The following is a 42,752-nucleotide window of genomic DNA, read 5'->3' as shown; positions in this document are numbered from 1 at the left end:
TCCAGCCTCGGCCGGCAAAATCCAGCCCCTCCGGCGTTTGAGGAGCGGGGTCTGGGGCGGAGCCCCAGAAGGATGGGACGGGTAGGGGCGGCGGGGGCGGGAATCTGCGTCGAGAAGTGCGCTCCGCACACGAAGAAGGCCCGCTTCCCTTGACGGGGGCGGGCCCTTCTCTATCTATGCGGTCCTGACGGGATTTGAACCCGCGGCCTCCACCTTGACAGGGTGGCGAGCACTCCAAACTGCTCCACAGGACCTGGTTTCGCGGCACTTGGTGTTGCGCTGTGCTGCGAAAAGAGACTGTACAGGAGGGGTGGGCCCGGGGGCGAACTCACCCAGCGTGCAGGCCCTGTTACGGAGCGGCCGCGTCGATCGCCTTCACGATCCGTTTGTCGGAGACCGGGTACGCCGTGCCGAGCGCGTGGGCGAAATAGCTGACCCGGAGCTCCTCGATCATCCAGCGGATGTCCAGGACCGAGGACGGGACCGGGCGTCCCTGGGGCAGCTGCTCCAGGAGCCACGCGTACTCGTCCTGCATCTCGTGGACCTTCTCCATGCGCGTCGTGTCCCGCTGGACGCCCGTCGGCATCTGCTGGAGGCGCCGGTCGGCCGCCACCAGGTACCGCATCAGGTCCGGCAGCCGCCGCAGCCCCGCCTCCGTCACGAAGCCCGGCTTCACGAGGGCGTCCAGCTGCGCCCGAACGTCCGCGAGGTTTGCCAGCAGCGCAGGGCTCCGTACGGCCTTCAGGCGGCGCTCACAGGCCTGCCAGGCGGCAAGGACCTGCTGCACCTGGCCCACCGTCCGCACGGTCGTGTCGACGATCTCGGCGCGCACCTTGTCGTAGAGCTTCCGGTACGACTCCTCGTCCCACGCCGGCCCCCCGAAGTCGGCGATCAGCTTGTCCGCGGCCGCCATCGCGCAGTCGTCGAAGAGGGCCTGGATCGAGCCGTGCGGGTTGGCGGAGAGCGCGAGCTTCTGGGGGTTCGTCAGCTTCTCCGACGCGAACTTGGCAGGGTTCACGGGGATGTTGCGGAGGATGAGCCTGCGCGTGCCCTTCCACATCGCCTCCGCCTGCTCGGCCTCCGTGTCGAAGAGCCGTACGGACACCGTGTCGCCGTCGTCGACCAGCGCCGGGTACGCCTTCACCGGCTGGCCGGCCCGGCGGGTCTCGAAGAGGCGGGTGAGCGTGCCGATCGTCCAGTCGGTGAGGCCCTTGCGTTCCAGGGACTCGCCGCCCTGACGTTCGGCCGTCGCCGCTGCCGCCTGCGAGATCGCCTGGCGCGCCTTCGGCTTCAGTTGGAGCTTCAGGGCCTCCAGGTCCTTGTCCTCGGCCAGCTTGCGGCGCCGCTCGTCGACGATCCGGAAGGTGATGCGGAGGTGCTCGGGGACCCGGGACTGGTCGAAGTCGTCGGCGGTGAAGGGGACTCCGACCATGCGCTTCAGCTCGCGGGCCATGGTCACCGTCAATGGCTCCTGGAGCGGTACTGCCGTGTCCAGGAACCGCTTCGCGAAGTTCGGCGCCGGCACGTAGTTACGGCGGATCGGCTTGGGGAGGGAACGGATCAGCTCCGTCACCAGCTCCTCCCTCAGGCCCGGGATCTGCCAGTCGAAGCCCTCGTCCGTCACCTGGTTCAGGACCTGCAGCGGGACATGGACGGTCACGCCGTCCGCGTCCGCGCCCGGCTCGAACTGGTACGTCACCCGGAACTTCAGCGGACCCTGCTGCCAGGAGTCCGGATAGTCGGCCTTGGTGACCGCCTCCGCCGACTCCCGGATGAGCATCTCCCGCTCGAAGTCCAGGAAGTCCGGCTGCTCGTGCCGCTTGTGCTTCCACCACGAGTCGAAGTGGGCGCCGGACACGACGTGCTCGGGCACCCGCTCGTCGTAGAAGTCGAAGAGGGTCTCGTCGTCGACCACGATGTCCCGGCGCCGCGCCCGGTGCTCCAACTCCTCGACCTCGCTGAGGAGTTTGCGGTTGTCGGCGAAGAACTTGTGGTGCGTGCGCCAGTCGCCCTCGACCAGGGCGTTGCGGATGAAAAGCTCGCGGGAGGTCTCCGCGTCGATCCGGCCGTAGTTGACCTTGCGCTGGGCGATGATCGGGACGCCGTAGAGCGTGACCTTCTCGTACGCCATCACCGCAGCCTGGTCCTTCTCCCAGTGCGGTTCGCTGTAGGTCCGCTTGAGGAGATGCTCGGCGAGGGGCTCGACCCACTCCGGCTCGATCTTGGCGTTGACGCGGGCCCAGAGACGCGAGGTCTCCACCAGCTCCGCCGACATCACGAAGCGCGGCTGCTTCTTGAACAGGGCCGAGCCCGGGAAGATCGCGAACTTGGCGCTGCGGGCGCCCAGGTACTCGTTCTTGTTGCCGTCCTTCACGTCCTTCATGCCGATGTGCGAGAGCAGACCGGCGAGGAGGGAGACGTGGACGCTCTGGTCGGCCGCGTCCTCCTCGTTCAGATGGATGCCCATCTGCTTGGCGACCGTCCGCAGCTGCGTGTAGATGTCCTGCCACTCGCGGATGCGCAGGAAGTTCAGGTACTCCTGCTTGCACATGCGCCGGAAGGAGGAGGAACCCCGCTCCTTCTGCTGCTCACGGACGTATCGCCACAGGTTGAGGTAGGCGAGGAAGTCGCTGGTCTCGTCCTTGAAGCGGGCGTGCTGCTGGTCGGCCTGCGTCTGCTTGTCGGCAGGGCGCTCGCGCGGGTCCTGGATGGAGAGCGCGGCGGCTATGACCATGACCTCGCGGACACAGCCGTTCTTGTCGGCCTCCAGGACCATGCGGGCGAGGCGCGGGTCGACGGGCAGCTGCGCCAGCTTGCGGCCGGTGTCCGTGAGCCGCTTGCGTACGTCCTTCTGCGCCGGGTCCAACGCGCCCAGTTCCTGGAGGAGTTGGACGCCGTCACGGATGTTGCGGTGGTCCGGCGGGTCGATGAACGGGAACTTCTCGATCTCGCCGAGGCCGGCCGCGGTCATCTGCAGGATGACGGAGGCGAGGTTCGTCCGCAGGATCTCGGCGTCCGTGAACTCCGGACGGGCGTTGAAGTCGTCCTCGGCGTACAGCCGGATGCAGATGCCGTCACTCGTACGACCGCAACGGCCCTTGCGCTGGTTTGCGCTCGCCTGCGAGACCGCCTCGATGGGCAGCCGCTGGACCTTGGTCCGGTGGCTGTACCGGGAGATGCGGGCGAAGCCGGGGTCGATGACGTACTTGATGCCCGGGACGGTGAGGGACGTCTCGGCGACGTTCGTAGCCAGAACGATCCTGCGGCCCGTGTGCTGTTGGAAGACGCGGTGCTGCTCGGCGTGGGAGAGCCGGGCGTAGAGGGGGAGGACCTCGGTGAACCGGTAGTTCTTCTTCGTCAGTGCGTCCGCGGTGTCGCGGATCTCCCGCTCCCCGGAGAGGAAGACGAGGATGTCGCCCTTGCCCTCTCCCTGCAGCTCCTCCACGGCATCGCAGATCGCGGTGATCTGGTCGCGGTCGGAGTCGTCCGAGTCCTCTTCGAGGAGCGGCCGGTACCGCACCTCCACCGGATACGTCCGCCCGCTGACCTCGACGATCGGCGCATCCCCGAAGTGCCGCGAGAACCGCTCGGGATCGATGGTCGCGGAGGTGATGACGACCTTGAGATCGGGCCGCTTGGGCAGCAGCTGGGCCAGATAACCCAGCAGGAAGTCGATGTTGAGGGACCGCTCGTGGGCCTCGTCGATGATGATCGTGTCGTAGGCGCGCAGCTCGCGGTCGGTCTGGATCTCGGCGAGCAGGATGCCGTCCGTCATCAGCTTGACGAAGGTGGCGTCCGGGTTCACCTGGTCGGTGAACCGCACCTTCCAGCCGACGGCCTCGCCGAGCGGGGTGTCCAGCTCCTCGGCGACGCGCTCGGCGACGGTACGGGCGGCGATACGACGGGGCTGGGTGTGCCCGATCATCCCCTTGACCCCGCGACCGAGCTCCATACAGATCTTCGGGATCTGGGTGGTCTTGCCGGACCCGGTCTCACCGGCGACGATGACGACCTGGTGATCACGGATGGCGGCCGCGATGTCGTCCTTCTTCTGGCTGACGGGCAGCTGCTCGGGATAGGTGACGGCGGGCACACGCGCACGCCGCGCGCCCATCCGCTCCTCACCCTTCCCGACCTCGGCCTCGATCTCGGCCATGACGGCGGCACGGGCCTCCGGCTTGCGGATCTTGCGCGCGCCTTCGAGCCTGCGCCCGAGCCGGTGCGCATCGCGCAGGGACAGCTCGGTCAGGCGGGCGGCGAGATCCCCGAGTGCGGGAGTGCCGGGGGCGGGGGCAGGGTGCGTAGACATACGCGATCCAGGATCTCATCCCCGGGAAATCCGTGGCGAACGCTTTTGCCGCCGCGCGCTGTGATCTCGGCTCAGGGCGTCGGCGGTGCCGGCGGTGCCGGCTGCGGCGCCTGGGCCTGCTCGGCCTGCGCCTGCGTTGCCGCCGCCTGCGCCTGAGACGTCGCCGCTTGCGCCTGGGATGTCGCCGACTGGGCCTGGGTTGTCGCCGACTGCTGCTGGACCATCGACTTCGCCGTATTCGATACGGCCTTGATGCCCAGGTAGGCGGTGGTCATGCTGCTCACCGCCGTGAACGCGGCCGTGAGGACGCCGACGATCACGGCCTTGTCCCCGTCGAGCCGCCAGACGCCGAAGATCGCGACTCCGGCGATGGCGACATTGCTGATGATCACGGCGAGCAGCCCGTACAGCGACCGGCTCTTGTCGAGCGCGTTGTCCTGAACGGTCTTCGTCTCGTCCTGTTCCATTGCCCCGCCCCTTCGGCACAACGTCGAAGACCCCGTCCGGCTGGACGAGGTCTTCGGGTGGTGGCTGGGGCCGGGGTCGAACCGGCGACCTATCGCTTTTCAGGCGATCGCTCGTACCAACTGAGCTACCCAGCCACGAGGTTTCCGGGGAAACCTCAGCGGTCCTGACGGGATTTGAACCCGCGGCCTCCACCTTGACAGGGTGGCGAGCACTCCAAACTGCTCCACAGGACCTTGCTGTTGTGCGAACCAGTGAACCCAGTGTCGCACACCGTTTTGCGTGTCCCCACCGGGTTTCGGCCGCTCGCACCGGTGAGTGTGGAGGGGCTTGTCAGCTGGGGTGACGTCGCTGGAGCAGCGTATCAGAGGATGAGCTGTGCCCTGAAAACGAGCAGCGCCCGGGCTCGGCCGCGGTCTTGAGGGCGACTGGAGGCTCGCTCGGGGAGCGGTCCAGGGGCGTCGCCCGCCGACCGCGGGTCTGTAACGCTCGGCCGGGAGATCTCGAATGTCTCGACACTCGTGACGGGGAGTTCCGCATGCCTGATTCCACCTCGACCCTCCTGCGACAACTGGTGCTGGCGGCCGGACCGCTCAATGTGCTCCAGGCCGGCTGCCCGGACGAGTCGTCCACCGCGTGGATCGCGGCGGCGCTGCGGGAGAACGGACGGGGCCGGGTTCTGTGCTGCGAGCCGGACGCCGTACGTGCCGGGCTGGCCGCGGCGGCGGTGGAGAAGGCCGGGCTCGGGCGGTACGCACAGGTGCGGGTGGGCAGTCCGGAGCGGCTGCTGCCGGCCGTGCCCGGGCCGGTCGATCTGCTGCTGCTCGGGGGGCCGCCGGAGTCCTTCCTGACACTGCTGAAGCTGATGGAGCCCAGGATGCTGCCCGGTGCGGTGATCGTGGCGTACGGCGTCCGGGACGTGCCGGGGCGGTGCGCGGAGTTCCTGACCCACATCCGGGTTCCCGGCAGCGGTTATGTCTCGCTGCCCCTTCCCTTCGACGGTGGCGTGGAGATGGCGGTCTGCGCCGCCTGACCGCGCCGAGGACTCATGCCGAGGAGCGCTGTGGCTGTTCGTCCGTTCGACCCCCGGCTACTGCCCGAGGGACATCCCGACAAGATCGCCGTCCCGGCGCGGGGCACCGTCCTGGACGGTCTGTGGCGGGGGCTGGTGCGGTACTGCCTGCGGCCGTCGTACCGGGGTCTGGTCGCGCTCGGGTCCATGCACGTGGCCGCGCTCTGGCATCCGGAGTTCGGCCCCCACTTACAGGAGTCCCGTCCACAGGACTCCCGCCCGCAGGACGCCCACCTACAGGACGCCCACCTACAGGACGTCTCGAGCGCGTCTCCAGAGCGCGCCGGAAGGCTGGCCGCACCATCCCACTTCCCGATCCCGAGGAGAACCGTGATGAGCGACGCACGTCTGGTCGGCACCTGGACCACGCAGCTGGACGACGACGGAAAGGCCGTACCCGGACTGGTCTCCTTCTCGGCGGACGGCTCGGTCGTCTCCACCCAGCTCAACACCAAGAACATCGGCCTCGGCACCTGGCGTGCCACGGGCCCCGGCACCTTCGAGTACGGCTTCCACGTCCTGGCCGCCGACCCCGAGGGCAAGCATGTCGGAGAGGCGCATGTCCGGGTGTCGGGCGAGTTCGTCTCGGACACCGAGTGGCAGGGCACGGGCGGCGCCGAGTTCTTCGACCCGCAGGGCACCAAGCTGCGCGGGCACGCGGGCTCCAAGGTGACCGCCGGCAAGTTCGGCATCGACGACTGATGCGGGCGGCAGCGCTGCGGGACCGGATCGGCGGGGAGCTGGTCCTGCCGGACGATGCGGGCTACGCCCTGGCCGGACAGCTGCAGAACACCGAGTACGACACGATCGAGCCGTACGCCGTCGCGTACTGCGCCTCCGAGGAGGACATCGCCCTCTGTGTGCGCCATGCCCGGGACCGGGGGGTGCGGCTGCACGTCCGGGGCGGCGGCCACAGCTTCAACGGCTGGTCGACCGGTGAGGGGTTGGTCGTCGACCTGTCCCGGATGAACCACGCCGTGGCCGAGGGGCCCCTGGTGCGTCTCGGGGCGGGCGTCCGGTCGCTGGACGCGCTGGACGCCCTGCGGACCCAGGGCCGCCAGCTCGTCACCGGCACCTTCCCCACGGTCGGCGCGGGCGGGTTCCTGACCGGCGGCGGGATCGGCTGGCAGACCAGGCGGTTCGGGCTGGGCAGTGACCTGGTCACCGGGGCGCGCGTGGTGCTCGCGGACGGCAGGACCGTCCGCTGCTCGGCCACCGAGGAGCCCGATCTGTACTGGGCGCTGCGCGGCGGTGGCGGAGGCACCTTCGGGGTCGTCACGGAGTTCGAGGTGCGGCCGGTCGAGGCGCCCACGTTGATCGCCTTCGAGACGCTCTGGGCGTACGACGACGCCGTGGAGGTGCTGACGGCCTGGCAGGAGTGGGCCGTCGAGGGGCCGGACGAGCTCGGCACCTCGCTGGTGGTGCTGCCGGGCATGTTCGGGCCCGGCGGGCGTCCCGTGGTCCGCGTCTGGGGGGTGCACCTGGGCACGGAGGAGGAGGTGCGCACCGGGCTCGACGAACTGGTGGAACGGACCGGGAGCAAGCCGCTGAGCAGGACCGTCGGTCCGCCGGGCGGATATGCCGAGGTGATGCACGAGGCGCTGTGCGGCTCGAAGACGGTGGCCCAGTGCCATCGCACCGGCACCGGCCCCGAGGCCGAGGGCCACCGGCATCCGTACACCCGGCAGAGCTACCGGCTGACCGGCCGGGCCGCGACCCGGGCGGAGTCGGCGGCGCTGCTCGACGCCTGGGACCCCGCGCTGGACGCGGTGGGCCAGGAGCGCTACCTGCTGTGCATCGCGCTGGGCGGTGCGGCGAACCGGGTGCCGAGGACCGCGACGGCCTACGCCCACCGGGACGCGCGGTTCCTGATCGGCTATCAGTTCGCCTGCCGTGACGTGGCGGAGGACGCGGCGGCCCCGGCGCGGCTGACCGCCCTGGCCGACCGCGCGGCGACGGCACTCGCGCCGCTCGCCAGCGGCTCGTACATCAACTTCCCCAGTTCCCGGGTGAGCGCGGACTGGGAGACGGAGTACTTCGGCGAGAACCGCGACCGGCTGCGCGAGGTGAAGCGGGCCTACGACCCGGAGGACTTCTTCCGGCACGCGCAGAGCATCGGCATCGGCAAGGGGGAGTCACAGTCATGAGGACGGATCTGCGGGACAAGGTGGTGCTGGTCACCGGTGCCTCCTCGGGCATCGGCCGGGCGACGGCCATGGCGTATGGGGAGGAGGGGGCCAGGGTCGCGATCACCTTCCACACCAACGAGGACGGTGCCCGGGAGACGGCCCGGCTGGTGACCGAGGCCGGCGGTACGCCGCTGGTGGTGCGGTACGACCTCGCGGACGAGCAGGCCATACGGGACGCGGTGGGCCGGGTCGCCGAGGAGTGGGGTGGCATCGACGTACTGGTGGCCAACGCGGTGGTCTGGAGCGAGGCGATACCGCGTCCCGGGCAGCCGGTGCCGCGCTTCGAGGACGTACCGGCGAAGCAGTGGCAGGAGGTGCTGCGCAACTCCGTCGAGGCCGTGTTCCACACCCTGCAGGCGGCGCTGCCCTGGATGCGCGGGCGTCCGTGGGGCCGGGTCGTGCTGCTCGGCGCGGGCCTCGCGGACACCGGCAAGGCGGGCGCGGGAGCGTACGGCGCGGGCAAGTCCGGGCTCTTCGGGCTGATGCGGAGTCTGGCCTGGGAGCTGGGGCCCGACGGGATCCTGGTCAACATGGTGGTGCCGGGGCAGACCGGTACCGAGACCGTGCGGGCCCATGTGCCGCCCGGGTTCCTGGAGGAGAAGGGCAAGAGCCTGCCGTCGGGGCGGATGTCCGCGCCCGAGGACGTCGCGAACGCCGTCGTCTTCCTCGGCTCCGCCGCCAACGGCAACACCAACGGCGAGACCCTCCGGGTGACGGGCGGGGCCTGACGGGTCCGCCCGCGCGCGCCGCCGTACCGGGCCCCGTGGCCCTCCGGGACCTCGACGTCCTGGAGGGCCACGGGGCTCAGCTGTGCCCACCTTCCTGGTGTCGAGTTGTCCTCGACGGTGCTTCGAGAGGTGCCCGACACCGTGTGGGGCATGGAGATTCGAAGCCTCGACGGTGATGAGCCGGCGACCATCGCCGCTCTGCTTCCCGGGTTCCGGGAGACCATGACGCTGGAACTGCCCGGCGATCCGCCGGTGACGGAGGCGCTCCTCGCGCGGCTGTTCCAGCGGCGGCACGGGACGGAGCGGATCGTGCTCGTCGCGTACGACGACGACACCCCGGCCGGTGTGCTGAAGCTCGGGCTCGACCTGGGGGATCCGGCCGGGCCGGGGCACGGTTCGCTGTGGGTGTTCCCCGGCTTCCGGCGGCGCGGTGCCGGGCGGGCCCTGGCGGCCGCGGGGCTGGCGGCCCTGCGGGAGCGGGGACGGGAGCTGCTGCTGGCCGACGCTCCGAGGGCGACGGCCGGTGAGCGCTTCGCCGCTGACCTCGGCGCGGACCTCGTCGGCGAGACCGTACGCAACCGGCTGCGGCCGGCCGGACCCGCCCGTGCGGTGCTGGAGGCCGCGGTGGCCCGGCCGGTGCCCGGCTACCGGCTGGTGTCGTGGCACGGGCCCTGCCCCGACGACCTGGTGGAGTCCTACGCGCGGGCCTGGAGCGCTCTGGAGGAGCGGGTCAACGGCCAGGCCCGGGTACGGCGTCCGAGCGTCGACGACGTACGGGCGCGGGAGGCCGAGGCCGAGCGGGCCGGTCATCTGCCCCACGTGGTGGCGGCGTTGCCCGGACAGGGCAGCGAAATCGTCGCGTACAGCACCTTGTTCGTGCGGGACAGCCCGATGGCGGACGCCGGCGAGACGCTGGTGCTGCCGCGGCACCGGCGGCGCGGACTCGCCACCTGGCTGAAGGCCGAACTGCTGCTCGGGGCGGCCCGGGAGAACGAGCGTCTCGCGCTGGTCCAGGTCTTCAACGACACCGCCAACACGGCCGTGGTCGAGCTCAACAGGCGGCTCGGCTTCGAGGCCGACTCCCACTGGTCGACGTACGCGCTCAAGGCCGCCTGAGCGGTCGTACTCCACTGATCCGAGAGGAACCCATGACCACTGTGATGCCCGCCGGGCAGCGCACGCGCAACGCCGAGCTGGTCCGCGACCTGTACGGGACGCTGTACCGCGAGCACCGCTTCGAGGAGGCCGGTCGCTTCTTCCACGCCGACCACGTCGAGCACGACCCGATCGACTGGAAGACGCCGGACCGGCGTGGGCTGTCGGCGGACATCGATCATCTGGTGGCCGACAACGACCGGGTGATGCTCTTCGCGACCTGGACCGGGCGCACCCCTGCCGGGGCCGAACTCAGGCTGCACACCGCCGAGTTGTACCGGCTGCGGGACGGCAGGGTCGCCGAGCACTGGAACGTGGTGGACCGGGACGTGCTCGCCGCGCACGGTGTGGACGGCGGGCCGGAGCGGAGCGGTCAGCCGGCCGCTCCCGGGCTGCACGGCCCGCACAGCGACACCGAGCGGGCCAACGCGGAGCTGGTGCTCGGCGCGTACCGCGACGTCTTCAGCGAGCACCGGCTGGAGCTGGCCGAGCGCTACTACCACCAGGACTACCGGCACCACAACATGCGTACGGACGCGGTGCCGGACGGGCTCGACGCCTTCAAGGCGTTCTTCGCGGACAACATCGCCGCCTTCCCCGACCTGGTCACCACCGTGGACCACCTCGTCGCCGCCGACGACCGGGTGATGGTGTTCGTGACCTGGACCGGCACGCTCACCGGGGCCTGGAGCGGGGGCGGTCCCTCCGGGCTGCCGCTCGAGATGCGCACCTGCGACCAGTTCCGGATCGAGCGCGGGAAGGTCGCCGAGCACTGGGAGGTCGTCGACTACCTGGCGCTCGGCAAGGCGGGGCTGCCGACGCCGTGAGCAGCATCCACAACCGTTCCGAGAGGGGTTCCGCGATGACTTCCCATTCCGACAGCGCACCCGTCCTGATCGTCGGCGGCAGCCTCGTCGGGCTGTCCACCGCTCTGTTCCTCGCCCGTCACGGGGTCCGCTGCACCCTGGTGGAGCGGCATCCGGGCACCTCCATCCATCCGCGGGCCGTCGGCTACTACCCCCGGACCGGGGAGCTGCTGCGCCAGGCCGGGGTCGAGGACGCCGCTGTACAGGACGCCTCGGGGTTCGCGACGCACCGCACCCGGGCCGGGGTGACTTCCCTGGCGGGTGAAGTGCTGTTCAGCAAGGAGGAGTTGGAGGGCGACGACGAGCTGGGCGACCTCACGCCGTCCCGGCTGCTCCTCCTTCCCCAGGACCGGCTGGAGCCGTTGCTGCGGGACCGTGCCGTGGAGCTCGGCGCCGACCTCAGGTTCGGTACCGAGCTGCTGTCCTTCGCGGAGGACCCGGACGGGGTCACCGCCGTCCTCGGTGACGGGGCCGGCGGGACCAGCACCTTCCGCAGCTCCTACCTGGTCGCCTGCGACGGGCCGCGCAGCACCGTGCGGGAGGCGCTGAAGGTGCCCCGGCAGGGGCGCGGGGTGCTGTCCCGGCATGTGAGCATCGCGTTCGGCGCGGATCTGCGGCCGGTGCTGGGGGAGCGCCGCTACAGCGTGGTCCATGTGAAGAACCCCCAGGTCACGGGCATCCTCGTGCATGACGACCGGCTGACCGGGGGCACGCTGATCGTCGGGTACCGGCCCGAGGACGGCGAGAGCCTGGAGGACTTCACCGACGCCCGCTGCGCCGAGCTGGTGGGTGCCGCGATCGGGGCGCCCGGGGTCGAGGTGACGATCCGTTCCCGCTTCCCCTGGGACATGGCGGAGCAGGTCGCCGAGGGGTTCGTGCACGGGAGGGTGCTGCTCGCCGGGGACGCGGCGCACGTCGTACCGCCGACCGGGGGCTACGGCGCCAACACCGGGATCGCCGACGCCCACAACCTCGCCTGGAAGCTCGCTCTGGTGGTCGACGGGGTCGCGGGGGCCGGTCTGGTGGAGACGTACGACGCCGAGCGGCGGCCGGTGGCGGTCTACACGGCCGAGCAGGGATCCCTGCAGCTCGCGGTGCGGTCCGGCAGTGCCACCCCCGAGCAACAGGCTGCCGCGGCGGACGCGGTGACGGTGACGTCGGGGCAGGCCTACCGTTCCGCCGCGGTCGTCGAGGAGGCGGGGAGCGCGGCCCTGCCGGTCGCCTCCGATCCACGGGCGCTGCGCGGCGCGCCGGGGACCCGGGCGCCGTACGTGATGCTGTCGCGCGGTGGCGAACCCGTCTCCACGCTCGACCTGTTCGGGCGTGACTTCGTGCTGCTGGTCGGGGCGCGCGGCGGGGAGTGGATGTCCGCCGCGGTCGCGGCCTCCGCCGGGCTGGGGCTGAAGATCACCGCGCGCCGGGTGGTGCCGGGCGCGGGTGGCGGGGCGGGCTCACTGGCCGACCCGGACGACCACTGGTCCGAGCGCTACGGCGGTCTGCGTCCCGAAGGTGCCGTGCTGGTACGGCCGGACGGTGTCGTCGCCTGGCGGTCGGTGGGGGCGGATCCCGGGGGTGCGGAGAGCGCGGTGCTGACGGCGGTACTGCGGAGGGTCCTCGCGCGAGGGTGAGGACGCGGAAAAGGGCCCCGGCTGTGTGCCGGGGCCCGCTTCGCGTCCGGTCAGGCGGAACCCGGGTCCTGCTGCAACTCGCCCACGGAGTCGACGTACTTGATGAGCAGGCGGGCGAACTCGAGCCGCTCCTGCTCCGGCCAGTCCTGGGTGATGCGCTCGAAGGCCGCGCGCTGGTGGCGGCGGAAGCGGGCGAGCGTCTCGTGGCCCTCCGGGGTGAGCTGGAGGATCGTGCGGCGGCCGTCGCGCTGGGAGGCCGCGCGGATCAGATAGCCGGCGGTGATGCAGTCGGAGACCATCCGGCTCGCCACGGAGGGGTCGACGGCCAGCCGCTCGCCCACCACCCCGACGGTGATCTCCTGGCCCTCCGCGTCCGGACCGTCCTGGACGATGTTGAGCACCAGGGTCCTGGTGATGTCCTTGCGGGACACCTGCTTCTCGACGTTCAGCGCCTGGGCGCGCCGCAGTCGGGAGAAGGCGGGGCCGACCGCGTCGAGCAGATCCACTGCCTGCGGCGAGGGCTGAGTCGAAGTCTCCATGTCCGCATTCTAAGCGAGTTGATTACGGCAGACGAGCATCTGTATGCTCTCAATCCAATGCATGACGTAAAACATGTACCTGCTCACCAACATATACCTCGAACTCCTTCAGGAAGGGGCCCCACATGGCCACCGAGACGACCGACCGCGACTTCCAGATCGACTACGACCCCGCCTACGACTTCGACGTGCTCGTCGTCGGCGGCGGCCCCGTCGGCATGCTGCTCGCCGCCGAGCTCCGTATCTCCCGGGTCCGGGCCGTGGTGCTGGAGCGGCTGCCCGAACGCACCCCGCACTCCAAGGCCTTCGGCCTGCACGCCCGCTCCCTCGAGTCGCTCGACCGGCGCGGCCTGCTCAAACGGTTCCGCGAGGGCGCCCGCTCCTGGAACAACGGCCACTTCGCCGGGCTCGACGAGTGGGTCGACTTCTCCACCCTCGACAGTGCCCACGGCTACGCCCTGCTCTCCGAGCAGACCAGGACCGAGCGGCTCCTCGAGGAGCGCGCCGCCGAGTTCGGCGCCGACATCCGACGCGGCCACGAAGTCACCGCCATACGCCAGGACGCCGACGGCGTCGAGGCCGAGGTGACCGGCCCCGACGGCGTCTACACCCTGCGCGCCCGGTACGCCGTGGGCTGCGACGGCGGGCGCAGCCTGGTCCGCCGGGAGGCCGGCATCGACTTCCCCGGCACCGGCGGCCGGGTCACCGCCCGGCTCGGCGACGTGATCCTCGCCGACCGCGAGAACGCCCCCATGGGCATGGAGCGCACCGAACGCGGCCTGCTGTTCTGCGTGCCGCTGGACGACACCTACCACCGGGTGTCCACGTTCGACTTCCAGGCCGACCGGGAGCCGGGCGCTGAGCTCACCCTGGACGAACTGACCGCGAGCCTGCGCGAGGTCTGGGGCAGCGACCTCGGAGCGCACTCGCCGCGCTGGCTCTCCGTCTTCACCGACTCCGCCTGCCAGGCCGACCGTTACCGCGAGGGCCGGCTGCTGATCGCGGGCGACGCCGCCCACACCCACTTCCCGGTGGGCGGTCAGGGCGTCAACCTCGGTCTCCAGGACGCCTTCAACCTCGGCTGGAAGCTCGCCGCGAGCGTCCACGGCTGGGCTCCCGAGGATCTGCTCGACAGCTACGACCGTGAGCGCCAGGCCCCGGCCCGCAAGGTGCTGGCCAACACCCGTGCGCAGATCGCGCTGATGAACCCCGACCCGTACGTCACCCCGCTGCGCGAGCTCTTCACCGACCTCATGCGCAAGGAACAGGTGAACCGCCACCTCGCCGAGATGCTCAGCGGCGTCACCGTCCGCTACGCGATCGACGGTCCCGAGCACCGGCTGCTCGGCGACTTCGCCCGCGACCTGGAACTGACCACCGAGGAGGGCGCCAAGTCCCTCCCCAAGTACCTGAAGCGCGGCACCGGTCTGCTGCTCGACCTGACCGACGGTTCGCAGATCGGCCAGGTGTACGAGAAGTGGGCCGCGGGCGTCGGCTGGGCCGGACGACTCCAGCACGTCCGGGCGCAGTGCGCCCAGGAGCCGGAGCTGGCCGGTCTGCTGGTCCGCCCCGACGGCTACGTCGCCTGGGCCGCGGACCGGGACATGCCGGAGGCGGAGCAGCGGGAGTCGCTGGCCACCGCCCTCACCACCTGGTTCGGCACGGTCTGACGACGGGCCCCAACTCCCTTGTCGAAAGGACGAAGTGACCAGTCCCCCCACCACCCCACCCTGGTCGCAGGACCTACTGAAGAAGAGCGATCTGATCACCCCCATGGCGATCAGAGTGGCCGCCACGCTCGGACTCTCGGACCACATGGCGGCCGGAGCGGTCAGCGTCGAGTCGCTGGCCCGCGAGGCGGACGTGAACCCCGTCGCGCTGGGCCGGCTCCTCGGCCACCTGGTGAACGCCGGCATCTACCGCCCACTCCCCGACGGAGGTTACGAGCCGACCGAGCTCGGCGGCCTGCTGCGTGACGACGTCCCCGGCTCGGGCCGTGACTGGCTCCGGCTGGACGGTCCGACCGGCCGGGGCGAGGTCGCGGTGTTCCGGCTGCTGGACGCCGTACGCTCCGGCACTCCCGTCTACTCCGCGCTGTACGGCCGGGAGTTCTGGACGGACGTCGAGTCGGACGGCGCGCTCGCGGAGTCCTTCGCCCGGCGGATGGCGGCGAGCATGCGGTGGGTGATCCCCGAGCTGCTCGCACAGGGCGGCTGGAAGGCCGTACGGCATGTCGTCGACGTGGGCGGCGGCAGCGGCGAGCTGCTCGCGGCCGTCGTCGGCGCCGCCCCGGAGGCGAGGGGAACGCTCCTCGATCTGGCCGGGCCCGCGGCGGCGGCCGAGCGGGACTTCGCGGCCGCCGGACTTCAGGAGCGCTGCCGTGCGGTGGTCGGCAGCTTCTTCGATCCGCTGCCCGCCGGCGGCGACGCGTATCTGCTCTCCAACGTCCTGCTGAACTGGCCCGACGAGCGGGCGGCCGAGATCCTGCGGCGCTGCGCCGAGGCCGTCCGACCCGGCGGCCGGGTCATGGTCCTCGAAGGGCTGCTCGACGTGCAGACCGACCAGACCGATCTGGACCTGCGGATGCTCGTCTATCTGGGCGGGCGGATGCGCACCACCGAGCAGCTGCGCGAGCTGGCGGCCGAGGCCGGGCTCGCCCTGCGCCGGGTGACCGCCCTGGGCCCGGTGCGCTCGCTGGCCGAGTTCGAACCGGCCTGATCCCCCCCCACGTACACCAAGTCTTGTAATACACAGAGGAGCACAACCATGCGTATCGTCCGGCACCACGAGTTCGGCGCGCCTTCGGTGCTGAACGTCGAAGAGGCCGACAAGCCCGCCCTCGGCCCCGGCGAGGTGCTGATCCGCACCGAGGCGGTCGGCGTCAACTTCGCCGAGTGCCAGCGCCGGCAGGGCATCCCGGTCGGCGGTCCCGCCACCCTTCCCGGCTCGCCGGGCGGTGACGTGGCGGGCGTGGTCGAGCAGGTCGGCGAGGGCGTCGACCAGGTCCGCGTCGGGGACCGGGTGGTCACCGGTGTCGCCGTCGACGGGTACGCCGAGTACGTCGTCACGAACGCCGACTGGCTGTTCGCCGTCCCCGAGGGGATCGACGCCGGGCAGGCCACCTCGCTGCCCATCCCCGGCCAGACCGCCTACCACGTGATCACCACGGCGGCGAAGCTGCAGCCCGGGGAGTCCGTGCTGATCACCGCCGCGGCGGGCGGCATCGGCCATCTGCTGGTCCAGATGGCCAAGGCGCTCGGCGCGGGCCAGATCATCGCGGCGGCCCGCGGCGCGCAGAAGCTGGCGTTCGCCGCCTCGCTCGGCGCGGACGTCACCGTCGACTACAGCGAGGACGGCTGGGAGGAGAAGGTCCGGGCCGCGACCGGCGGCCGGGGCGTGGACGTAGCCCTGGAGACCGTCGGCGGGGACGTCCTCACCAAGTCCGTGAACCTCACCGCCCAGTTCGGGCGGACGGTGGTGTACGGCGCGGCGGGCGGCGAGCTGCCGGCCATCGAGGTCGGCGACATCTTCGACAACCGCATCGTCATGGGCTTCAGCATGTGGGGCGTGATGGGCAACCGGCCGGACGTCATGGCCGCGGGCGCGCGCGAGCTGCTGGACATGGTGTCGTCCGGCAAGGTCCGGCCCGTCGTGCACGCCGAGCTGCCGCTGAAGGACGCGGCGGCCGCGCACGAGCTGATGGAGTCGCGCTCCCAGCTCGGACGTGTGGTACTGGTTCCCTGACGCCCCTCATCGATATGCGCATTGACAAGCACATGCATTTAAGCATGTAATTGTCTCAGTAACCCCGTAACCCGGATCCCTGGGCGGAGCCGCGACGACCATCCGCGGCTCGAAAACACCTCCTAGTTGGGAGAACACCATGCGCATCGTCCGTCACTACGAGCACGGGGCCCCCTCGGTGCTGCGTGTCGAAGAGGCGGAGAAGCCGCAGCCCGGACCGGGCGAAGTGCTGATCCGCTCCGAAGCCGTCGGCGTCACGTTCGCCGAGGTCCAGCGCCGCCAGGGCATCCCCATCGGCGGCCACGCCACCCTGCCCGGCGCCCCCGGCGGCGATGTCGCCGGCGTCGTCGAGGCCCTCGGCGAGGGCGTCACCACCCTCCGCGTCGGGGACCGCATCGTCGTCGACGTCGACCACAGCGCCTACGCCGACTACGTCACCGCCGACGCCGCCTGGGCCATCGCCATCCCGGACACCATGGACGCCGCCGAGGCGACCCTGCTGCCCAGCCCGGCCCAGACCGCGTACCACGCCATCAAGGAGGCCGGCCAGCTCCAGCCAGGCGAGTCGATCCTGATCGACGCCGCCTCCGGGGGCGTCGGCCACCTCGCCGTGCAGATCGCCAAGGCGATGGGCGCCGGCAAGGTGATCGCCACCGCGAGCACGCAGGCCAAGCTGGACTTCGTGCGCGAGCTCGGTGCCGATGTCACCGTCAACTACACCGACGAGGACTGGGACGACCAGGTCAAGGCCGCGACCGGCGGCCGGGGCGTGGACGTCGTCCTGGAGACCGTCGGCGGGGACATCCTCACCAAGAGCGTCGCCCTCACCGCCCAGTTCGGCCGACTGGTCTTCTACGGCTCGGCCAGCGGCGACATCCAGCCCATCCACCCGCTGATGCTCAGCCGGATGAAGACCGTGGCCGGATTCGCCCTGTACGCCATGCTCTACAACAAGCCCGAGGCCATCGCGGCCGGTCAGCGCGACCTGCTCGACATGATCGCCACCGGCAAGGTGCGCCCGGTCGTGCACGAGCGGCTCGGCATCGAGGACGCGGTCAAGGCGCACGAACTGATGGAGGCGCGCGCCCAGCTCGGCAAGGTCGTGCTCGTCCCCTGACACGGGATCGGCGGCCGGCCGCCTCCCGACCGACGTGGCCGGTCACGGCCATCCCCCGTACGTGACCGGCCACCCGCCGTACGGCACGAGAGGCGCACGAGAAGCACTCGTGCCGTACGGCGCAACTCCACAGCAATCCCCTGACGGACCCACGTCCGCAGACGACGCCGGCCCTCGTGGCCGGTGGGACGGGGATGGCACCCAATCCAGCCCGAAAGGCGAATCACCGTGCCCTCCCGGACCACAGGGACAGGCGGCCCGCTCACCGCCGCCGGTCCCGCACCCCAGACCCGGATCAAACCCGTCATCGCCGCCTGTCTGCTGGCCGTCTTCCTGGCCATGCTGGACTCGCAGGTCGTCGCCACCGCGCTGCCCCGCATCGTCGGGGACCTCGGCGGTCTCGACGTGTTCGCCTGGGTGACGACCGCGTACATCATCGCCGCCAGCGTCACCACGCCCGTCTACGGCAAGCTCGGTGACCTCTTCGGCCGCAAGAAGATCTTCCTGATCGCCGTGACGGTGTTCCTCGTCGGCTCCGCGCTGAGCGGCGCGGCCCAGTCGATGGACCAGCTCATCCTGTTCCGCACCGTGCAGGGCATCGGGGCCGGCGGCCTGTTCGTCTCCGTGCTCGCCATCATCGGGGAGCTGTTCAACCCGCGCGAAGCCGCCAAGTACTTCAACCTCTTCGGCATCGTCTTCGCCCTCGCCGCGCTCTCCGGTCCCGCCGTCGGCGGTGCGCTCACCGACCTGCTCAGCTGGCACTGGGTCTTCCTGATCAACCTGCCCGTGGGCATCGTGATCCTGGCACTGGTCGCCACCTGTCTGCACCTGCCCCGGGCCGACCGGCCCGCGCACATCGACTACACCGGCTTCGTGCTGCTCAGCGCCTCGATCGTCGCGCTCACCCTGGCCGCCAGCTGGGGCGGGGTGAAGTACGACTGGCTGGACTGGCGGATCCTCGCGCTCGGCGTGGGCGCGGTGCTGCTCGCTGTGCTGTTCGTCGGCGCCGAGCGCCGGACCACCGAACCCGTCATCCCGCTGCACCTCTTCCGTGACTCCACCTTCAGCGTCAGCGTGCTGGTGAGCGTCGCGGCGGGCATCGTCTTCCTCGGCTCGGTCAACTTCCTGGCGATCTACATCCAGGTGGTGACCGGAGCCAGCCCGACCATGTCCGGTGTGGTGCTGCTGCCCATGATGTTCGGCCTGGTCGCCTCCTCCGTGGTCAGCGGTGCGGCGATCACCAAGACCGGGCGCTACAAGTGGTACCCCGTGCTCAGCATGGCCATCGGCATCGTCGGGGCGCTGCTGCTCGCCACCATGGACACCGGGACGTCCCGGACCGTCGTCATCGCCTACATGCTGGTCTTCGGCATCGCGGCGGGCCTGAACATGCAGGTCCTCACGATGGCGGCACAGAACACCGCACCCCGCGACGACATCGGCGCCGTCCACGCCACCGTGGCCTTCGCCCGCCAGCTCGGCACCACCGTGGGCATCTCGCTGTTCGCCTCGATCTTCTACAACCGGCTCACCGAGGAGATCGCCGACCGGACACCCGCGGACGCGCTGCGCGGCATCGACCACGACGCGCTGTCCTCGACCGAGACGCTCGACAAACTCACCGAGCCCGTGCGGCACGCAGTGGAGCAGTCGTACGCCGCCGCCCTCACCCCCGTCTTCCTCACCGCCGTACCGGTCCTCGTCCTGGGGCTGCTGGCCGCCCTGGCGATGAAGAACCTCCCGCTGCGCGGCGGGGACCACCAGGGGCACGAAGCCGCGGCCGAGGAGAGCTGACCACGCTCCTTGTCCGTCGAGAGCCGCTCTTCCCGCACGGGGAGGGCGGCTCTTTTGTACGTCCGCCTCCGCACCCTGCCTCCTTCAGCGCCCTTCGAGCCCGAATCGACGGCTCGCGGACATCGTCGGCACTGCACAGCCGTAGGAGACACAACGCAGGCAGAGGCAGACCAGGAGGCTCGTGTGACAACGACCGAAGACCCGCAGACGGCACCGGCGGTCGATCCCGGACCGCTGATCCGGCTGACCATCGCCGACTGCGCCGCCAAAGTGCTGCACAGCGCCGTGACCCTCGGTGTGTTCGGCGCGCTCGCCGAGGGCCGCCCCGCGGACTCGGCCGAACTGGCCCGGCGTACCGGGCTGCACCACCGGATGGTCCCGGACTTCCTGGACGCGCTGGTCGGACTCGGGCTGCTGGAGCGCACGGAGGGCGGCCGCTACCGCAACTCCCCGCTGGCGCAGACCTATCTGGTGCCGGACTCCTCCTCGTACCTCGGCGGTTTCGTCGAGCTCACCAACGAGACCCTGTACGGGACCTGGGGCCGGCTCACCGAGGCGCTGCGCTCCGGCGAGCCCCAGCACCTCGACCCCGACAAGGGCGGCTTCGTCGGGGACCGGCACAAGGACCCCGCCAAGATGAAGCGGTTCCTCGCCGGACTCGACGCCTACAGCGACCGGATGGGCGCGGAACTCGCCCGGCGTCTCGACTGGGGCCGCCACTCCTCGTTCGTCGACCTGGGCGGTGCGCGTGGCAATCTCGCGGCCGTGCTGGTGCAGGCGCACCCCCATCTCGAGGCCACCTGCTTCGACCTGGAGCGGACCCGGCCGCTGTTCACCGAGCACATCGGCGGCCTGGGCCTGGCCGACCGGATCGCCTTCGCCGGCGGCGACTTCTTCGCCGACCCGGTCCCGCCGGCCGACGTCGTCGTCCTCGGCCACATCCTGCACGGCTTCGACACCGGGCGGCGGCGCGAGCTGCTGGGCCGGGTCTTCGAGGCGGTGCGGCCCGGCGGCACGGTCCTCGTCTACGACCGCATGATCGACGACGACCGCAGCGACCCGGAGCGGCTGCTGAGCAGTCTGCACATGCGGCTGGTCAGCCCCGACGGGTCCGAGTACCGGGTGGGGGACTGCCGGGGGTGGCTGCGGGAGGCGGGCTTCACCGACGGTACGGCCGAGCCGCTTCTCGGTACGCACACCCTGGTCACCGCCCACAAGCCGGCTGCAGGAAGCAAGGAGGCAGCATGAAGCGGGATCAGACATCTGTGCTCATCGTCGGTGGCGGGCTGACCGGGCTGTCCGCGGCCGTCTTCCTCGCCCATCACGGCGTCCGCGCCACGGTGGTGGAGCGCCACCCGGACACCTCCACCCACCCCAAGGCCCGCGCCATCAACCCGCGGACGATGGAGCTGTACCGCGCGGTCGGCATGGAGGAGCGGGTACGGGCCGGGCGTTCCCCCATCTCCGGCAACACCGACCTCGTGCACGTGGAGAGCCTCGCGGGCAAGGAACGCGTGCGGATGCCCAACGCCTCGCCCGAGGACATCGGCCGGATCAGCCCCACCCAGTGGACGCTGATCGACCAGAACCAGCTGGAGCCGATCCTGCGGGAGCGGGCGGTCGAGGCGGGGGCGGACGTCCGCTTCTCGACTCGCGTCGATGGTCTGGAGGAGGACGCGGATGGTGTGTCGGTCCGCGTCACCGACCTGTCCACCGGCGGGAGTTCGGAGATCCGCGCCCAGTACGTGATCGCGGCGGACGGCAGCCGCAGTCCGCTGCGCGAGATGCTGGGGATCGGGGCGCACGGGCGGGGCACCATCACCAACCTCGTCAGTTTCTTCTTCGAGGCGGACCTGACCGAGGTGCTGCGCAGCCGCCGGATCATCGCGGCGTACGTCAACAACCCCGAGGTGCGCGGCACGATCATCCCCATCGACAACGACCGCCGCTGGGTCATCAACGTCTCCTTCTCCCCCGAACAGGGCCAGCGTGCCGAGGACTTCACCGAGGAGCGCTGCACCGCCCTGGTGCGGGCCGCCGTGGGGGTGCCCGAACTGCCGTTGAAGATCGAGTCGGTGGACATGCCTGCGTGGGACATCTCCGCGCGCGTGGCGGACACCTTCGCGACCCGGCGGGTGTTCGTGGCCGGTGACGCCGCCCATGTCATGCCGCCCACCGGGGCGTTCGGCGCCAGCACCGGTATCCAGGACGCGTACAACCTGGCCTGGAAGCTGGCCCTGGTGCTGTCCGGCACGGCCGGTCCCGGGCTGCTGGAGAGCTACGACGCCGAGCGGCGCCCGGTGGCCGAGGAGACCGTCCGGCAGGCGATGCTGCGGTTCGCGGTGCGGGAGGGCAAGCAGTACCAGGAGGTCGCCGCCGAGCTGCTGGACGAGACGACGATGACGTTCGGGTACTGCTACCGCGCCGGTGCGTTCGCCGCGGAGGCCGGCGCCCCCGATGCGATCGTCGAGGATCCCGAGCACCCCGGCGCGCGGCCCGGGGCACGGGCCCCGCATCTCGAACTCTCCGGTCCCGAGGGCCCGGTGTCCGTCATCGACCTGTACGGCGACGGGTTCACTCTCCTCGTCGACGAGGTCGCCGGGCGCTGGCCCGGGGCGGTGGAACAGGAGGCCGCGCGGCTGGGCGTCGCCCTGAAGGTGGTCCGCATCGGGCGTGGCACGCGGCTGTGGGACCAGGGCGGGTCCTTCCGGCGCCGGTACGGGCTCCTTGCCGGAGGGGCGGTTCTGGTGCGGCCCGACGGGTTCGTGGCCTGGCGCACGACTGCGGGGCGTACGGGGCCGGTGGACCGCGCGGCGGTCGACGCCCTGCGGACGATCCTGGACCGCGGGTAGCTCCGCTGGGGAAAGCGGCTCGGTCTGAAGGTGGTTAGGCGGCTGCGGGGCCGGTGGGGGCTGGTCGCGCAGTTCCCCGCGCCCCTGGGCGGGCCGCGCCCGCGGATGGCGGTCGGTGGGTGTCGCGCCCGCGCGGCGGTAGCCGCCCACGCCTCAGCCCCGCGCCTCTTTTTCGGCTGCGCCCGCGGGGGTGGTCGGCTGCGGGGCCGGTGGGGGCTGGTCGCGCAGTTCCCCGCGCCCCTGGGCGGGCTGCCCCCGCGGGTGTCGGGCGGCTGCGGGTGGGTGGGTGGTCGCGCCGTTCCTCGCGCCCCTGGGCGGGCTGCGCCCGCGGATGTTGGTCGGCTGCGGGCGGTGGGGGGCTGGTCGCGCCGTTCCCCGCGCCCCTTGCGGGGGGCTGCGCCCCCGCAGGGCGGGAATGGCCGCGGTGCTCCGGAGGGGAGCGCCGCGGCCGTGGTGTGTGCGGGGTGGGTTACGTGGTGGGGCGGTGCAGCAGGGTGTTCAGTGCCGTTGTCAGTGACTTGGTGGGGTTGGCCGTCGGGCCCGGGGTGCGCCAGGCGATGAAGCCGTCGGGGCGGAGCAGTACCGCGCCGGCGGCTTCGATGCCGTAGCGGGTGAGGAAGCGGGCGACGGTCTCCGGGTCCTCCTCCGTGCCGACGCGGTGGAAGGAGATGCCCTGTGACTCGGCTGCCGTCTGCCACGGGGCGCCTTCGGGGCCGGTCAGGAGCCAGAAGTCGCCGTCCAGGAGGTCGTGCAGGGGGACTTCCTTGCCCTGGCGGACCAGGGGGAGGTGGGGGGCGCGGGTGCCGGGGCGGCCCGTGGGGGTTGTCGGGTCCTCCACCACGGAGGCGTCGTCCTGGCCGGGGTCCCGCAGGACCGCGTCCGAGCGGTACACGTGGCCGAACAACACCGTGGTCTCGGGGCGGTGCCGGGCCGCTGCCGCCTCGTCGAGGCCGCTGCGCTGGAGGTAGCGGATGACGCCCTGGTCGACGGTGAACTCGGCTACCGGAGCACGCTCTTGTTCGTAGGTGTCCAGGAGGTCGGGACCCGCCTGCCCGCGCAGCACCAGCGCCAGCTTCCACGCCAGGTTGTGCGCGTCCTGGATGCCCATGTTGCCGCCGAACCCCCCGGTGGGCGGCATGACGTGCGCGCAGTCGCCGGTGAGCAGCACCCGCCCGGAGCGGAACCGGTCCGCCACCCACGCGGCGATCTCCCAGCTCGTCGCGGACTCCACCTCGACCGGCAGGTCGGGGACCCCTACGGCGGCCCGTACCAGCTCCACGCAGTCCTCGGTGTCGTACACGCGGTGGTCGGACCCGGGCGGCAGGCTCGGCGCGAGCACCCAGCGGTCGGAGTCCGCGCCGCCGAGCTTGCCGAGTACGCCCTTGACCTTCGGGTTGCTGACGAAGCAGAGGAAGAAGGTGCGGCCCGCCACGTACGGGTCGAGGTCGGCGTGGAAGATGATGTTCATCTGGCGACCGAACACACCCTGTCCGTGATGGCCGATGTCGAGTGATTCGCGGATGGGGGCCCGTGAGCCGTCCGCCGCCACCAGGTAGCGAGCTCGTACTGTCCGTTCCGAGCCGTCCGACACGTCGCGCAGTACGGCCGTGACGCCCTCCTCGTCCTGGGTGAACCCCGTCATCTCGGTGCCGAACCGGATGTCCGCGCCGAGCTCCTCGGCCCCTTCCCGCAGCACCGGTTCGAGCCGGTCCTGCCCGATCAGCGTCCAGCCGGTGGTGCCCACGTCGGTCGGGTCGTGACGGAACGGGCCGTCGAAGCGCCCGAGTTCGGGCCCGGTGAGGGACTCCGCCTGGAGGATGTCGCCGTACTGGGCGTGCGGGTTCTCCCGGGCCCGTACCGCGTCCTCGAGACCGAGCGCGCGCAGCAGCTCCATGGTGCGCGGGCTCGCGGCCTGTGCCCGGGGGTGCGCCGAGATCTCCGCGTGCCGTTCCACCAGCAGCGGCCGGATGCCCTGCCGGGCGAGGAACAGGGCCTGGGCGAGGCCCACCATGCTGCCGCCCACGATGAGTACTTCGGTCGTCTCGTCCGCCATACCGGCTCCTGAATTCGGAAGGGCGCATGCCCTTGAGTTCGCGCTCGGGGTTCGGCCGCCGATGCAACACCCGCCCCCTCGAACCGGGCTGGGGCCTGTCCGGCGGATCATGTCGCGGACGCGGGGTCTGGCACGCCGATCTGCGGCGTTGTCGTCGGTTGCCGACGCTCCGCGTCGCCGCCCTCCTCCGCCTTGCAGCTCGACGCACCAGACCCCGCTCACCTGCATTGATGAGGCGCCGTTGCTTTCCCGCGACCTGATCCGCCGGACAGGCCCCACGGCGCGGGCGAACGGGGCCTCTGCGAAGGGGCGCTCTCCCAGAGGGATTCGAGTGCCGTCCGAGGTGCGGCTGACAGGTTCGAGCTGTTCCAGGCCCGAGGTGCGGGGCAAGGCTCGAAGGAGGGCGGAAGCGGTGGTGGAGGCTTTCAGTGTGCTGGTGCTGACGGGCACCGGCCTGGTGGCGGGGGTGCTCTTCGCGGTGGCGGTGAGCGTGATGCCCGCGCTGATCGCGATGACGCCGGAGCGGTACGTGTCCACGCACATCCTGCTCGGCAAACGCTACGACCGGATCATGCCGTTCATCGTCACCGGCTCCACGGCCGTCGACGTGGGGCTCGCGATCCGGGCCTCGGGCGGCCCCCGGGTGCTGTTCGCGGCCGCCGCCCTCTGCATGGCCGGGGTGGCCGTGGTCTCGCAGACCAGGAACGTGCCGATCAACCGGACGGTGAAACGGACCCGGCCCGAGGACCTGGGCCCCGGCTGGCGGGATCCCCGTCCGGCCTGGCGCGACTGGCACCTGGTGCGCACCTGCCTCGCGATCGCGGGCTGTGCGCTGACGGCCGCCGCGGTGGTGCTGACGTGAGCCCCGTCGTCGTACGCGATCTGCCGGACGGCCCAGAGCGCGCGGCGGGCGACGCCCGGATGCGGGAGCTGCTGTCCGGTCCCGCACCCGGCCCGGTGGCCGAGCGGCTCGCGCTCCTGCACTTCACGGGACGGCGCAGCGGACGGCCGTACACCGTGCCCGCCGGGGTGCACAGCCTCGGTGGCGCGCTGGTGGTCGCGACCGGAAGCGGCTGGCGCCACAACTTCGCGGGCGGCATGGAGGGTTGGCTGACCTGGCGCGGGCAGCGGCGGACCGTGCGGTTCGCGCTGGTCGACGACGCGGAGCGCACCGCGCGCGGCTATCTGGAGCTGTACCGCAGGTACGGGGAGGCGGCCCCGCGCCGGCTGGGCATCGCGGTGCGCGGCGAAGGGGCGCCGGGACTCGACGAGTTCCGGGAGGCCGTCATCCGCCACGGGCTCTGTCTGGTGGAGGTCGTCCACCTTCCGGCCTCCGACAGCGCCTCCACTTCAGGCACTTCACACGCAGCGAACGAGAGGACACCACGATGAGCGGAATCGCCGGCTGGGTGGACTTCGAGCGGGACCTGACGCCCGAGGCGCCCACCGTACGGGCGATGGCGGCGGCGCTCGCGCACCGCGGCCCCGACGGTTCGGGCGAGTGGATCGAGGGGCATGCCGCGCTCGCCCACCGGCGGCTCGCGCTGCTCGACCCGGAGCACGGGGCGCAGCCGGCCGTCATGGAGTCCGAGGGCGGGAGCCCGGTGGCCGTGCTGACCCTGGACGGGGCGATCACCAACCACACCGAGCTGCGCCGCGAACTGGCCGCCAAGGGGCACCGGTTCACCGGGCACGGTGACGCGGAGGTGGCGCTGCACGCCTATCTGGAGTGGGGCGCCAGGTTCCCGGAGCGGCTGGAGGGGCTGTTCGCCCTGGCCGTGTGGGACGTACGACGGCACGAACTGCTGTTGGTCCGCGACCGGTTGGGAGTCAAGCCGCTGTGCTACTTCCTGACCCCGTCCGGGGTGGTCTTCGGCTCCGAGCCCAAGGCGCTGCTGGCCCATCCGGCGGTGCGGCCGGTGGTCGACGCCGACGGACTGCGCGAGCTGTTCGCGCACAGCCGCAAGCCGGGCACCGGGGTCTTCCGGGGGACACGCGAGGTGCTGCCCGGCCACACGATGACCGTGCGCGCGCCGGGCACCGGTCACCGGCGCTACTGGTCGCTGCCCGCCCGGCCGCACACCGACAGCCTGGAGACCACCGTCGCCACCGTGCGCGGGCTGCTGTCGGAGGCGGTGGCCGCGCATCTGCGCGCGGACGTGCCGGTCGGCGCGATGCTCTCCGGCGGGATCGACTCCAGCGCGCTGACCGCGCTCGCGGCCCGTGAGAGGCGGGCGGCGGGGGGCGGCGCACTCCGGTCGTTCTCGGTCAACTTCGCCGGCTACGCGGAGAACTTCGAGCCGCATCCGACCATGCGCGCCACCCCGGACGCCCCCTACGCGGCCCTCGCGGCCGAGCACATCGGCACCGAGCACACCGAGATCCTGCTCGACACCGCGGCGCTCGCCGACCCGCAGACCCACGCCGCCGCCCTGCGCAGCCAGGACGCGCCCTCCCCGCTCGGCGACATGGACGTCTCGCTGCTGCTGTTCTTCGAGGCCCTGCGCAGCGCCGGCATCCCGGCCGTGCTCTCCGGGGAGACCGCGGACGAGGTGTTCAACGGCTACTTCTGGGCGTACGACGCGGGCCACAGCAACTCCACGACCTTCCCGTGGGTCTCCTTCGAGCGTGGGCACGACGCCGCCGCGGGCGGTCTCGGCTGCTCGCTGGTGGACCGTACGCTCCGCAAGGAGCTGGACTTCATGGAGTACGCCGACCAGCACTACCGCGACGCCCTCACCGAGGTGCCGCGGCTGGCGGGGGAGGGGCCCGCCGAGCGCCGGGCGCGCGAGGTGACGTATCTGGCGCTGACCCGCTGGGCCCCGACCCATCTGGACCGGGCGGACCGGATGAGCATGGCGCACGGGGTGCAACTGCGGCCGCCGTTCTGCGACCGGGCGCTGGTCGAGTACGTCTACAACGTGCCGGCCGAGCTGAAGCGGGTGAACGGCCAGGAGAAGAGCCTGCTGCGCGCCGCCGTCGCCGATCTGCTGCCGGAGCGGGTGCTCAACCGGCCCAAAAGCGCCTACCCGACCGTCCAGGAGGCCGCGTACGGGGAGTTCGTGCGCTACCGCTTCGGGGACGTGGCCGAGGACCGGTCGGCCCCGGTCGCCCCGCTGCTCGATGCCGAGGCGACCCGTGCGGCGCTGGGCGCGGCGGCGGCACCCAGCGGCGCCTTCGCGTGGGTGGAGCGGGCCAGCATGGAGATGGTGCTGCAGTTGAACACGTGGCTGGCGGACTACCGGGTCGAACTGCGCCTGCAATAAATGTGCACCTTGTCATCCTTGTGTGTGAAGTAATATGATGACACAAGGTGGACAAAGGGAGCGTGGTATTCGGAACGGAATTCTTTATTCCGTGCTTACCACGCGCGAGGTTCGTTGAATTCAGGCCTATTTTCGGCGAAAGCGATTTCCGGTAAAGGAAAGGCAATATTTCCCGCCTGGAGGCGCGGTGGATGTTTCGCCAAAAAATAACTGACGCAGGAAGGTGAATACCGACAGGCTTGTTGAATATCAGGCCCATCGATGGCCGCCACCCCACAAAGGCGGCGCACTCAGGGGGAATGCAGTGATAGAGATCGGTCTGCTGGGCTCCATGCGAGTACGCAGGAACGGGGAGGACGTCACACCGTCGGCCCCCAAACTGCGTCAGGTACTGGCCCTGCTGGTGCTCAATGCCAACTCGCTGGTCAGCGTGGACCAGCTGTGCGAGGAGCTGTGGGAGGACCACCCGCCGCTCAGCGCGCTGACCACCTTGCAAACCTACATTTATCAACTGCGCCGCAGACTGCTGCTGGCCACCGGACAGCACGGCGCGCCATTTGGAACCCGTCCGCCGCACGGCTGCCCCGCACTCCTGACCAGGGTGGGTGGGTACGAACTGCGCCTGGACGACAAACAGTCGGTGGACGCCTACCGTTTCGAGCAGCTCACCGAGCAGGGCATGGCCCAGCACCGCACCGGTGCCGGGGACGAGGCCGCCCGCACGCTGAAGGAAGCCCTTTCTCTGTGGCAGGGCGGCGCCCTGGTCGACGTCATTGCCGGACGCCGGCTGTCGGCCTGGTCGACCCAGCTCGAGGAGCGCCGCAAGAGCGTTCAAGAGCAACGTTTCTCCTTGGAACTGGACCTCGGCCGTCACCACGCCGTGCTGGACGAGCTGGCCGAGGCCTTCCGTGCCCATCCGACCCATGAGGCGTTCGCCGGACAGCTCATGCGGGCCCTGCACCGCTGCGGCCGCCGGCCGGACGCCCTCAACACCTTCCGCACCCTGCGCAGCCATCTCGTCGAGGAACTGGGCCTGGAACCCTCGGCCCAGCTCCAGCGCCTCCACCAGGAGGTGCTCGCGGACCGCGGTCATCTCAGGGGGCCGGCCAAGACCGAGGCCGCCCCCGTCACCCGCAGGCTCGTGCCCGGACCGGCCCAACTGCCCGCCGACATCGGTGACTTCGTCGGCCGGGACCGGGAACTGGACCAGCTCGAGACCTTCCTCGGTTCGGACCGGGCCAGCACCGGCATGCGGGTGGTGGAGGTGCACGGCCCGCCCGGCGTCGGCAAGAGCGCGTTCGCCGTCCGTGCCGCGCACCGGCTGCGCCCGCGCTTCCCCGACGGACAGCTCTTCATCGACCTGTCCGCCGTGGGCGAGGGCTCCCAGCAGCTCGCCGACGTGCTGTCGGCCTGTCTCGGCGCGTGTGGTGTCCAACGTGAGAAACAGCCGACCGGGCTCGACGAGCTCAGCCGGCTCTTCCGCACCTGGACCGCCGACCGCAGGGTGCTGGTCGTGGTCGACGACGTGCTCACCGCCTCGCAGATCCGTGCCGTACTGCCGGGCGGCTCCGGCTGCGCGGTGATCGCCACCAACCGCTACCGGGCGCACAGCCTGTCCACCGGACGCAAGATCGTGCTCAACGCCCTGTCGGGGGAGGAGTCCCTCCAGCTGTACGACCGGGTCGCCGGGGAGCGGTCCCGGCAGGAGGAGCCCGCCGCCGTGCACGAGCTGATGGGCCTGTGCGAGGGACTGCCCCTGGCGATCCGGGCGGTGTCCGGCCGGCTCACCGCCCGGCCGGGCTGGTCGGCGGGGAGGCTGGCGGTGCGGCTGCGCGGCAACCACCGGATGCTGCTCGAACTCCCCGCCGGGACCCAGTCGTTGATGACCACGGTGGCCGCCAGCCACCGGCATCTCCCCGGCCCCTCCCAGGAGTTGCTGCACCTGCTGCTGCAGCGCGAGCGCCCCCGCTGGAGCGTCGACGAGGTGATCGCACGGCTGCGCCCGGGCGCCGGTGACGCCGAGACGCTCCTCGAGTACCTCGTCGACGTCCATCTCGTACGGGAACACCTGGCACCGGGCGCCCAGCCCCTGTACTCCGTGCCCCGACTCACCCGCCAGGCCCTGATCCTCCTGCTACGGGGCACACCCGCTGCCGACGTACCGAACGGCCGGACGGCCACCGTCGGCCGCGCCGGCTCCCGCGTCACCCTGATGAAGGCCGGGGTCCACCGGTAACAGGCCCGCTCCTGCGGCCCGCGGCACCTCTGGGTGCGGCGGGCCGTTGTGCTGTGTCCGGTCGGACGGGGCCGTGTCCTGTGCGCCGGGGGAGGGGGTGTCCGGGGCGGTTGGGCGGCTGCGGGCCGGTGGGGGCTGGTCGCGCAGTTCCCCGCGCCCCTGAATGCGGGCTGCGCCCGCGGGGGTCGGTCGTCGGGCAGTGCTGCGTCCGGCGGCGGCGTCGTAGCGTGCCTGCGCACCGCATCGCCGCCGTCGGCCCCGCGCCGCGCCCCCTGTGGCCCGCTGCACCTCCCGCGCGGCGGGCCGGTCGGGAGGTGCCCGTCCGCCTTGCCCTGCACTGGTCCTGTCGGCTGTGTACTGCCTTCCCCTGCGGCGGGCCGTGTCTTCTGTGGCGGGGCGTGCCGGTTTCGGTGGCCCGTGCCGTGACGCGGCTGGGGCTCGCATCGCCACCGTCGGCCACCGCGCCCTGCCCCCTGTGGCCCGCCGCATCTCCCGTGCGGTGGGCCGCCGCGTTGTGCCCGCTCTCCGGTGAGTCGGTGCGCTGTGCTCGCCCCCGGTGGCCCGCGCTGTGACGCGACTGGGGCCCGCATCGCTGCCGTCGGTCTCGCGCCCCGCCCCGGTGGCCCGCGGCACCCCTGGTGCGGTGGGCCCTCGTGTTGTGTCCGGCCTTCGGTGGGCCGGCGCCCCCGCCGTCAGCGGACTTCCCGGGCCGTCAGCGGATTTCCAGGCGGCTTCGAGAGCGCCTCGACCCTTGCCGACCAGGGTGAACACAGAACCGACAAGCCGGGAGGACATCGTGCACCGCACGCTGATCGTGGCGAGGATGGACCTCGCCGACGCCGAGGGCGTCGCGCAGGTCTTCGCCGATTCGGACAGCACCGAACTGCCGCATCTGGTGGGGGTGTCGAGGCGGACGCTCTTCGCGTTCCACAACCTGTACTTCCATCTGGTCGAGGCTGAGCAGGACATCGCGCCGAATCTGTACAAGGCGCGCAGCCACCCGCTCTACAACGAGATCAACACCCGGCTCGGGCAGTTCATCTCGCCCTTCGACCCCGACTGGCGCGAGCCCAAGGACGCGATGGCCGTGCCGTTCTACTCGTGGACGCCCGAGCAGGGCCCGCAGACGAGCACCCCCCGGTCCGCGAACCTCGGCGGTGCCCGATGAGCGCCCCCGCCACCACCAGGGTCGCCGCGAACGAGGTCGCCGCCAACACCAAGCGCGGCGGCGACATCCGCGTCACCCTCAGCCCGAAGACCGTGGGCTGCACCTCGGGCTTCGGCGGGGTGCTGCGGCTGGCCCCCGGCCACCACGTCACCGAGCACTACCACCCGTACTCCGAGGAGTTCCTGCACGTCGTCCAGGGCCGCCTCGAGATGACGCTGGACCGCGGCGCCCCGGTCGAACTCGGCCCCGGCGACTCGCTGCTGGTGCCCATCGGGGTACGCCACCGCCTGGTGAACACCGGGTCCGTGCCGGCCGAGGCGGTCTTCCACCTCTCCCCGCTCGCGCCGCGCCCCGAGCTCGGCCACGTCGACACCGAGCAGCCGCTCGACGCGAGCGCGGGCAACCCCGATGTCGGAGCGGCCCGATGACGCCGGCCGACCGGCGCGCGGTGATCACCGGAGTGGGGGCCGTGGCTCCCGGCGGGCACGGCCGGGAGGCCTACTGGGACCTGCTCACCGCCGGCCGCACCGCCACCCGCCGCATCAGCCTGTTCGACCCGGCCGGGTTCCGCTCCCGGGTCGCCGCCGAGTGCGACTTCGACCCGCTCGCCGCCGGGCTCACCCCGCAGGAGGTCCGCCGGATGGACCGGGCCGGCCAGTTCGCGGTCGTCGCCGCCCGCGAGGCCGTCGCGGACAGCGGCATCGAACTGCCGGGCGCCGACCCGGAACGGGTCGCCGTGAGCATCGGCAGCGCGGTCGGCTGCACCACGGGCCTGGAGGAGGAGTACGCGGTCCTCTCCGACGGCGGCCGCCACTGGCTGGTCGACCACAGCTACGGCGTCCCCCACCTCTACGGCCACATGGTGCCCAGCACCCTCGCCGTCGAGGTGGCCCGGCAGGCCGGGGCCGAGGGGCCGGTGGCGCTGATCTCCACCGGCTGCACCTCGGGCCTGGACGCCATCGGGCACGCCGTCCAGCTCATCGAGGAGGGCACCGCCGACGTCGTACTCGCCGGCGCGACCGACGCCCCGCTGTCGCCGATCACCTCCGCCTGCTTCGACGCCATCAAGGCCACCACCGCCAACAACGACGACCCCGAACACGCCTCCCGGCCCTTCGACGGGCGGCGCGACGGCTTCGTCCTCGGCGAGGGCTCCGCCGTCATGGTGATCGAGGAGCTGGAGTCCGCCAGGCGCCGCGGCGCCACCGTGTACGCCGAGATCCTCGGCTTCGCCGGCCGCAGCAACGCCTTCCACATGACGGGACTCAAGCCCGACGGCCGGGAGATGGCCGAGGCCATCCGCGTCGCCCTGGACCGGGCGCGGCTCGACCCCGGCGACATCGACTACATCAACGCGCACGGCTCGGGCACCAAGCAGAACGACCGGCACGAGACCGCCGCGTTCAAGCGCAGCCTCGGACAGCGGGCCCGCGAGGTTCCGATCAGTTCCATCAAGTCGATGATCGGGCACTCGCTCGGCGCCATCGGCTCCTTGGAGATCGCCGCCTGCGCCCTCGCCCTGCGCCACCAGGTCGTCCCGCCGACCGCCAACCTCTCCACCCCCGACCCCGAGTGCGACCTCGACTACGTACCGGTGACGGCACGGGAGCACCGTATGGACCGGGTGCTCAGCGTGGGCAGCGGCTTCGGCGGCTTCCAGACGGCGATGGTGCTGGGCCGGCCCTCGGCACGGCACGGGGAGGCGGCATGAGCGCCTCCGGCATACGCCCCGGTCGCCGCGGCCGGTCCGTGGTCACCGGGATCGGCGTGGTCGCGCCCACCGGGATCGGTGCCGCCCGGCACTGGGAGTCGGTGCTCGCGGGCAAGAGCGGCATCGGCCGGATCACCCGGTTCGACCCGACCGGCTACCCCGTCCGGGTCGCCGGTGAGGTCCCCGGCTTCCGGGCCGGTGAACAGGTCCCGGGACGGCTCGTGCCGCAGACCGACCGGTTCACGCACTTCGCGCTGGCCGCCGCCGAGGACGCCCTCGCGGACGCCGCCGCCGATCCGGCGACCCTGCCGGAGTACGAGATGGCGGTGGTGACGGCCAGTTCCTCGGGCGGCACCGAGTTCGGCCAGCACGAGATGGAGAACCTCTACCAGCAGGGCTCCTCCTGGGTCGGCGCCTATCAGTCGATCGCCTGGTTCTACGCGGCCACCACCGGCCAGGTCTCCATCCGGCACGGCATGCGCGGCCCCTGCGGGGTCATCTGCGGCGAGCAGGCCGGCGGACTGGACGCCCTCGGCCAGTCCCGCCGGCTGCTGGACACCGGCTCCCGGCTCGTCCTCAGCGGCGGCACCGACGCCTCGCTGTGCCCGTACGGCCTGGTGGCGCAGCTGTCCACCGGCCACCTGTCCACCGAGGACGATCCCGCCCGCGCCTATCTGCCCTTCGACGCGGCCGCCTCCGGCTTCGTCCCGGGCGAGGGCGGCGCCATCCTCGTGGTCGAGAACGCCGAGGCGGCACGGGCCCGCGGGGTCCCGTCGTACGGCGAACTCCTCGGCTACGCGGCGGGCTTCGACCCCACGGCGGACGGTACGGCCGCCCGCCACTCGGTACTGGTCTCCGTCATCCACCGCGCCCTCACCGACGCCGGCCTCACCCCGGACGCCGTCGACATGGTCTTCGCCGACGCCTCCGGCGTACCCGCCGAGGACCTCGCCGAGGCCCGCGCGATCACCGAGGTCTTCGGCCCCGGCGGAGTGCCGGTGACCGCACCGAAGACCCTCACGGGACGCCTCTACGCCGGCGGCGCCGCACTGGACGTGGCGACCGCGCTGCTCGCCCTGAGCGCGGGCGTGGTCCCCCACACCGCGGGCCTCGGCCGCCCGGCCCCAGGCTGCGAAATCGACCTGGTCCTGGACCGCCCCCGCCAGACAGACCCACGCACGGCCCTGGTACTGGCCCGCGGCCACGGCGGCTTCACGTCAGCGCTGTTGGTGGGCGCAGGCGACCGACCCTTGCGGGCGCAGCCCGCCTAGGGGCGCGGGGAACGGCGCGACCAGCCCCCGCCGGACCCGCAGGCGACCGACACATGCGGGCGCAGCCCGCATCAGGGGCGCGGGGCTGTATCGATATGCGGCTCCGCCGCGTGGGCGCGTCCAGCCCCCACCCACCCGCAGCCGACACACAACCCACGAAAGGCTTCCCATGCCGGAGTTCACCCTCGACGACCTACGCCGCATCCTCCGCGCCAGCGCCGGCGTAGACGAGCAGACCGACCTCGACGGCGACCACTTCGCCGATACCGCGTTCGCCGACCTCGGCTACGACTCCCTCGCCCTCCTGGAACTCGTCAACCGCATCGAACGCGAATACGGCATCCAGATCCCCGACGGCGACCTCGCACACACCCAGAGCCCCGCCGAGGCCCTCGCCTACGTCCACACCCGGCTCAGGGAGGCCCGCGTCTGATGGCCGAACACACAGGACACCCAGGACACACCGACAACGCGGTCATCGTCGAGGCACCGATGGACCTGGTGTGGTCGATGACCAACGACGTGGCCGCCTGGCCGCGGCTGTTCAGCGAGTACGCCTCCGCCGAGATCCTCGGGCAGGACGGCGACACCGTCACCTTCCGGCTCGCCCTGCACCCCGACGAGAACGGCACGGTCTGGAGCTGGGTCTCCGAGCGCACCCCCGACCCGGTCACCCGTACCGTCGTGGCCCGCCGGGTCGAGACCGGCGCCTTCGCGTACATGAACATCCGCTGGGAGTACGAGGAGGTCCCCGGCGGCGTACGGATGCGCTGGATCCAGGACTTCGCGATGAAGCCCGGCGCCCCGATCGACGACGCCGGGATGACCGCCCGGCTCAACCGCAACACCGCCGTCCAGATGCGGCTGATCAAGGCCAAGGTGGAGACCGCGGCCCGGGCCGGCCGCCAACTGGAGGGCAAGCGGCTCCTGGTGACGGGGGGCAGCCGCGGCATCGGCCGGGGCATCGTGCTCGCCGCGGCCCGTGCCGGCGCGGACGTCGTCACCTGCTACCGCACCCCCGGCGAGGCCGTCGCCACCCTGGAGGAGGAACTCGCCGGCACCCCGGGCAAGCACCAGGTGCTGCGCGCCGACGTCGCCGACGAGGCCGACGTGGACCGGCTGGCCGCCGAGTGCGAGGCGAGCCTCGGCGGGCTGGACGCCGTAGTGAACAACGCAGGAACCTTCCGCCCACAGCCGTACGACGAACTCGGCCCGGCCGAGTGGGCCGCCACCCTGCAGGGCAACCTCACCGCCACCCACCTGGTCACCCGGCGCACCCTGCCGCTGCTCGGCGCCGGCTCGTCGGTCGTCAACATCGGCTCCACGGTCGCCTTCATCGGCATGACCGGCGGCGTCCACTACACCGCCGTGAAGTCCGCGCTCATCGGCATGACCCGCTCGCTGGCCCGGGAACTCGGGCCGCGCGGCATCCGCGTCAACACCGTTTCCCCCGGCCGGATCGACACCGAGGCGCTCGACGAACTGCCCGCCGAGGAGGCCGAACGGCAGCGCGCCACCTTCGCCTCCTTCAGCGCGCTCGGCCGGCTCGGGACCGTCGACGACATCGCCCAGGCGGTGCTCTTCCTCGTCAGCGACCACGCCACGTACGTCACCGGCCAGAACATCCACGTCGACGGCTGCGTGTGAGCCGCGGCCCAGCCCTGGAGGTACCCCCAGTGGAACTCGCACTGCACGGCAAGAAACTGATCGTCACCGGCGGCACCCGCGGCATCGGCCGGGGCATCGTCCTCGCCGCGGCCCGCGCCGGCGCCGACGTCCTCACCTGCTACCGGCAGGAGAGCGAGGCCGTCGACAGCCTGACCGCCGCCCTCAAGGAGACCGCCGGCGACCACCACGTGCTGCGCGCGGACGTCGGTGACACCGCCGAGGTCGACCGGCTCGTCGGCGAGGCCAAGGACCGCTTCGGGCGGCTCGACGGCATCGTCAACAACGCGGGCGTGATCAGCCACATCCCGTTCGCGGAGCTGCCCGCCGAGGAGTGGTCGCGGATCCTCGACACCAACCTCACGGCCGCCTACCGGATCATCCAGCAGGCGCTGCCGCTGCTCGGCGCCGGCTCCTCGGTCGTCAACATCGGCTCGCGCGGCGCCGCGGCGGGCATCCCGCTGCGCGCCCACTACACCGCCGCCAAGGCCGCCATGATCGGGCTGACCCGCTCGCTCGCCAAGGAACTCGGCCCGCAGGGCATCCGCGTCAACGTGGTCGCCCCCGGCGTCATCGAGACCGAGGCCTTCGCCACCATGCCCGCCGACCGCGCCGACGGACTGCGGGCCACCTACTCCCGCAAGACCGCGCTCGCCCGCCTCGGCACCGTGGACGAACTGGCCGGCCCGGTGCTGTTCCTGCTGAGCGACGCCGCCGCGTACATCACCGGCGAGACCCTCAACGTCGACGGGGGGATCTGACATGTCCGAGCCGTCCGAGCAGGTGTTCCGGGTCATGCTGCGGATGCAGATCAAGCCGGACCTCGAGAACGAGTTCGAGAAGGTCTGGCTGGAGGTCGGCGACTCGGTCACCGCGCACCCCGCCAACCTCGGCCAGTGGCTGTCCCGCAGCGCCGAGGAGAACGGCATCTACTACATCGTCAGCGACTGGGTGGACGAGCCGCGCTTCCGCGAGTTCGAGACCAGCGACCGGCATCTGGAACACCGGCAGAAACTGCACCCGTACCGCAGCGGCGGCTCCATGACGACCATGCACGTCGTCGCCGCCCTCCCCGGCGCCGCGTCGTGACCTCCGAAGTGGCCTCCGGTGCCGTGGAGGTGGTGCTCTACCACCTGAGCGACGACCCGGACCCGGTGCTGGACGCGTACCACGAGGCCAGCCGTCGGATGGCGGGCACCGCCGGGCTGCTCGGCAACAAGCTGCTGCACGCCCTCGGCGACCCGCGCGGCTACGTCGTGGTCAGCCGCTGGTCCGACTGGGAGGCGTTCACCGCCTGGGAGAAGGGCGCCGCCCACAAGGAACAGACCGCCCCGCTACGGCAGTTCCGCGACACCGGCCGGGACCGCCCCTTCGAGATCTACCGGGAGCTCGCCCACTACCCGGGAGACCGGACCGGCGCGGCCGACCTCGCCCACGCCACGGAACCCGCCACCGAACTGGTCACGGAACCCGCCACCGATCTCGTCACGGAACCCGCCACCGAACTCGCCACGGAAGGAGCCTGAGAATGGCCCGCACGGACACCCCGCCGGCCGACCTGTTCACACCCGCCTTCCACCAGAACCCGCACGAGGCGCTGGCCGAGCTGCGGCAGACCGCCCCCGCCGTGCCCGTGATGACGCCGAACGGACTGCGCACCTGGCTGGTCACCGGCTACGAGCACGCCCGGGAGCTGCTCGCCGACCCCCGGCTGAGCAAGGACATGCGGGTCGGCAAGGACCTCATCCCGCGCAACTTCGCCGACCCCGACAAACAGCGGGAGTTCCTGGCGGAGTCGGGCGAGCGCAGCCAGTTCCCGCACGTCCTCAGCGTGCACATGCTCGACAGCGACCCGCCGGACCACACCCGGCTGCGCCGACTCGTCGGCCGGGCCTTCACCGCACGCCGGGTCGAGTCCCTGCGGCCCCGCATCACCGAACTCACCGACGAACTGCTGGAAGCCGTCGCCCGGCACGCCGAGGTGGACCTGATGGAGGCCCTCGCCTTCCCGGTGCCGTTCACGGTCATCTGCTGGCTGCTCGGAGTGCCTCCGGACGACCGGGCCGCCTTCCGCCGCTGGTCCAACCTGCTCGTCTCCGGCGCGGGCACCGAAGAGGTCCGCGAGGCCAGCGCGTCGATGATCGCCTACCTGAAGGCGCTGATCGAGACCAAGCGGGCCGAACCGGCCGACGACATGCTCACCGACCTCGTGCACGCCCAGGACGCCGGCGACCAGCTGTCGTCCGACGAGCTGATCTCCATGGCGTTCCTGCTGCTGGTGGCCGGCCACGAGACCACGGTCAACCTCATCGGCAACGGCACCCTCGCCCTGCTCACCCATCCCGGGGTGCGCGAGCAGCTCGCCGCGGACGCCTCCCTGTGGCCCGCGGCCGTGGAGGAGTTCCTCCGCTACGACGGCCCGGTCACCAACGCCACCTGGCGGTTCACCACCGAACCCGTCGAGGTCGGTGACGTGGTCATCCCCGAGGGCGAGTTCGTGACCATCTCGCTCGGCGCCGCGGGCCGCGACCCGGCCCGCTACTCCGACCCGGACCGCCTGGACGTCACCCGGTCCCACAGCGCCTCGGTCGCCTTCGGCCACGGCATCCACCACTGCCTGGGCGCCCCGCTGGCCCGGCTCGAAGGGCAGATCGTCATCAGCCGCCTCTTCGCGCGCTTCCCCGCCCTGCGGCCCGCCGTGGACGTGGCCGAACTGCGCTGGCGCAGCAGCCTGATGATGCGCGGCCTCGAGGAACTCCCGGTGTTCACGGCGTAACAGCCCACCCGCCCCACCTATTGGCTACCGGCTACTGGAGGAGACACCCGTGGAACAGCAGGACACCGAGCGCCCGGCCTGGGCGCCCCCGGAGGTCGACATCGACACCCCGAGCATCGCCCGGGTCTACGACTTCTGGATCGGCGGCACCCACAACTTCCCGGCGGACCGGGAGCTCGCCCGCAAGGTCGCCGCCGGCAACCCGGACCTCCCCGCCACGCTCCGCGCCAACCGCGCCTTCCTGCGCCGCGCGGTACGGGAGCTGTCGGCGCTCGGCATACGCCAGTTCCTGGACATCGGCTCCGGCATCCCGGCCGAGGGCAACGTGCACGACGTGGCCCTCGCCGCTCACCCGGACAGCAAGGTCGTCTACGTCGACATCGACCCGGTGGCCGTCGCGCACGGCCGGGCCCTGCTGGCCGACGAACCCCGGGCAGCCGTCTTCCAGGGCGACCTCTACAAGTCCCGGGAGATCCTGGACGCGCCCGACACCCGCCGGCTGATCGACTTCGGGCAGCCGGTCGCGCTGATCCTCGCCGCCGTACTGCACTTCGTCCCGGACTCGGACGACCCGCTCGCCCTGGTCGGGCAGTACACCGAGGGGCTCGCGCCCGGCAGCGCCCTGGTGATCTCGCACGCCGGCGCGGAGGAGGTCCCGCGGGCCGCACCGGAGGCCGCCGAGCAGTACCGGGGCGCGGTGAGCCAGGTCATCTGGCGCGACAACCGTGAACTCGCCGCACTCTTCGGGGACTTCGAGCTCCTGGAGCCCGGCGTGGTCCGCGCCCCGCTGTGGCGCCCCGAACCGGCGGACACCCCCGACCCGAGCCTCGCGATGCTGGCCGGAGCGGCACTCAAACCGGCCCGGTGACCGGCGGTGGATGCCTCCCGCACCCCGCCGGATCCAACACCGGACACCACGCCTACGGCCTCCGGTGTCCCGGGTGCTTCTGGGGTCTTCGCGGCCTCTCCGGACGTCACGCCTCCGGCGTCCGGTGTCTCGGGTGCTTCTGGGGTCTTCGCGGCCTCTCCGGACGTCACGCCTCCGGCGTCCGGTGTCTCGGGTGCTTCTGGGGTCTTCGCGGCCTCGCCGGACGTCACGCCCACGGCGTCCGGTGTCTCGGGAGCTTCTGGGGTCTTCGCGGCCTCACCGGACACCACGCCCACGGCCTCCGGCGTCCCGGGAGCTTCTGGGGTCTTCGCGGCCTCGGGGGCTTCCGGAGCTCCTCGGGCCGTCACGGGCTCCGTGGCCTCCGGAGCTCCTCGGACCCCCACGGCGCCCGGCGCACCGAGGCCCTCCGAGGCCTCCGCCCTCCCCAGCGTGTCCGCCACCCCCGCCGTGGCGGTGCGGTCGGGACGCGGTCGCGGACCCGGCTTCGGCACCCTGCTCGCGGTCGACCTGTGGGAGCGGTTCAGCTTCTTCGGCATGGCGGCGATCCTGGTGCTGTACCTGACCGCCTTCGAGGCCCGCGGCGGCATGGGCATGGCCCCGCAGACGGCCACCGCGGTCTTCGCGGCGTACATGTCGCTGAGCTTCATGGCCGGCCTGCCCGGCGGCTGGCTCGCCGACCGGGTGCTGGGCGCCCGCCGGGCGGTCCTGCTCGGCGGGGTCCTCATCACCTGCGGCCACGCGGTCCTCGCGGTCCCGGTGCCGGGCACGCTCTACGCCGGGCTGCTGCTGGTCGTCGCGGGCACCGGCCTGGTCAAGCCGGCCATGGCGGCGATGGTCGCGGGGGTCAGCGGGGACGGGGCGGGCCGCCGTGAGGCCGCCTTCTCGCTCTTCTACCTGTGCATCCAGGTCAGCGCGCTCGTCGCCCCCGTCGTCACGGGCCTGTTGGCGGAGCGCGTCGCCTGGCACCTGGGCTTCGCCGCGGCCGCGGTCGGCATGACGGCGGGCCTGGTCCAGTTCGCCCTCGGCCGGCGCCGGTACGGAGACGTGGGCGCGCGTCCCGCCCGCCCGGTGCCGCACGCCGAGGCCGCCGCGATGCTCAGGCGTGCCGCGGGGGCCACGGGGGCGGTGGCCGCGCTGCTGGTCGTACCGGCGTCCCTCGGACTGCTGCCGCTGCCCGCGGTGCTCGCCGTCCTCGGCCTGACCACGGTCACCCTCCCGTTCTGGTACCTGCGCTCACTGCGCCGGGCCGCCCCGCCCGGGGAGGGGAACCGGCGCCAACTGGCCGGGTTCACCGCGCTGATGGCGGCCTCGGCCGCGTTCTGGATGATCTTCGCGCAGAGCGGCTCGGTGCTCAGTCTGTTCGCGGAGCGCCACACCGACCGGGACGTGCTCGGCTTCGAGGTCCCCGCCAGCTGGTTCCAGTCCGTGCACCCGCTCTTCGTCCTGCTGGCCGCCCCGTTCGTGGCCCGCCTCTGGCGGCGTGCGGGACCGCGGGTCGACGTGCCCGTCAAGTTCGCGGGGGCGCTGATCGCGGCCGGGCTGAGCTTTGTGCTGATGGCGGTCGCGACCCGGCTCGCCGAGCACGGCCCGGTCGGCCCGTACTGGCTGCTGCTGGTCTACCTGCTCTACTCCTGCGGCGAGATCGCGCTCGCACCGGCCGGCCTGGCGCTGGCCGCCGCGGTCGCACCGCCCGGCAGCACCAGCCGACTGCTCGCGGTGAACGGCCTGTTCGGCGCGGTGGGTGTGGTGGTGGGAGGCCAGTTGTTCCGGCTGACCGCGGTGTTGCCCCTGGCGGCGTACTTCCTGCTGCTGGGGGGATGTGTCCTCGCGGTCGGTACGGCGGTCGCGCTCGGTACCCCGCGGCTGCGCCGAATGCTCGGCGCGATGAGATGAAGTACCCCCAACGGGATTCGAACCCGTGCTACCGCCTTGAAAGGGCGGCGTCCTAGGCCGCTAGACGATGAGGGCCGGTACGGCGCGACTGTACTACGGCGTTCGGGCCGGGACCAAACCGAATAGTCGCAGTCCACGCCGCCCTAGGGGGCGGACCCGCTCGGGCTCGGGGTCTGAGTGGCCCCCGGCTGGTTCTCCTCCGGGAGGTGCCGGCTGACCTCCGCCGTCGTCAGGCCCAGGCCGCCGAGTTTGATCTCGTCCCAGGCCTGGAGGCGGCGGGTGTCGCGGTCCATGTAGAGGATCGAGGCCTCGATGGGGTCGGGGTACTTGCCCTCCACCGCGCGCAGACCGCTGCCGCCGGTCGAGCCCTCGATGCGCAGACGGGTGCCCCGCTTCAGGATCTCCATCTCCTGGTGGTGGAGGTGGCCGGCCAGGACCAGGGGGACGTCGCCGTCGACCTGGCGGGCCGCCGACGGTTCGTGGGCGACGGCGATGTCGACGGAGGTGCCCGCGGTCGTCTGGGCGCGCAGGGCGCGGGCCAGGCGGAGGCCGGCCACCTCCTGGGACTCCTCGGCTCCCGGCTGGTTCGTGCGGTCGGGGGTGAACTGGGGGTCGCCGATGCCGGCGAAGCGCAGGCCGGCGACCGTCTGGGCGTCGCCCTCGTCCAGGACGTGGACGTTCTTGAGGCCTGCCAGGTACCGCTGGGTGGTGAGGGAGTCATGGTTGCCGCGGACCCAGACGTAGGGCGCGCCGAGGTTCGGGATCGGGTCCAGGAAGCTGTTCTCCGCGGCCGAGCCGTGGTCCATGGTGTCGCCGGAGTCGACGATCACGTTCACCTTGTACTGCTCCACCAGCGACGCGATGATCTTCCAGCTCGCCGGGTTGAGGTGGATGTCCGAGACGTGCAGGACCCGGATGGTGGTCGGGTCCGGCTGGTAGGCGGGGAGCGTGGAGGTGACGTCGTACAGCTTCGTCACGTTCGTCACCAGGCGCGCCAACTCCTTCTGGTAGACGTCGAATTCGGTGACGATGCTGCGGGCGTTGCCGACCAGGGACGGGGCGGAGGAGAGCAGGCCGGAGAACTTCGGCTCGAGGACCGACTCGGGGTTCCAGGTGGCGTACGCCGTGCCGCCCGAGGCGGCGAGGAGGGTCAGGGCCAGACCACCGGCCGCGAGGGCGCGGCGGGGGCGGCGGTAGACCGCGAGGCCGAGCGCGGTGGCTCCGGAGACCACGGCGACGCAGGAGCGGACGGCCAGGTCCATCGTGCCGTGTTCGACGTCCTTCGCGACCTCGTCCTGGAGGCCGGAGAGACGCTCGGGGTGGTCGACCAGGGCCTGGGAGCGCTCCGGGTCGAGCTGGTCGACGT

35 protein-coding genes, 4 tRNA genes and 1 pseudogene (1 of these 40 running past the window's edge) are annotated in these 42,752 nt (G+C 71.8%); 31 read left to right on the top strand and 9 right to left on the bottom strand.

Annotation, left to right across the window (positions count from 1 at the left end):
* Positions 1-179: 179 nt before the first annotated feature.
* From IG08_RS0141755 to IG08_RS0141735, 5 genes are all read right to left on the bottom strand, one after another.
* Positions 180-254, bottom strand: a tRNA-Asp gene (locus IG08_RS0141755).
* A 95-nt stretch (positions 255-349) separates the two neighbouring features.
* Positions 350-4,309, bottom strand: a complete 3,960-nt coding sequence (gene hrpA, locus IG08_RS0141750) for an ATP-dependent RNA helicase HrpA (protein ID WP_030615867.1) — start codon at positions 4,307-4,309, stop codon at positions 350-352.
* Between the two features lie 71 nt (positions 4,310-4,380).
* Positions 4,381-4,776 (bottom strand): hypothetical protein, encoded by a 396-nt coding sequence (locus IG08_RS61810; protein ID WP_234343098.1) that lies wholly within the window; start codon positions 4,774-4,776, stop codon positions 4,381-4,383.
* 58 nt (positions 4,777-4,834) lie between these two features.
* A tRNA-Phe gene (locus tag IG08_RS0141740) sits at positions 4,835-4,911 on the bottom strand.
* 24 nt (positions 4,912-4,935) lie between these two features.
* Positions 4,936-5,010: transfer RNA gene (locus IG08_RS0141735), tRNA-Asp, on the bottom strand.
* A gap of 302 nt (positions 5,011-5,312) precedes the next feature.
* Between IG08_RS0141735 and IG08_RS0141730 the strand changes: the two genes are divergently transcribed.
* The 7 genes from IG08_RS0141730 to IG08_RS0141695 all read left to right on the top strand — a co-directional run bounded on the left by IG08_RS0141730 (position 5,313) and on the right by IG08_RS0141695 (position 12,412).
* Positions 5,313-5,807, top strand: a complete 495-nt coding sequence (locus IG08_RS0141730) for an O-methyltransferase (protein WP_052425084.1) — start codon at positions 5,313-5,315, stop codon at positions 5,805-5,807.
* 30 nt (positions 5,808-5,837) lie between these two features.
* On the top strand, positions 5,838-6,548 hold the full coding sequence (locus IG08_RS0141725) for a hypothetical protein (protein ID WP_030615859.1): 711 nt from the start codon (positions 5,838-5,840) through the stop codon (positions 6,546-6,548).
* On the top strand, positions 6,548-7,993 hold the full coding sequence (locus IG08_RS0141720; RefSeq protein WP_052425083.1) for an FAD-binding oxidoreductase: 1,446 nt from the start codon (positions 6,548-6,550) through the stop codon (positions 7,991-7,993). The genes IG08_RS0141725 and IG08_RS0141720 overlap by 1 nt, the downstream gene beginning before the upstream one ends.
* Positions 7,990-8,763, top strand: coding sequence for an SDR family NAD(P)-dependent oxidoreductase (locus IG08_RS0141715; RefSeq protein ID WP_030615854.1), 774 nt, complete (start codon positions 7,990-7,992; stop codon positions 8,761-8,763). The genes IG08_RS0141720 and IG08_RS0141715 overlap by 4 nt, the downstream gene beginning before the upstream one ends.
* Positions 8,764-8,913: 150 nt before the next feature.
* Positions 8,914-9,879, top strand: a complete 966-nt coding sequence (locus IG08_RS0141710) for a GNAT family N-acetyltransferase (RefSeq protein WP_158812330.1) — start codon at positions 8,914-8,916, stop codon at positions 9,877-9,879.
* A 32-nt stretch (positions 9,880-9,911) separates the two neighbouring features.
* The gene (locus tag IG08_RS56095) at positions 9,912-10,745 is read left to right on the top strand and encodes an ester cyclase family protein (RefSeq protein WP_052425082.1); all 834 of its coding nucleotides are present in this window, start codon (positions 9,912-9,914) and stop codon (positions 10,743-10,745) included.
* A 35-nt stretch (positions 10,746-10,780) separates the two neighbouring features.
* Complete coding sequence (locus IG08_RS0141695; protein ID WP_030615844.1) at positions 10,781-12,412, top strand: FAD-dependent oxidoreductase; 1,632 nt, start codon at positions 10,781-10,783, stop codon at positions 12,410-12,412.
* Between the two features lie 50 nt (positions 12,413-12,462).
* Here the strand turns inward: IG08_RS0141695 and IG08_RS0141690 are convergent, their stop codons facing one another.
* A complete protein-coding gene (locus IG08_RS0141690) occupies positions 12,463-12,951 on the bottom strand; it encodes a MarR family winged helix-turn-helix transcriptional regulator (RefSeq protein ID WP_030615842.1) in 489 nt (162 codons plus the stop codon).
* A gap of 125 nt (positions 12,952-13,076) precedes the next feature.
* Between IG08_RS0141690 and IG08_RS0141680 the strand changes: the two genes are divergently transcribed.
* The 7 genes from IG08_RS0141680 to IG08_RS0141650 all read left to right on the top strand — a co-directional run bounded on the left by IG08_RS0141680 (position 13,077) and on the right by IG08_RS0141650 (position 22,458).
* A complete protein-coding gene (locus IG08_RS0141680) occupies positions 13,077-14,621 on the top strand; it encodes an FAD-dependent monooxygenase (RefSeq protein ID WP_052425081.1) in 1,545 nt (514 codons plus the stop codon).
* 34 nt (positions 14,622-14,655) lie between these two features.
* Complete coding sequence (locus IG08_RS0141675) at positions 14,656-15,669, top strand: methyltransferase (RefSeq protein WP_052425080.1); 1,014 nt, start codon at positions 14,656-14,658, stop codon at positions 15,667-15,669.
* 48 nt (positions 15,670-15,717) lie between these two features.
* On the top strand, positions 15,718-16,695 hold the full coding sequence (locus tag IG08_RS0141670) for a quinone oxidoreductase family protein (RefSeq protein WP_030615833.1): 978 nt from the start codon (positions 15,718-15,720) through the stop codon (positions 16,693-16,695).
* A gap of 139 nt (positions 16,696-16,834) precedes the next feature.
* Entirely contained in the window at positions 16,835-17,812 is a 978-nt protein-coding gene (locus IG08_RS0141665) for a quinone oxidoreductase family protein (RefSeq protein WP_030615830.1), read from the top strand.
* 228 nt (positions 17,813-18,040) lie between these two features.
* Positions 18,041-19,606, top strand: coding sequence for an MDR family MFS transporter (locus IG08_RS0141660; protein ID WP_030615827.1), 1,566 nt, complete (start codon positions 18,041-18,043; stop codon positions 19,604-19,606).
* Positions 19,607-19,789: 183 nt separating this feature from the next.
* Positions 19,790-20,854: a methyltransferase gene (locus IG08_RS0141655; protein ID WP_030615823.1), complete on the top strand. Its 1,065-nt coding sequence runs from the start codon at positions 19,790-19,792 to the stop codon at positions 20,852-20,854.
* Positions 20,746-22,458 carry an FAD-dependent oxidoreductase gene (locus tag IG08_RS0141650; RefSeq protein ID WP_338060181.1) on the top strand — a complete coding sequence of 571 codons (1,713 nt, stop codon included), beginning with the start codon at positions 20,746-20,748 and terminating at the stop codon, positions 22,456-22,458. The genes IG08_RS0141655 and IG08_RS0141650 overlap by 109 nt, the downstream gene beginning before the upstream one ends.
* Positions 22,459-22,927: 469 nt before the next feature.
* Here IG08_RS0141650 and IG08_RS62605 read toward each other — a convergent pair whose 3' ends face one another.
* Positions 22,928-24,511, bottom strand: a complete 1,584-nt coding sequence (locus IG08_RS62605) for an FAD-dependent monooxygenase (RefSeq protein ID WP_030615816.1) — start codon at positions 24,509-24,511, stop codon at positions 22,928-22,930.
* Between the two features lie 412 nt (positions 24,512-24,923).
* Here IG08_RS62605 and IG08_RS0141640 point away from each other — a divergent pair, with 412 nt between their 5' ends.
* The 17 genes and pseudogenes from IG08_RS0141640 (at position 24,924) to IG08_RS0141565 (ending at position 41,386) form a co-directional block, all read left to right on the top strand.
* Complete coding sequence (locus IG08_RS0141640) at positions 24,924-25,373, top strand: anthrone oxygenase family protein (protein WP_030615813.1); 450 nt, start codon at positions 24,924-24,926, stop codon at positions 25,371-25,373.
* Positions 25,370-25,903: a PNPOx family protein gene (locus IG08_RS0141635; RefSeq protein ID WP_030615810.1), complete on the top strand. Its 534-nt coding sequence runs from the start codon at positions 25,370-25,372 to the stop codon at positions 25,901-25,903. The genes IG08_RS0141640 and IG08_RS0141635 overlap by 4 nt, the downstream gene beginning before the upstream one ends.
* On the top strand, positions 25,900-27,777 hold the full coding sequence (gene asnB / locus IG08_RS0141630) for an asparagine synthase (glutamine-hydrolyzing) (RefSeq protein WP_030615807.1): 1,878 nt from the start codon (positions 25,900-25,902) through the stop codon (positions 27,775-27,777). Before IG08_RS0141635 ends, asnB begins: the two co-directional genes overlap by 4 nt.
* Positions 27,778-28,108: 331 nt before the next feature.
* Positions 28,109-30,013, top strand: coding sequence for an AfsR/SARP family transcriptional regulator (locus tag IG08_RS0141625; RefSeq protein WP_158812329.1), 1,905 nt, complete (start codon positions 28,109-28,111; stop codon positions 30,011-30,013).
* A 796-nt stretch (positions 30,014-30,809) separates the two neighbouring features.
* Positions 30,810-31,181: a TcmI family type II polyketide cyclase gene (locus IG08_RS0141620; protein WP_030615800.1), complete on the top strand. Its 372-nt coding sequence runs from the start codon at positions 30,810-30,812 to the stop codon at positions 31,179-31,181.
* Complete coding sequence (locus IG08_RS0141615; RefSeq protein WP_030615798.1) at positions 31,178-31,609, top strand: cupin domain-containing protein; 432 nt, start codon at positions 31,178-31,180, stop codon at positions 31,607-31,609. The genes IG08_RS0141620 and IG08_RS0141615 overlap by 4 nt, the downstream gene beginning before the upstream one ends.
* The gene (locus IG08_RS0141610; protein ID WP_030615795.1) at positions 31,606-32,892 is read left to right on the top strand and encodes a beta-ketoacyl-[acyl-carrier-protein] synthase family protein; all 1,287 of its coding nucleotides are present in this window, start codon (positions 31,606-31,608) and stop codon (positions 32,890-32,892) included. Before IG08_RS0141615 ends, IG08_RS0141610 begins: the two co-directional genes overlap by 4 nt.
* Positions 32,889-34,163 carry a ketosynthase chain-length factor gene (locus IG08_RS0141605; protein WP_043456491.1) on the top strand — a complete coding sequence of 425 codons (1,275 nt, stop codon included), beginning with the start codon at positions 32,889-32,891 and terminating at the stop codon, positions 34,161-34,163. Before IG08_RS0141610 ends, IG08_RS0141605 begins: the two co-directional genes overlap by 4 nt.
* 169 nt (positions 34,164-34,332) lie before the next feature.
* A complete protein-coding gene (locus IG08_RS0141600) occupies positions 34,333-34,596 on the top strand; it encodes an acyl carrier protein (RefSeq protein WP_030615788.1) in 264 nt (87 codons plus the stop codon).
* Positions 34,596-35,063, top strand: a pseudogene (locus tag IG08_RS61800) (SRPBCC family protein); the annotation flags it as partial. The gene IG08_RS0141600 and the pseudogene IG08_RS61800, both read left to right, overlap by 1 nt.
* Positions 35,043-35,810, top strand: coding sequence for an SDR family NAD(P)-dependent oxidoreductase (locus IG08_RS60850; protein WP_234343100.1), 768 nt, complete (start codon positions 35,043-35,045; stop codon positions 35,808-35,810). The pseudogene IG08_RS61800 and the gene IG08_RS60850, both read left to right, overlap by 21 nt.
* Positions 35,811-35,839: 29 nt before the next feature.
* Positions 35,840-36,589: an SDR family NAD(P)-dependent oxidoreductase gene (locus tag IG08_RS0141590; protein WP_030615782.1), complete on the top strand. Its 750-nt coding sequence runs from the start codon at positions 35,840-35,842 to the stop codon at positions 36,587-36,589.
* Between the two features lies 1 nt (position 36,590).
* On the top strand, positions 36,591-36,917 hold the full coding sequence (locus IG08_RS0141585; RefSeq protein ID WP_030615779.1) for an antibiotic biosynthesis monooxygenase family protein: 327 nt from the start codon (positions 36,591-36,593) through the stop codon (positions 36,915-36,917).
* Entirely contained in the window at positions 36,914-37,354 is a 441-nt protein-coding gene (locus IG08_RS61795; RefSeq protein WP_063757826.1) for an antibiotic biosynthesis monooxygenase family protein, read from the top strand. The genes IG08_RS0141585 and IG08_RS61795 overlap by 4 nt, the downstream gene beginning before the upstream one ends.
* 2 nt (positions 37,355-37,356) lie before the next feature.
* Entirely contained in the window at positions 37,357-38,604 is a 1,248-nt protein-coding gene (locus IG08_RS0141575) for a cytochrome P450 family protein (protein WP_030615776.1), read from the top strand.
* A 49-nt stretch (positions 38,605-38,653) separates the two neighbouring features.
* Positions 38,654-39,472, top strand: a complete 819-nt coding sequence (locus tag IG08_RS0141570) for an SAM-dependent methyltransferase (RefSeq protein ID WP_030615774.1) — start codon at positions 38,654-38,656, stop codon at positions 39,470-39,472.
* Between the two features lie 450 nt (positions 39,473-39,922).
* Positions 39,923-41,386: a peptide MFS transporter gene (locus tag IG08_RS0141565; protein WP_052425077.1), complete on the top strand. Its 1,464-nt coding sequence runs from the start codon at positions 39,923-39,925 to the stop codon at positions 41,384-41,386.
* A 2-nt stretch (positions 41,387-41,388) separates the two neighbouring features.
* Here IG08_RS0141565 and IG08_RS0141560 read toward each other — a convergent pair.
* Together IG08_RS0141560 and IG08_RS0141555 are read right to left on the bottom strand one after the other, a co-directional pair.
* Positions 41,389-41,461 (bottom strand) — tRNA-Glu (locus IG08_RS0141560).
* A 68-nt stretch (positions 41,462-41,529) separates the two neighbouring features.
* Positions 41,530-42,752: the 3' portion of a metallophosphoesterase family protein gene (locus IG08_RS0141555; RefSeq protein WP_030615770.1), read on the bottom strand. Its footprint extends 337 nt past the window's final position; only the last 1,223 of its 1,560 coding nucleotides appear in the window; the start codon falls outside the window, past its right edge — the gene reads right to left on this strand; its stop codon occupies positions 41,530-41,532.

This window comes from Streptomyces fulvoviolaceus (assembly GCF_000718165.1).
Taxonomy (GTDB): domain Bacteria; phylum Actinomycetota; class Actinomycetes; order Streptomycetales; family Streptomycetaceae; genus Streptomyces; species Streptomyces fulvoviolaceus.
This window is presented reverse-complemented; position numbering and strand designations above follow the sequence as displayed.

Bases quoted from the DNA above. Each gene is read 5' to 3' on its own strand.
- IG08_RS0141710 (WP_158812330.1), top strand. From the start codon at position 8,914: ATGGAGATTCGAAGCCTCGACGGTGATGAGCCGGCGACCATCGCCGCT.
- IG08_RS0141720 (WP_052425083.1), top strand. From the start codon at position 6,548: ATGCGGGCGGCAGCGCTGCGGGACCGGATCGGCGGGGAGCTGGTCCTG.
- IG08_RS0141625 (WP_158812329.1), top strand. From the start codon at position 28,109: ATGCGAGTACGCAGGAACGGGGAGGACGTCACACCGTCGGCCCCCAAA.
- IG08_RS0141585 (WP_030615779.1), top strand. From the start codon at position 36,591: ATGTCCGAGCCGTCCGAGCAGGTGTTCCGGGTCATGCTGCGGATGCAG.
- IG08_RS0141695 (WP_030615844.1), top strand. From the start codon at position 10,781: ATGACTTCCCATTCCGACAGCGCACCCGTCCTGATCGTCGGCGGCAGC.
- IG08_RS0141665 (WP_030615830.1), top strand. From the start codon at position 16,835: ATGCGCATCGTCCGTCACTACGAGCACGGGGCCCCCTCGGTGCTGCGT.
- hrpA (WP_030615867.1), bottom strand. From the start codon at position 4,309: ATGTCTACGCACCCTGCCCCCGCCCCCGGCACTCCCGCACTCGGGGAT.
- IG08_RS56095 (WP_052425082.1), top strand. From the start codon at position 9,912: ATGACCACTGTGATGCCCGCCGGGCAGCGCACGCGCAACGCCGAGCTG.
- IG08_RS0141715 (WP_030615854.1), top strand. From the start codon at position 7,990: ATGAGGACGGATCTGCGGGACAAGGTGGTGCTGGTCACCGGTGCCTCC.
- IG08_RS0141670 (WP_030615833.1), top strand. From the start codon at position 15,718: ATGCGTATCGTCCGGCACCACGAGTTCGGCGCGCCTTCGGTGCTGAAC.
- IG08_RS0141615 (WP_030615798.1), top strand. From the start codon at position 31,178: ATGAGCGCCCCCGCCACCACCAGGGTCGCCGCGAACGAGGTCGCCGCC.
- IG08_RS0141605 (WP_043456491.1), top strand. From the start codon at position 32,889: ATGAGCGCCTCCGGCATACGCCCCGGTCGCCGCGGCCGGTCCGTGGTC.
- IG08_RS0141730 (WP_052425084.1), top strand. From the start codon at position 5,313: ATGCCTGATTCCACCTCGACCCTCCTGCGACAACTGGTGCTGGCGGCC.
- IG08_RS0141610 (WP_030615795.1), top strand. From the start codon at position 31,606: ATGACGCCGGCCGACCGGCGCGCGGTGATCACCGGAGTGGGGGCCGTG.
- IG08_RS0141680 (WP_052425081.1), top strand. From the start codon at position 13,077: ATGGCCACCGAGACGACCGACCGCGACTTCCAGATCGACTACGACCCC.
- IG08_RS0141600 (WP_030615788.1), top strand. From the start codon at position 34,333: ATGCCGGAGTTCACCCTCGACGACCTACGCCGCATCCTCCGCGCCAGC.
- asnB (WP_030615807.1), top strand. From the start codon at position 25,900: ATGAGCGGAATCGCCGGCTGGGTGGACTTCGAGCGGGACCTGACGCCC.
- IG08_RS61810 (WP_234343098.1), bottom strand. From the start codon at position 4,776: ATGGAACAGGACGAGACGAAGACCGTTCAGGACAACGCGCTCGACAAG.
- IG08_RS0141690 (WP_030615842.1), bottom strand. From the start codon at position 12,951: ATGGAGACTTCGACTCAGCCCTCGCCGCAGGCAGTGGATCTGCTCGAC.
- IG08_RS0141575 (WP_030615776.1), top strand. From the start codon at position 37,357: ATGGCCCGCACGGACACCCCGCCGGCCGACCTGTTCACACCCGCCTTC.
- IG08_RS62605 (WP_030615816.1), bottom strand. From the start codon at position 24,511: ATGGCGGACGAGACGACCGAAGTACTCATCGTGGGCGGCAGCATGGTG.